At 34.8% G+C, this 57,671-nt stretch carries 58 protein-coding genes (2 of these 58 only partly in view); 21 read left to right on the top strand and 37 right to left on the bottom strand.

Translation table 11 applies throughout. The features are described 5' to 3' along the window. The 23 genes from ABEG63_RS06660 to tssO form a co-directional block, all read right to left on the bottom strand. On the bottom strand, positions 1-923 hold the 5' portion of the coding sequence (locus ABEG63_RS06660) for a PAAR domain-containing protein (protein WP_267405017.1). 151 nt of this gene lie to the left of the window's left edge; only the first 923 of its 1,074 coding nucleotides appear in the window; the start codon lies at positions 921-923; its stop codon lies off the left edge, out of view. Between the two features lie 2 nt (positions 924-925). After that, positions 926-3,145 (bottom strand): phage baseplate assembly protein V, encoded by a 2,220-nt coding sequence (locus ABEG63_RS06665; protein WP_346583875.1) that lies wholly within the window; start codon positions 3,143-3,145, stop codon positions 926-928. Positions 3,146-3,366: 221 nt separating this feature from the next. Next, the gene (tssD, locus tag ABEG63_RS06670; protein WP_267405015.1) at positions 3,367-3,771 is read right to left on the bottom strand and encodes a type VI secretion system tube protein TssD; all 405 of its coding nucleotides are present in this window, start codon (positions 3,769-3,771) and stop codon (positions 3,367-3,369) included. A 628-nt stretch (positions 3,772-4,399) separates the two neighbouring features. Beyond that, positions 4,400-4,972, bottom strand: a complete 573-nt coding sequence (locus ABEG63_RS06675; RefSeq protein ID WP_346583876.1) for a hypothetical protein — start codon at positions 4,970-4,972, stop codon at positions 4,400-4,402. Positions 4,973-5,006: 34 nt separating this feature from the next. After that, positions 5,007-5,354, bottom strand: a complete 348-nt coding sequence (locus ABEG63_RS06680) for a hypothetical protein (protein WP_346583877.1) — start codon at positions 5,352-5,354, stop codon at positions 5,007-5,009. Positions 5,355-5,357: 3 nt separating this feature from the next. Further along, positions 5,358-7,028: a hypothetical protein gene (locus tag ABEG63_RS06685; RefSeq protein ID WP_346583878.1), complete on the bottom strand. Its 1,671-nt coding sequence runs from the start codon at positions 7,026-7,028 to the stop codon at positions 5,358-5,360. Positions 7,029-7,034: 6 nt separating this feature from the next. Continuing rightward, the gene (locus ABEG63_RS06690; RefSeq protein ID WP_346583879.1) at positions 7,035-8,972 is read right to left on the bottom strand and encodes a phage baseplate assembly protein V; all 1,938 of its coding nucleotides are present in this window, start codon (positions 8,970-8,972) and stop codon (positions 7,035-7,037) included. A 47-nt stretch (positions 8,973-9,019) separates the two neighbouring features. Continuing rightward, positions 9,020-9,877 (bottom strand): lytic transglycosylase domain-containing protein, encoded by an 858-nt coding sequence (locus ABEG63_RS06695; protein ID WP_346583880.1) that lies wholly within the window; start codon positions 9,875-9,877, stop codon positions 9,020-9,022. A gap of 59 nt (positions 9,878-9,936) precedes the next feature. After that, entirely contained in the window at positions 9,937-12,432 is a 2,496-nt protein-coding gene (locus ABEG63_RS06700) for an ATP-dependent Clp protease ATP-binding subunit (protein WP_346583881.1), read from the bottom strand. Positions 12,433-12,506: 74 nt separating this feature from the next. Next, positions 12,507-13,514: a hypothetical protein gene (locus tag ABEG63_RS06705; protein WP_346583882.1), complete on the bottom strand. Its 1,008-nt coding sequence runs from the start codon at positions 13,512-13,514 to the stop codon at positions 12,507-12,509. Positions 13,515-13,725: 211 nt separating this feature from the next. Then, entirely contained in the window at positions 13,726-14,283 is a 558-nt protein-coding gene (locus ABEG63_RS06710; protein WP_346583883.1) for a hypothetical protein, read from the bottom strand. Positions 14,284-14,378: 95 nt separating this feature from the next. Next, entirely contained in the window at positions 14,379-15,746 is a 1,368-nt protein-coding gene (locus ABEG63_RS06715) for a hypothetical protein (RefSeq protein WP_267405006.1), read from the bottom strand. A gap of 10 nt (positions 15,747-15,756) precedes the next feature. Continuing rightward, complete coding sequence (locus tag ABEG63_RS06720) at positions 15,757-17,694, bottom strand: phage baseplate assembly protein V (protein ID WP_346583884.1); 1,938 nt, start codon at positions 17,692-17,694, stop codon at positions 15,757-15,759. 188 nt (positions 17,695-17,882) lie between these two features. Next, a complete protein-coding gene (gene tssD / locus ABEG63_RS06725; RefSeq protein ID WP_267405004.1) occupies positions 17,883-18,287 on the bottom strand; it encodes a type VI secretion system tube protein TssD in 405 nt (134 codons plus the stop codon). A 189-nt stretch (positions 18,288-18,476) separates the two neighbouring features. Then, on the bottom strand, positions 18,477-19,430 hold the full coding sequence (locus ABEG63_RS06730) for a hypothetical protein (protein ID WP_346583885.1): 954 nt from the start codon (positions 19,428-19,430) through the stop codon (positions 18,477-18,479). Between the two features lie 174 nt (positions 19,431-19,604). Beyond that, positions 19,605-20,036 (bottom strand): hypothetical protein, encoded by a 432-nt coding sequence (locus ABEG63_RS06735; RefSeq protein ID WP_346583886.1) that lies wholly within the window; start codon positions 20,034-20,036, stop codon positions 19,605-19,607. A gap of 236 nt (positions 20,037-20,272) precedes the next feature. Beyond that, complete coding sequence (locus ABEG63_RS06740; RefSeq protein ID WP_346583887.1) at positions 20,273-21,361, bottom strand: SH3 domain-containing protein; 1,089 nt, start codon at positions 21,359-21,361, stop codon at positions 20,273-20,275. Positions 21,362-21,368: 7 nt separating this feature from the next. Beyond that, a complete protein-coding gene (locus tag ABEG63_RS06745) occupies positions 21,369-23,759 on the bottom strand; it encodes a glucosaminidase domain-containing protein (protein ID WP_346583888.1) in 2,391 nt (796 codons plus the stop codon). 20 nt (positions 23,760-23,779) lie between these two features. Next, positions 23,780-24,283 carry a DUF4280 domain-containing protein gene (locus ABEG63_RS06750; protein ID WP_312389926.1) on the bottom strand — a complete coding sequence of 168 codons (504 nt, stop codon included), beginning with the start codon at positions 24,281-24,283 and terminating at the stop codon, positions 23,780-23,782. 96 nt (positions 24,284-24,379) lie between these two features. Then, a complete protein-coding gene (tssR, locus tag ABEG63_RS06755) occupies positions 24,380-26,779 on the bottom strand; it encodes a type VI secretion system protein TssR domain-containing protein (RefSeq protein ID WP_346583889.1) in 2,400 nt (799 codons plus the stop codon). A 50-nt stretch (positions 26,780-26,829) separates the two neighbouring features. Continuing rightward, complete coding sequence (locus ABEG63_RS06760) at positions 26,830-27,741, bottom strand: PKD domain-containing protein (protein ID WP_346583890.1); 912 nt, start codon at positions 27,739-27,741, stop codon at positions 26,830-26,832. A 49-nt stretch (positions 27,742-27,790) separates the two neighbouring features. Further along, on the bottom strand, positions 27,791-28,315 hold the full coding sequence (locus ABEG63_RS06765; protein WP_346583891.1) for a type VI secretion system transmembrane protein TssO: 525 nt from the start codon (positions 28,313-28,315) through the stop codon (positions 27,791-27,793). Between the two features lie 11 nt (positions 28,316-28,326). Next, a complete protein-coding gene (tssO, locus tag ABEG63_RS06770; RefSeq protein WP_267404995.1) occupies positions 28,327-28,863 on the bottom strand; it encodes a type VI secretion system TssO in 537 nt (178 codons plus the stop codon). A gap of 182 nt (positions 28,864-29,045) precedes the next feature. On the opposite strand from tssO, the gene ABEG63_RS06775 reads away from it, so the two are divergent. The 7 genes from ABEG63_RS06775 to ABEG63_RS06805 all read left to right on the top strand — a co-directional run bounded on the left by ABEG63_RS06775 (position 29,046) and on the right by ABEG63_RS06805 (position 34,453). Beyond that, positions 29,046-29,717: a response regulator transcription factor gene (locus ABEG63_RS06775; RefSeq protein WP_312389923.1), complete on the top strand. Its 672-nt coding sequence runs from the start codon at positions 29,046-29,048 to the stop codon at positions 29,715-29,717. 152 nt (positions 29,718-29,869) lie between these two features. Then, positions 29,870-30,160, top strand: coding sequence for an HU family DNA-binding protein (locus ABEG63_RS06780; protein ID WP_002984212.1), 291 nt, complete (start codon positions 29,870-29,872; stop codon positions 30,158-30,160). Positions 30,161-30,530: 370 nt separating this feature from the next. Beyond that, complete coding sequence (locus tag ABEG63_RS06785; protein ID WP_267404993.1) at positions 30,531-32,090, top strand: ribonuclease E/G; 1,560 nt, start codon at positions 30,531-30,533, stop codon at positions 32,088-32,090. A 98-nt stretch (positions 32,091-32,188) separates the two neighbouring features. Beyond that, on the top strand, positions 32,189-32,617 hold the full coding sequence (locus ABEG63_RS06790) for a hypothetical protein (RefSeq protein ID WP_346583892.1): 429 nt from the start codon (positions 32,189-32,191) through the stop codon (positions 32,615-32,617). Then, a complete protein-coding gene (locus ABEG63_RS06795; RefSeq protein ID WP_346583893.1) occupies positions 32,614-33,045 on the top strand; it encodes a hypothetical protein in 432 nt (143 codons plus the stop codon). Before ABEG63_RS06790 ends, ABEG63_RS06795 begins: the two co-directional genes overlap by 4 nt. Before the next feature lie 61 nt (positions 33,046-33,106). Continuing rightward, complete coding sequence (locus ABEG63_RS06800; protein ID WP_346583894.1) at positions 33,107-33,577, top strand: OsmC family protein; 471 nt, start codon at positions 33,107-33,109, stop codon at positions 33,575-33,577. 225 nt (positions 33,578-33,802) lie between these two features. After that, positions 33,803-34,453: a response regulator transcription factor gene (locus ABEG63_RS06805; RefSeq protein WP_346583895.1), complete on the top strand. Its 651-nt coding sequence runs from the start codon at positions 33,803-33,805 to the stop codon at positions 34,451-34,453. Between the two features lie 90 nt (positions 34,454-34,543). Here the strand turns inward: ABEG63_RS06805 and ABEG63_RS06810 are convergent, their stop codons facing one another. The 6 genes from ABEG63_RS06810 to ABEG63_RS06835 all read right to left on the bottom strand — a co-directional run bounded on the left by ABEG63_RS06810 (position 34,544) and on the right by ABEG63_RS06835 (position 40,274). Continuing rightward, positions 34,544-36,049 (bottom strand): carboxypeptidase-like regulatory domain-containing protein, encoded by a 1,506-nt coding sequence (locus tag ABEG63_RS06810; protein ID WP_346583896.1) that lies wholly within the window; start codon positions 36,047-36,049, stop codon positions 34,544-34,546. Positions 36,050-36,060: 11 nt separating this feature from the next. Further along, a complete protein-coding gene (locus ABEG63_RS06815; protein ID WP_346583897.1) occupies positions 36,061-37,425 on the bottom strand; it encodes a CsgG/HfaB family protein in 1,365 nt (454 codons plus the stop codon). A gap of 21 nt (positions 37,426-37,446) precedes the next feature. Further along, positions 37,447-37,860 carry a curli assembly protein CsgF gene (locus ABEG63_RS06820; protein ID WP_346583898.1) on the bottom strand — a complete coding sequence of 138 codons (414 nt, stop codon included), beginning with the start codon at positions 37,858-37,860 and terminating at the stop codon, positions 37,447-37,449. Positions 37,861-37,871: 11 nt separating this feature from the next. After that, a complete protein-coding gene (locus ABEG63_RS06825) occupies positions 37,872-38,603 on the bottom strand; it encodes a CsgE family curli-type amyloid fiber assembly protein (RefSeq protein ID WP_346583899.1) in 732 nt (243 codons plus the stop codon). A 12-nt stretch (positions 38,604-38,615) separates the two neighbouring features. Continuing rightward, entirely contained in the window at positions 38,616-39,014 is a 399-nt protein-coding gene (locus ABEG63_RS06830; RefSeq protein WP_346583900.1) for a hypothetical protein, read from the bottom strand. Positions 39,015-39,455: 441 nt separating this feature from the next. Next, positions 39,456-40,274: a hypothetical protein gene (locus ABEG63_RS06835; RefSeq protein ID WP_346583901.1), complete on the bottom strand. Its 819-nt coding sequence runs from the start codon at positions 40,272-40,274 to the stop codon at positions 39,456-39,458. A gap of 544 nt (positions 40,275-40,818) precedes the next feature. On the opposite strand from ABEG63_RS06835, the gene ABEG63_RS06840 reads away from it, so the two are divergent. Genes ABEG63_RS06840 through ABEG63_RS06855 form a run of 4 tightly spaced genes read left to right on the top strand, consistent with a single transcriptional unit; the run spans position 40,819 to position 44,078 of the window. Continuing rightward, positions 40,819-41,445 carry a CoA pyrophosphatase gene (locus ABEG63_RS06840; RefSeq protein WP_267404984.1) on the top strand — a complete coding sequence of 209 codons (627 nt, stop codon included), beginning with the start codon at positions 40,819-40,821 and terminating at the stop codon, positions 41,443-41,445. A gap of 27 nt (positions 41,446-41,472) precedes the next feature. Continuing rightward, positions 41,473-42,279, top strand: a complete 807-nt coding sequence (locus ABEG63_RS06845; RefSeq protein WP_267404983.1) for a lysophospholipid acyltransferase family protein — start codon at positions 41,473-41,475, stop codon at positions 42,277-42,279. A gap of 16 nt (positions 42,280-42,295) precedes the next feature. After that, the gene (locus ABEG63_RS06850) at positions 42,296-42,733 is read left to right on the top strand and encodes a hypothetical protein (protein ID WP_312389910.1); all 438 of its coding nucleotides are present in this window, start codon (positions 42,296-42,298) and stop codon (positions 42,731-42,733) included. 7 nt (positions 42,734-42,740) lie between these two features. Beyond that, on the top strand, positions 42,741-44,078 hold the full coding sequence (locus ABEG63_RS06855) for a Mur ligase family protein (RefSeq protein WP_346583902.1): 1,338 nt from the start codon (positions 42,741-42,743) through the stop codon (positions 44,076-44,078). A gap of 60 nt (positions 44,079-44,138) precedes the next feature. Here ABEG63_RS06855 and ABEG63_RS06860 read toward each other — a convergent pair whose 3' ends face one another. Further along, positions 44,139-44,324 (bottom strand): hypothetical protein, encoded by a 186-nt coding sequence (locus ABEG63_RS06860; protein ID WP_267404978.1) that lies wholly within the window; start codon positions 44,322-44,324, stop codon positions 44,139-44,141. Positions 44,325-44,504: 180 nt separating this feature from the next. Next, positions 44,505-45,380 carry an aldo/keto reductase gene (locus ABEG63_RS06865; RefSeq protein ID WP_346583903.1) on the bottom strand — a complete coding sequence of 292 codons (876 nt, stop codon included), beginning with the start codon at positions 45,378-45,380 and terminating at the stop codon, positions 44,505-44,507. A gap of 127 nt (positions 45,381-45,507) precedes the next feature. On the opposite strand from ABEG63_RS06865, the gene ABEG63_RS06870 reads away from it, so the two are divergent. Continuing rightward, positions 45,508-45,942 carry an acetyltransferase gene (locus ABEG63_RS06870; RefSeq protein ID WP_346583904.1) on the top strand — a complete coding sequence of 145 codons (435 nt, stop codon included), beginning with the start codon at positions 45,508-45,510 and terminating at the stop codon, positions 45,940-45,942. A gap of 108 nt (positions 45,943-46,050) precedes the next feature. On the opposite strand, the gene ABEG63_RS06875 is transcribed toward ABEG63_RS06870, so the two are convergent. Then, a complete protein-coding gene (locus ABEG63_RS06875; protein WP_346583905.1) occupies positions 46,051-46,968 on the bottom strand; it encodes a LysR family transcriptional regulator in 918 nt (305 codons plus the stop codon). Between the two features lie 129 nt (positions 46,969-47,097). Then, positions 47,098-47,841 carry a metallophosphoesterase gene (locus ABEG63_RS06880; protein WP_346583906.1) on the bottom strand — a complete coding sequence of 248 codons (744 nt, stop codon included), beginning with the start codon at positions 47,839-47,841 and terminating at the stop codon, positions 47,098-47,100. 344 nt (positions 47,842-48,185) lie between these two features. On the opposite strand from ABEG63_RS06880, the gene ABEG63_RS06885 reads away from it, so the two are divergent. The 4 genes from ABEG63_RS06885 to ABEG63_RS06900 all read left to right on the top strand — a co-directional run bounded on the left by ABEG63_RS06885 (position 48,186) and on the right by ABEG63_RS06900 (position 51,177). Next, positions 48,186-48,800, top strand: a complete 615-nt coding sequence (locus tag ABEG63_RS06885) for an NAD(P)H-dependent oxidoreductase (RefSeq protein WP_346583907.1) — start codon at positions 48,186-48,188, stop codon at positions 48,798-48,800. Continuing rightward, on the top strand, positions 48,800-49,087 hold the full coding sequence (locus ABEG63_RS06890; RefSeq protein ID WP_346583908.1) for a putative quinol monooxygenase: 288 nt from the start codon (positions 48,800-48,802) through the stop codon (positions 49,085-49,087). Before ABEG63_RS06885 ends, ABEG63_RS06890 begins: the two co-directional genes overlap by 1 nt. A gap of 151 nt (positions 49,088-49,238) precedes the next feature. Next, positions 49,239-49,991 (top strand): type 1 glutamine amidotransferase domain-containing protein, encoded by a 753-nt coding sequence (locus ABEG63_RS06895; RefSeq protein ID WP_346583909.1) that lies wholly within the window; start codon positions 49,239-49,241, stop codon positions 49,989-49,991. A gap of 202 nt (positions 49,992-50,193) precedes the next feature. Beyond that, entirely contained in the window at positions 50,194-51,177 is a 984-nt protein-coding gene (locus tag ABEG63_RS06900; protein ID WP_346583910.1) for an aldo/keto reductase, read from the top strand. A 100-nt stretch (positions 51,178-51,277) separates the two neighbouring features. Here the strand turns inward: ABEG63_RS06900 and ABEG63_RS06905 are convergent, their stop codons facing one another. From ABEG63_RS06905 to ABEG63_RS06915, 3 genes are all read right to left on the bottom strand, one after another. Next, positions 51,278-51,721 (bottom strand): carboxymuconolactone decarboxylase family protein, encoded by a 444-nt coding sequence (locus ABEG63_RS06905; RefSeq protein WP_346583911.1) that lies wholly within the window; start codon positions 51,719-51,721, stop codon positions 51,278-51,280. A gap of 48 nt (positions 51,722-51,769) precedes the next feature. Next, complete coding sequence (locus tag ABEG63_RS06910; protein WP_346583912.1) at positions 51,770-52,192, bottom strand: DoxX family protein; 423 nt, start codon at positions 52,190-52,192, stop codon at positions 51,770-51,772. Between the two features lie 63 nt (positions 52,193-52,255). After that, positions 52,256-52,828, bottom strand: coding sequence for a Crp/Fnr family transcriptional regulator (locus ABEG63_RS06915; protein WP_346583913.1), 573 nt, complete (start codon positions 52,826-52,828; stop codon positions 52,256-52,258). Between the two features lie 69 nt (positions 52,829-52,897). Between ABEG63_RS06915 and ABEG63_RS06920 the strand changes: the two genes are divergently transcribed. From ABEG63_RS06920 to ABEG63_RS06935, 4 genes are all read left to right on the top strand, one after another. Beyond that, entirely contained in the window at positions 52,898-53,263 is a 366-nt protein-coding gene (locus ABEG63_RS06920; RefSeq protein ID WP_346583914.1) for a DUF1304 domain-containing protein, read from the top strand. A gap of 793 nt (positions 53,264-54,056) precedes the next feature. Beyond that, complete coding sequence (locus tag ABEG63_RS06925; RefSeq protein ID WP_346583915.1) at positions 54,057-55,307, top strand: glycine betaine/L-proline ABC transporter ATP-binding protein; 1,251 nt, start codon at positions 54,057-54,059, stop codon at positions 55,305-55,307. A 1-nt stretch (position 55,308) separates the two neighbouring features. Next, positions 55,309-56,136 (top strand): proline/glycine betaine ABC transporter permease, encoded by an 828-nt coding sequence (locus tag ABEG63_RS06930; RefSeq protein ID WP_346583916.1) that lies wholly within the window; start codon positions 55,309-55,311, stop codon positions 56,134-56,136. 1 nt (position 56,137) lies between these two features. Beyond that, entirely contained in the window at positions 56,138-56,992 is an 855-nt protein-coding gene (locus ABEG63_RS06935; protein ID WP_346583917.1) for a glycine betaine ABC transporter substrate-binding protein, read from the top strand. 131 nt (positions 56,993-57,123) lie between these two features. Here the strand turns inward: ABEG63_RS06935 and ABEG63_RS06940 are convergent, their stop codons facing one another. Then, a complete protein-coding gene (locus ABEG63_RS06940; protein WP_346583918.1) occupies positions 57,124-57,504 on the bottom strand; it encodes a helix-turn-helix domain-containing protein in 381 nt (126 codons plus the stop codon). Between the two features lie 92 nt (positions 57,505-57,596). On the opposite strand from ABEG63_RS06940, the gene ABEG63_RS06945 reads away from it, so the two are divergent. Continuing rightward, positions 57,597-57,671, top strand: the beginning of a protein-coding gene (locus ABEG63_RS06945) for a cupin domain-containing protein (RefSeq protein ID WP_346583919.1). The gene runs 396 nt beyond the window's last position; only the first 75 of its 471 coding nucleotides appear in the window; its start codon is at positions 57,597-57,599; its stop codon lies beyond the right edge, outside the window.

Below are 57,671 nucleotides of genomic sequence, written 5' to 3' on the forward strand. Positions count from 1 at the left end.
ATTTTACCCCCAACATTGGCACTAATCTCATAATCATCGGTATCCAGATAAAAACCAGCTTTCCCACCAATCGCAGCCGAGCCACCAGATAAACCTACTTTTGCTTTTGTTTTTAAAATGCCTAAGAAATCTGACTGCCCTTCATAATCAGCCTTTGCAGCCCCCAAATCCCCTGAAAGCTCGCCCTGAAAGCCATATCTGTTATCTGAACCTCCGGTAAACACCTTGGCTTCTGCTTTGCCTTCAATATACGCAATATCTCCCTTTAATTCACTTTTATTATACCAGATTCCTTCTTTGCCTATATGTCCTTCCGCATTACCAGACATCATTGAAGCTTTCCCTTCACCTTCAAGGCCATACAATCCGTTGCTTCCATATAAACCACCTTTCAATTCTCCTTTATATTTTGAAAAACCTGCACTTCCGCCAACTCCTCCATTCCCTTTTCCTAAAGGCTCATAATCGCCTTTTACATTCATTTCAAAAACACTGAACCCTAATGTTCCATAATCATAGTTTCCATCCTTCGTTTTATCTTCCCGGTTGGCATACGCTTCAAAAACTTTTAAAGACAAATTATCTTCTAATTTATGATCTATAGTACCATCACTATTCAATTTATCATTAGGAATAATGCTCCAAAAATTATTATCTACAGGAGCACCGACAGGTCCCGCAGGAGCTGGCTGAGGAGGAGTTCCGCAACTTGTTTTATCTCCCATTCTTGCCGCAGCAATTCCGTTTATAAAAACAGACGAAGATCCTTCTACAATGCTTGCGACCCCGTGAGATGAACAAGTAACAGGATCTCCTTTTCGGGCTGCAGGTTTACCTCCGATAAGTACATTGAAACTTCCTGAAGTAATGGGTCCTGTATGAGCAGCCTGGTCTATAAGTGCTCTTGCCGCCAGTTTTCCCATGATTAACTATTTATTTTTGTTATCGCTGCTTTCAGTTCTGCCAGAAAACTTCCGAAAAGTTTCAAAGTCATTCCTGTAACTCTTGTAAGCATACCGCCTCCTATTTCCGTATTATTTGTTCCTTTAAAAGTAGAATCCATAGAAGTTATCTCAAAGGTATCTGTGCTTTCCATTTTTACATTTTTACCATTCAGGGTAATGGTACCATCGGCAAGCATTTTTACAATACTTTCACCAATCGTAATTGTGAAACTTGAAGTTCCATCTAACGTAATATTTCCAGCGCTATCCATTTCAAGAATACATTGTGGTGGTGTATCTTTTTTAGCTCCTACATTAATGCTATTTTTGCTCCCTGCATTTATAGTATGATTGCTATTGGCATTCGTTGTTGCATTTCCTGCTCCATCAAATTTCATATTCGCACCGCCCTGATCCGTTAAAAATACAGAACCTTCACCATCATTTAATTCTAATTTGTTTCCGCTTCGGCTGCTTAAACTTTTAATATTATTTCCAGATCCTCCTCCTGCTCCGATTGCTCCGTGGAACATTCCTCCCATTACAAAAGGTCTGTCGGGATGCTGATGAACGAAACTTACGATTACCTGATCTCCAATTTCCGGAACGGCCATAAATCCACGGTTTTTATTCACTTTATTACTGCTTCCGGCATCGGGAGTCATCACACGGATAAATTCTGTGGTATCCTGACCTTTCTGCCAATCAAACTGTACCTGAACTCTTCCTTGATTCATCGGATCTTTATTGGAGATCACTTTAGCAAACTGTGGTTCGGCTTTAGGCATTAAAAATTCCGGACGGGGAATGAATCCTGTATCTGAGGCGATCGCTTCAAAAGTGCCGTCGTAATAACCGCGGGCATCTACTTCATGAATGACTTCCGTAATCATCAATTTTGTAAAATAAGAAGTATCGTTGGTTTCCGTCTTACGCATTTCGATATCTGCAATACATCCCGGATATAAAAACGGAACAGTGGTGCTTCCGGAAGTCACAAAAACGCCAGCTGCTTTACTGCCTGCCGTTCCTTTTTGGGATGCATCAATATCCATAAATGAAGCCGCCTTTATCGGGGCAACTCTTAAAGAAGGAGTCTGAAATGTTTTTTCTGAAATTTCATAAGCTCTTTTGGCAATATCAGAAGTATGATTTATTTTTGAATTTCCGGTGGTTAGTTTTTCATTTTTACTGCTGTTGTATCCGTAAAAAGTAGGATTCACGTGTTGTGCTTTCATTTTAATTTTAACATCATTCACGCTGCTTCCATAGGTAAGGTTGACTGGTTTTTCCTGCGGAGGAAGTTTTCCGAAATGTAAAACTTCACCATCATAATAAAATTGCTCGCCATACGCTTCTGCTATTCTGGCCAAATAATTATAATGCGTTTCTTCGTATTGCGAACTGTAAGAAACGTTTCCGTGTTGGGAGTCTACTCTGTAATCAAATGTATTTTGTCCTAAACCTTCTTTAATGACTTCATTTGCAATGCTATTCAGGCTAATTTGCTGCTTTCCTCCAAAACTTTGAATATGCGGCGCGGCATCTAAAAGAATAGTTGGGCTAAAACCTGTAAGAACTATATTTCCTAAACTTCCTTTTTCCTGGCTGAAACCAACTTCGGTAATTACGCCTACAAAATTTCTTTCGGGGCCTTCTTCTACATCTTTGTATTTAAAAATGACTGTTATACGTTTTCCTAAAAAATTTTGAGCTTCCTGAAGATTATGATTTTCGGCATTTCCTAAGCTATCATAGGCCAGCATCAGACTGAATTCATGATGTTTTACTGCGCTTTGGGTAAGCTTAAAATGTTTAAAGTGGGTAATTGTTTTTCCTTCGATAACGATTTCCAGCTTCACGACACGATTGATGCCCATGATTTGGCTTTGCGGAATCGCCGCGGCATTGTGTATTTTAGAAGTCGGTTGCTTAGACCATACTTTTTCTTTCAAAATGGAAGAGTTATCGTTTCCGGAAATCTGATTCATGAACATATCAGACGTATTCTTTCCTTTTTCCAAATAATTCTGCTGAACTGTTGCAGCTGTTTGTTTTAGTTTTCCTACCTCTCCATTTACCTGCTGCAGCCTTTCCTCGGTTGCTTTCACAACTTTCTCTTGTGCCTCACTCTGTACATTCTTCAGAGAATCATTAATATGATTATTTTTTATAGGCGGTAATTTTTTATCCTGAAACATGGATCCTTGTGTTTGTGTTTATTTTTATTATCATTTTCCATTAATAATCCAACAACATATTCACAGCCAACATTTCATTTAATATAAAAATGAATTTACATTAGAAATTTATTCATCCTAAAAAGAACTAATTTCTTAAACAAAAAAAACAGAATAGTCAACTCTGAAAAGAGCAACTATTCTGCTTACCAATTTTATTTTTACTAAGATGATTGTAGGTTTTAGTTCCCCGGCCAGATACCTTCGTAAGCAGAATTACCATAATTGATTTTCTCTGCACTGATGATAAAGCTAATCAGCATACTGTTTTCATCTACCGCGTCGAAGTCTACTTCGTGCTGAATTACATATCCGTTTTCCCAGTTCAAAGTAATTAAAGTACCTTCTTCGTGAGATTTGTTGAATGTAATTTCACCTTGTGTAGGCTTGTATTTTCCGTTTAGTAAACTTTCAAGGATGTCTGATTTTTCAGTAGCTTCTACAGTAAGCTTGATGATTGCATTAGATGGATCTGATGCTACACGTCCTGAAACGTCTGTAGATCTTGATACACTGTAGTTTAGCTTCAATAATTTTTGACCTTCTCCGCCGTTGAATTTTAAGATTCCTCTTGAATTTGCTGCCATGTTTTGTAAATTTTAATCGTTAATATTTTGTGATTTGGTAATAATTTGTGATTTGATTGTGAAACAAAGATATGGTTGATAATTTTATCTGAAAAGCTTTTAAAAGTGAATTTTATTTTTTGTAGTAATTCTACGATTTGGTGTAGTAATTCTACGATATTAGATTTAATTAAAAATATTATTATCTGAAAATCAATATTTTATTATAATAAAATTCAATTTAAAAACAATTAATTTTAACACCATAATGAGAAATATTAAGATTAAATTAAGTTATTTTTAAACTTTCTTAACATATCTTAATTTAATTTTTTGAACATAAAAAAAATCTGAAAATTGATATTCTCAGATTTATATTTTTAAATTCTTTTTCTAATCTTGTTAGAACTTTTTTAAATATTACAAAATCTATATTTTTTTTGACGCAAAGATTTATTTAGATAGTTAATTATCTAAGTGAGCCAAGAAGAATCAACAAGTTGATTTTCCGAAGCTGTGTTTTCAAGCTTCGCGAAGCAAATTTGATTTTCCTTTGCATTCTCAAAACAATAGGTAAAGTTGAATTAAAACTTTGCGTTAAAAAATAGAATAATAAAAATTTCAAATATGCTTTTAAAGCTAAAAAAAATTACGATCCGCCATTCTTTTTATATAAAGCCAAACATTGCGCTTCATAATCAAAACACAACGCATCGCTGAAGTTTTCAAGATATGTTTTCGGAAAAACCATTTTTGCTTTAATAGTCGGAATTTTCTGCAGTTTCCCTCCCGAAGCTTTATAAAAATCGCCCAAATATTCGTTGGTTAAAAGATTGATGCTCGATTTTCCTTTGGCTTTTTCACCAAAATCTAAGCGTAAAATATCATCTACTCTTCGCATTTTCACCAGTTGCATTTTCTTTGCTTTCGGATCATATTCGAAAACGCATTGAAAGCCCGATCTGTCGAAATCATTCCAAAATTCAAAACCTTTTTTTGTAGAAACAAGCATGTTTCCGAAATTCAACCTTTGGATTTTTCCACTTTGGATTTTTTTAAATTTCTGCGTAGATAAAAAGCAAATTAATGTTTTTGAATCGCTGTCGATTCGAATGGTATCTTTTATTAAATCTCCGTCTAAATCTTTTACCAGCTTTTGAACCGATTGCCCAAAAACTACCACAGATAAAAAAGCGAAAACTAAAAAGGTTATTTTTTTCATTACAATCAATTTAATCATAAATATTTATCCCGAACTACAATTCCATGAAATATTTCACAAAAGAATTGGGATTATCAAGCTGATAAAACACCATATTTAAAGTCAATATACAAACAAAAGCAATGTAAAAAACCATTAAAACAACGATTAAAAAAGATCGGAAACCATTATCTTTTACTGTTCTTATGCAAAGCGTAATGAGCAAATAAATGACCGTTGTTACAATACCGCTGATTAATCCAACTTCTACAATAATCTTGTTAATATTTTTCAAACTAAATTCCTGAGAAAGATGCAGTGCAAAGTATCCACACACAGAAAAGATGACTGATACTATAAAAATGATGAGACTGGATATTATTAATCTAAATTTACTTTTCATATACTATTTTTTCATGTATCCCGGATTTTTCCCCGAGCTGAACGAATTTTTTAATCCAGATTCTACTTCCGGCCAAAACTGAGTGTGACTTAAACTATGAGAAGCCATGGCTAGATAAGGGATCGTTCCTGGGCGCGTCATCATATCTTTATTGGTATCTGCTTCATCTTCGGGAGTCACCAAATCGGCAAAATACTGTTGAACCAACACATGATATCTTTCGAAATTTCCTCTTAAAATTTTAAGCTGTGCATCCAAATTCCCTGTCAGAATATACTCTGCATTGTTAATATAATCAATATATTGTGCCAATTGATCGGGTTTGATGAACTGACTTAGCAACCTCATCAAAACCTCTTCCAGATTATTATTGTGAACCGCAGATGAGGCTCCGGAAATGAACTTTTTACAATTTGCTCTCTTATTTCTGCTGTGATAAGGATCTTTATCAAATATCGGAACATGAAGAATCGGTAAACCTTTGGTCTGCTTTTCAGGGCTCCATGAAGTGACTTCAATAGTATCTGTAATTCCTGCATTCGCCTTAAAAACTTTTGCTAACGAACTCAGAATGTAACTGTCTTTAACCCCGGATTTTATATCAAACAAAACATTTAAAACTCTCAATCCCTGTGTAAGATTCAGGTTTTTTGCCCATGTTAAACGGCTGTAGCTTCCGCCTTGGATATAATTTCGGTGAACCCCATCCGTCCATTGTAAAAAGCTGTTCAGCAAAGTGATAAATTCACTTTTTTCTTTTGCTAAATTAGAATTATCCAATTTTACAGAATTAAGATATTTGATGAATTCGGCGGTAATCATCTTAACGGCTAAAAACGCCTTCGCCATTTCTGCAAAAGCAGCTATTCCTTTCTGTTTTGAAGGTAAACCTTTCAGATATTTCATGATAACATCTCCTTTCACGCTTTTCAGAAGGTTAATTCCTCGTTCAAATTCATCCATTTTCAAAGCTTTTATCAGCCCTTCAAGATTCACCAAACTGAAATCGGCAATCAGCTGCTGCGTTAAATCATATTCATTATGAACATTAATGATTTGGCATTGCTTGTGTAATTTAGTATGATTCAGCTGATGTTTATGTTGAAAAAAAGGAGTCGATAAATACGTAATACTCTTTATTTTCCAAGCTTTTGGATATTTAGAGTCGGTAGCGATCAATTCTGTAAACTGATTGATAACATTTCCGCCATGTGAATGCCCGATCAGGTGAATATGAACCTCCTGATTTTGCCAGAATTTATACACTCTTAAAAATAAATCTAACAACCTTGTTGCGGCGAGGTTTCTTTCTTTGGTATCATTGTCTCCCGACCAGCTGAAAAAACTTCCTTCGATATGAAGATTCAGAAACTGAGGTTTTAATTCCTTTATTTTGTTCCAAAAATTATCTTTACTCGCCTGCCAGTAATCTGTGTTTGCCTGATGTTTTTCGCCCGTAGTATTAACGGGATCGGTGGTTCCCGCCACAAACATCACTACATCATAAATCTTGTTATTTTTGGGAGGACTACCCTGCATGCCGTACGTCACACCCGTTTCTTTACCTTTCTGAATGACCTGACTTCCGCTATTTTCAATAATATCTTTAGCGTAAGAAAGATTATTTCCTCCGGTAGTTTCTACAATATTTCCTCCTACGAATGTCTGTTTCATAGCCCATTAATAGTTTTTGGATTTCTCTCCGGAATTATTTTGTACTTCTTTATCAGAATGCTGTTCGTAGTTTCCCGTACTTTGGGTGGTAATTTTTCCGTTACTCGTGCTCACCCTGTCTTTATCGGTGTGAGATTCTTTATTTCCCTGAATATATTCTACCATTTCACCCGTAACATTCGTGATAAAATTGGTTCCGACATTTAAAGTGTTCAACATGCCGACACTGCCACTTCGGTTCATGCCTACAATTTCAGAAATATTCATTCCCACGTTGGTATTCATGTTTTCACCTACGTTGATGTTCATATTTTTACAATTTAAAGTCATCGTTTCGGGAGCTGTAATCGTTATGTTGCTTCCCGTGGTGTCTAAATGAATTTCATTGCCTGATTTATCTGTAATAATAATGCTTTCGTCTTCCGTGAAAACAACACGGTGACCACTTCGGGTCTGAATAGATTTAACGCGGTTATCCGTGCCGCCACCTAAACCAACGCCGCCATGAAACATTCCGCCCATGACGAAAGGTCTGTCGGGATGGCTGTGCACGAAATTCACCATCACCTGATCTCCAACTTCAGGAATGGCAACATAGCCTCTGTTTTGAGTAATCTGATCGGTTCCTCCCGCATCAGGACTCATCATTCTTATGAAATGGGTCGTATCATTGGTTTGCCAGTCGAATCTTACCTGAACTCTTCCCTGCCCTTCCGGGTCGGTATTTGAAATAACAGTTGCAATTTGAGGTTCGGCTTTTGGCGTTTTAAATTCAGGTTTTGGTAAAAATCCGGTGTCTGAGGCAATTCCTTCAAAACTTCCTGAGTAACGACCAATCGTATCAATTTCGTGAGAAACTTCCGTTACCATAATTTTGGTGAAATAAGAAGATTCATTACTGTCAACTTTCCTCATTTGCACATCTACCACGCAACCCGGATGTAAAAAAGGCACTGTAGTATTTCCCGAAATTGAAAAAACATTCACCGCTTCACTTCCTGATGCACTTTTTTGAGAATATTCAACATCGAGATGGGTGGCGGCTTTTATCGGAGCTACCTGAAGCGCCGGAGTTTTATAAATTTTATCGTTATGAGAATATGCTGTTTTAGCTAAATCTCCAACATGCTGAATCGGAGTTTCTCCCGACTGTAATTTTTCGTTTTTATTACTGTTGTAGCCGTAAAACTGAGGTTTGGTATGAACCGCTTTTAATTCTACTTTTACATCATTCACATTACTTCCGTAGATTAACTTAATTGGTTTATTCTGAGCCGGAAGTTTCCCAAAATGAAGCACTTCGCCATCATAATAAAACTGCTCGCCATAAGCTTCTGCCATTCTCGCCAGATAATTGTAATGCGTCTCATCATACTGGCTGCTGTAGATGATTTGAGAATAATCGTTGGTATCAATTCTTACATCAAATCTACCCTTATCGATTCCCTGTTTGATAACTTCTTCGGCGATAATTCCCATATTTACAGGCTGGCTTCCGCCAAAACTCTGAATATGCGGCGCACCATCAAGCAAAACTGTAGGACTATAACCTGAAAGGACAATATTTCCCAACGTCATTTGCTCCTGACTAAAACCAACGCCTGTAATCACTCCAACGAATGTTCTTTCCGGGCTGCTTTCAATATCTTTATAAGAAATAACGGCTGTTAAACGTTTTCCTAAAAATTTATTCGCCTCTTCCAAAGAATGGGTCTGGCGATCTCCCAAGGCATCGTGCGCCAGGGTGAGAGAAAACTCATGATGTCGTTTTGCGCTTTGTGTCAGCTTAAAATGCTTGTAATAGCTTATCACTTTTCCTTCGATCACCAAAGATAATTTCACCAAACGATTGATTCCTGTGTGATGACTTTGAGAAACTCCGTCGGCATTCTGTGACGGACGGAACGAAGGGCTTTTCAATATATTTTGTGATTCTGTATTCATATTACCTGTGATTTGGATAGGTTAAACATGAGTGCTTAGTGTTATAATTATTTTATTCCTTCCTTTACAGAGCGGGAAAGAATTTTATTTTTTCTTAATAAAAAGTCGGGCATCAGATCTGTCGGAAGATACAACGTGCTTTCGCCTTTGCTTTGAAGTTCTTCATTAATTCTGGGATTCCAAGACATTAATTTTTCTACTTCTACATCCAATTCATCGGCAATGATATTTAAATTAAATCCTGCATTGATTTCCGTTTCAGACAGATTAGAACCGTGTGTTTTTGCTCCCGAACCTGCCAGAAATACGGTATTCATTCTCGATGAATTATAGTTGCTTAAAACCGTTGGCAATTCTCCGGTTGCATAACAGGCATTCAGGTATTTTTTAACATGATTAATGGTTTCTAAAGGTAAAAATTTAGAAAAAACATGATATTGAGAAGATCCTGCCGCAGCCATTGCTTTGGCAATATTTCCTTCGCCACAGTTATAAGCCGCCACCACCGTTACCCAATTATTATATTTTTTATATAGATTGGTAAGGGAAACCACGGCCGTTTTGGTACTTTTATACAAATCATTTCTGTTTTGCTGTGAAAGCCCATATTGATTGGCATGAGAAGTCATAAACTGCCAAACGCCCACTGCACCGGCTCCTGAAGTGATATTTCTGTTGAAATGAGATTCTATTAATGCTAAATTTCTCAAATGTCGTGGCAAGCCTTTTTCGGCAAGAGAATATTCAATAAAATCTACAATTTCTTTATTAGCATTAATGATGCGCTGATACTTTTTCACACTGCTTTCCGAAGTATCGGAAGCATCGAGAAACTGTGCATTCATAAGGCATGAACACGATAGTAAAACCAGCGTTAGTACAATATTTCTGAAATTTGGTGTCATTGTTTTTATTTTTTAAGCGAATGAGCAAATCAAAATTCCACCATTCTCTTTCTTTGCATTTACTCTACTTTCCAGCTTAGTTTTTCCTCTGCAGAATTCCAGTCTACATGGATTGTCTGTCCGGATTTTACTTCTTCTCTTACAATCATTTTCGAAATCGGTCTTGCCAACTGAGATCTAATCACTCCGGAAATCTGTCTTGCTCCATATTTACTGCTGAATCCGCCTAATGCTAAGTTTTTCACTGCTTCATCAGAGATTTTTAGACTCATTCCTAATCTCGTTAAAGAATTATGAAGTGATTTTAACTGAATATTAAAAATTCTCTCCGCGATAGATTCTGTAATTGGTGCAAAAGGAATAATTTCCGTGATTCTTGCCAAAAATTCTGGTCTGAAACGTCCAGAATTCGACATGATTTGCATTAACGATTTCGATTCCGGAATTTTCCCTTCTTCAAACTGCTTTACAATTTCCTCACTTCCTATATTTGACGTAAACAAAATTAAGGCATTACTGAAATCTCCTTCTTTTCCAAGCTTATCATGAACTTTTCCTTCGTCCATGATCTGTAAAAAGACATCAAAAACCGAGTGATGTGCTTTTTCAATTTCATCAAACAAAACCACTGTGTAAGGCTGTTGACGGATTTTATTCACCAACATACCACCTTCTTCATACCCAACATATCCCGGAGGCGCTCCGTATAAAAGTGCCGCCGAATGTTCTTCTTTAAACTCTGACATATCAAAACGAACCATCGCCTTTTCATCGTTGAAAAGTAATTCTGCCATAGATTTTGCCAACTCTGTTTTCCCTGTTCCTGTCGGACCCAGAAGGAAGAATGAACCAATTGGCTGTCCCGGTTTATTCAATCCGCTTCGGTTTTCAACAATCGCGTCGGAAAGAATTTTCAAGGCATGATCCTGACCGACAACTCGGTTCATCAAAAGGCCTTCCATATTCAGCAATTTCTCTTTTTCCTGAGCCTGAATTTTCCCAATCGGAATGTTTGTTTTTGCCGCCATCACAGCAGCCAATTCCAAACGGTCTACCTTTTCTCTCTTTACGGCTGCGTGCTGTAAAAGCTCTGCGTAAGTATCTTCAATAATTTTCTGAATTGCATCAACAGGCATTGAATTGTCAATCTGCGGTTGCTCACTTAAAGAGCCCCACAAAATCGGACTGATTTTATCTCTCAATAAATTATAATTCCAGATCAGTTCGTCTGCTTTATCTTTTTCATCCAAATATTCTTCGGTCTGTAATGCTTCATAAGTTGTTTTCCAGCTTTCCAGTTCTTTTTCTGAAAGTTCGTCCAACATTTTGATGGCTGCCATTGTTCTGTCTAACAAATCGATAGCCGCATCTGGTAATTTTTTACCTTTCGCATATCTTTTAGCCAAACGAACACATTCAGGAAGTGCAGATTTTTCAACCTCAATTCCGTGGTGTTTTTTGTAGCCGTCTAATAAAACGTCGATCATCTTCACACACGTTTTTTCGTCCGGTTCGTTTACCGTTAATACTTCAAAACGACGGTTGAAAGCCTGTTCCGGCTCGATAATTTTTCTATATTCTTCCTGAGTTGTTGCTCCGATTACGGTGATTTCACCTCGTGCTAATTCAGGTTTAAGCAAATTTGCAACGTTTCCGATGCTTCCTTTTGGATCTAAAAGTGTATGAATTTCATCAATGAAAAGAATTGCTTTTTCAATCTTTTTACATTCATTGATTACTTTTTTAAGACGGTCTTCAATTTCGCCTTTATAAGAAGTTCCGGCTAATAAAGCTCCGGTGTCCAATTCCAACAACGTTCCGTTTTTCAACATTTCAGGAACATTTCCTTTGGTAATTTCGATGGCAAAACCTTCTACCAAAGCCGTTTTTCCGACTCCAGGTTCTCCGATAATGATTACATTGGGTTTACTTCTTCGGCAAAGAATTTCAACCAACATTCTCAGTTCTTTATCTCTTCCGATGATGTTTTCCAAATCACCTTTTCTTGCCTGAGCCGTTCGGTCTACACAATAATTTTTGATGGAAGGAAAAGAGTTATCTGAATACTCTGAACCGTTTGAAAAAATTGAATTAAATTCTCCGTTATCCGAAATTTCATACGGAGTATCTTTTCTGTATAAATTGAAAATCTCATGTTCTCTAAGAGGCAGAGATTTAAGCTGTTGTAAAGAAAAAACAACCTGAGGTTTTACAATCGCCGTTAAAACACAAATTGGAGTAATTTCGTCTAAACCTAATTTTAAACGAATATCATCCGCTTCTTCCATAAGAGTATCTACCACTTCATCTTCGACTACTTCATCCGGAAGATGCGTTGTTTTAGGATAATCTTCGATTCGCACATCTGCCCATTCATAGAAATATCCGGGATCTTTATCAATGCTTTTTAAAAACTCATTAAGACCAATATCTTTGTGCATTAAAGCCCTTAAAATGTGTGGCCCGCCATATGTTGCATTATAATTCTCCCTCGCAATAGACTGTGCGATGTGAAATAGTTGTTTTACAGTTTCGTTGGTTACCAGTACTCCCATTTATAATTTTCTTATATTAATAAATTGTGTTTGTGATTGTTCTATTTCTATAGCAAAAAACAGGCTAAATTTCTTTAATAAGAAAATTCCTGTGTTAATGCTTTTTTATTTTTATCTGTTATTTCTTTTTTAATCGGTCTTTGTGATGAATCCAAAGTGAATTTTATACTCTCAGTATCTAAAACTTCTTTATTTTGTTCAGTTTTACCATTCTTCACTCTGTTGGAAAAATTGTATTGAGTTTTTACAATCTCAATTTGTCCCGATTGATAATTATATTTGCTTTCAATAGCTGACAAAGGCAATTCTGATTGTTCATTAAGCTTTTTCCAGGCTAATTTTCTTTGTTCTTCTACACTGATAGGATTCCATTTTTTATCAACCAAAACAGAAGCATTTACGATATTATATTCATATTCTTTTTCTTCGGAAATATGATTATTGCTATAAGCATACGTTTTTTTAACAAAATGGTTAATCAGTTTTTTTGAATCTGACTGATCTATTTTCCCTGAATATTCAATGATTTCAATAAGATTTCCATTGCTATTATATTTAAATTCTTTACCCTTATTTTGATCTTCAGTATATTTTTTTTCAACTAAACCTGCAGCGTTATAAGCATAATTAAAGATATTTTTTTCTCCGCTTTTTTCCACTTCAGCTTTCACTATTTTCCCTGTAGAATCGTAAGTATATTTACTGTGCTTATCTGAAGTTTTACTTTCTATCAGATTTCCGTTTTCATCATATTTATTTTCCAAAACTGTTTTCCCATTATCCGTAATTTTCAGAAGCTGAGCAAATTTGTTGTACGTAAATTCTGTCGTATGTTTTTTAACCTCATCATTTTCAGGAAGTTCATATGAAATAGAAGTAATTAACCCTAAATCATTCGTTGTGAAGCTTTTATTAATATTCGTTTTTACCGTACTGCTCTTATTTTTAGAAAAAACATAATTTTCAATTGATTTTTTAGGCAAAAAATAGTTGAAATCATTCACTTTAACCAAATACTGAGCATAAACCTCATCGGGAAAAGCAAATTCGTATTCTGATGATTGCAGATCGATGGTTAACATTTTATTTCCGGATGGTTTATAAAAAATTACTTGATCGTTTATTTTTTCAAAAGCCGTTTTATTGTTGGGAAATTTATTTTTGGAACTAAAACTATTTATAGCAATATTCGTTTCATTGGTATACTTTTTTGATTGACATGAAATTACAATCAAACTTAATAGCAAAAAAAGTGAGATGATATTTTTACATTTAATTGTCATTAATTATTTATTATAGTTCTTTCACCTCTCCTGTTTCACCATTAATAATATAAGTAACCGGAACAAATGCCGGAGGTTCACCAATCCCAAATTCGGGATTTTTATTAGGTTTTCCTTCTTGTATTGTCACCATATACTCTTTCTTATTCTCATCAAATTTAACTGTAAAAGCTTCTGTACCATTTTCGCTAAACCTTCCTTCTCCAGTTGAAATATTAATTAATTTCTTTTTATCTAAAATTTTCAAAACATCGGAAGGCTTTATTTTTCCAAATTTTGCATCTTCATCTTTTGTTTTCAAATTTCCTTTTTCATCATAATATTCAGAAACACCGACATTTGTATACTGCCCAAATTGAATTTCTTTCTTTTTAATAAAACCATCTGCGTAAAACTCTTTATACACAGCAAAAAAAGAAGGTGCAGATTCTCTTTCATATTGTAGCCCTACCGAATTCCCTTTTGGATTTTCCATCATATAAATTTCATTTCCGTTTGGAAGCTTATATAAAAAATCTGAATCTTTTTCAAACTTTAAAGCTAGCTCTCTGTCTATTTTTTCTCTCATAACTCTTTTTTCCGGATCATTTTTTTTTCCATGACTTTGCCCGTCACAAGAAAGAAATATTGATAATAATACAATAACCAAATATCTCATAATGTTTAATTAATCTTATTATTTAAAATTTTCCAGTGCCAATAATAGGAACAAAATCGCTCAATACCTGCTAAATGGCTATAATCCATAATATTATTTGTTTTTTTTGCCTGATAAGTAAATTTTGCAGGCATCGTTCCTTGTGATATACTCGCAAAAGTATGTGGTAAATTCATTGCATGCATTGTTTCATGGGCTATAGTTGCTTTATTATGCGTTTTAAAATATACCCCAAATTTAGAATTTCCGTATGCAAAACCATTCCAATTACCACTTTCTCCAATAAAATAAAGTCTGTAATGATTGTCATATTTATTTCCAAACTGGCTTTTAACTTTATCTTCTAAATATTCTCGCAAGCCATTACTTTTAGTTACCGTAAAAACACCTCCAATATTTGTGCAAAAATTACTTTTAAATTTATTAAAGAAAAAATTCCCTGTACAATCTAAAATTTCTTCCGTCATAGAGACTGAAACCAAGGCTTGTGACATACATTGAGAAAAAAAGGTTTTGCCTCCCGCTGCAGGCTTTCCAATAACAGCAACATTATTAGCATCAGTTTTTACTTTAACAATAACTACATCTATTTTTTTTACAACACCAACATCATTAGGATGAATTCTCAGCGCACCACAAACCTCATCATCTGCTTTTACATAGAGAATTTGTTCTTTGGAAAAGGATTCTTTACATGTAATTTTCAAATAATTGTATTTATCATACTTCCCTTTTTTAACATCTCCTATTTCCTTTACATTTAAACTGAGATATTTTTCAGCATCTTTTTCTTTAAATTCAAACGTTAATTTCTTCGGTTTTTCCTGAATTTCAATTTTAAGTGTGAGTAATGCAGATTTTCCTTTAAACAAAGTTAAAGTCGGAATTGGATATAGATATGGTTTTTTATTAACTTTTTTCCAAACCACCGAAAAGCTTTTATAACTTTTTAGTTTTTTGTCATACATACTCAACTCTTTTTTGAAATAACCATCCGGATTATTTATGGTATCTCTTGACCAACCATTTGTATTCTGAAATGGTGTAACGAAAGTACTTTCTTCAAAATATCTTCCCATGATAGACCCAAACCATTCATCCCCTTTTTGACCAGAATCTCCTTGACGAAGCCAATCAAATCCAAAATCAGGAGTATTCATATATTTATCATGTGGTCTGAACTGCACCAAACATTTAGCCTTAATATCTCCCGCTGAAGGCTTCGAAGGAGTACCATAGCTAACCCCTTTCTGCGATCCTTTTTCTGAAACCACTTCTGCAGAACTATAAATAATATCACTTTCAGAATATATATTGTAATCTTGTTCTATGGTTTCAAAAATTTTACCTCTTACTATTCTTGTCCTGCTCATATATCAGCAATTAATAGTTTTTACTTCTTTGTCCACTGTTATTTTGTACTTCATTTTGTGCATGCTTCGTAATGGATGCATTTGAAGTAGTTTCTATTCCTTGATCAGAATTTACGACTGTTTTTCCCTTTTTCACTTCACTCTCAACGTCTCCTTCAATGATTTCTGTAAGTTTTCCAGTGATATAGGTACTCGCATTGCCTATAACAGAAGTTATTTTCATCGCTCCTACACTTTCTGTGTTATTCATACCAATTGTATTCGATTTGTTGACACCTACTGTAGTAGCCATATTTTCACTAACATCAATATTAAAATTTTTACATTTTATATTAATCGTTTCCGGCGCTGTAATGTTGATATTGCTTCCCGTCGTATCCAGATGAATTTCATTGCCTGATTTATCTGTAATGATGATACTTTCATCTTCCGTAAAAATAACACGGTGACCACTTCTTGTTTGAATAGACTTCACACGATTATCCACGCCTCCGCCTAAACCTACCCCTCCATGAAACATTCCGCCCATCACGAAAGGTCTGTCAGGATGACTGTGCACGAAATTCACCATCACCTGATCTCCAACTTCAGGAATCGCCACATAGCCTCTATTTTGAGTAATTTGATCGGTTCCTCCTGCATCTGGACTCATCATGCGGATAAAATGTGTCGTATCATTGGTTTGCCAGTCGAATCTTACCTGAACTCTTCCCTGACCCTCCGGATCGGTATTTGAAATGACTGTTGCGATTTGAGGTTCGGCTTTTGGTAAGTAAAATTCAGGTTTCGGTAAAAATCCGGTATCTGAAGCAATACCTTCAAAACTTCCTGAATAATGCCCGATTGTATCTATTTCATGAGTGGTTTCCGTAATCATGATCTTGGTAAAATAAGAAGACTCGTTGCTATCTAATTTTCTCATTTGAACATCTGCAACGCAACCCGGATGAAGAAACGGAACCGTTGTATTTCCCGAAATTGAAAAAACATTCACCGCTTCACTTCCGGATGCACTTTTTTGAGAATATTCAACATCCAAATGCGTAGAAGCCTTTATCGGAGCCACCTGAAGCGCCGGAGTTTTATAAATTTTATCATTAAGTGAATACGCCGTTTTAGCCAAATCTCCAACATGCTGAACGGGCGTTTCAGAAGAACTCAATCTTTCATTTTTACTGCTATTGTAGCCGTAAAATTGCGGTTTGGTATGAACTGCCTTTAATTCAACTTTAATATCATTCGCACTGCTTCCGTAAATTAATTTTATCGGTTTGTTCTGTGTAGGAAGCTTCCCGAAATGAAGTACTTCCCCATCATAATAAAACTGTTCGCCATAGGCTTCCGCCATTCTGGCTAAGTAGTTGTAATGTGTTTCGTTATATTGACTGCTATAAATAATTTGAGAATAATCATTCGTATCAATTCTTACATCAAATCGGCTTTTATCAAGACCTTGCTTAATGACATCATCTGCAATAATTCCCATATTTACGGGTTGTCCGCCGCCAAAACTTTGAATGTGAGGAGCCCCATCCAACAAAATAGTTGGGCTGTAACCTGACAAAACGATATTTCCAAGGCTCATTTTTTCCTGACTGAAACCCACTCCCGTGATTACCCCAACAAACGTTCTTTCGGGGCTGCTTTCAATATCTTTATAGGAAATAACGGCTGTTAATCTTTTCCCGAGAAATTTATTGGCTTCATCAAGCGTGTGACTCTGGCGATCGCCCAACGCATCATGCGCCAAGGTAAGGCTGAACTGATGATGGCGTGCTGCACTCTGTGTAAGTTTAAAATGCTTGTAATACCTGATGACCTGGCCTTCGATAACCAAAGATAACTTTACCAGACGATTGATCCCGGTGTGATGATTATCTGATACTCCGTCTGCATTTTGAGTGGGACGAAAATTCGTTCCGCGCATATTTTCAGGTGTCGTTGACATAATTGTGTGATTGTGGTAAGGTTAAAGGTAAAAAAAATTATCCAAACAATTGTTTTTAGTGAAAACATTACATATCGAAATAATATGCAATGAATACCTTATGCAAGATTATTAAACCAAAACTAGCTAGGCAAAAAAGACCGTCTTTTGGGGACAGTCTTTCTCTTATAAATGTTGATAAAGTAATCTTAAGATGACGGCCATAGACCTTCATAAGCAGAATTACCATAGTTAATTTTTTCTGCGCTGATAACGAAGCTGATCAACATACTGTTTTCGTCAACAGCGTCGAAGTCTACCTCATGCTGAATTACATATCCGTTTTCCCAGTTTAAAGTAATTAAAGTACCTTCTTCGTGAGACTTGTTGAATGTAATTTCACCTTGCGTAGGCTTGTATTTTCCATTTAGTAAACTTTCCAGGATGTCTGATTTTTCAGTAGCTTCCACTGTAAGTTTAATGATTGCATTAGATGGGTCTGATGCTACTCTACCAGATACGTCAGTAGATCTTGAAACACTGTAGTTCAGCTTTAATAATTTCTGACCCTCGCCCCCGTTGAATTTTAAAATTCCTCTAGAATTTGCTGCCATGATTTGTAAATTTTAATCGTTAATAATATTTTGTGATTCAGTGATTGTGATACAAATATAAAACGGTTAAAATTTTTCTGAAAACATTTTCAAACAATTTTTAAATTTTGTCGTAATTCTACGATTTGATGTCGTAATTCTACGACTTTGGATTTAAAAATTTAATATAAACTTAATCCTAACAGTATTTTAAGACAATTCATCAAAAGAAAAAAAAGTAGAATATTTTACCCCGTAAAGAGATATATCATAATATAAATCTGCTTTTTTTACAATTCCCGTTTTGGTGTAAAGTGTATATTTCCCGTTAAAATCTGCTTCTGAAATCGAAAAAACATTCTGCAAAAGGACAATTTCTGAAGTATAATTTACATCTTCTACTATTTGCTGAACCGTTATTACTTTATCTTCGATTTTTTGATCATAAAAAGACTTTCCATTGGTAAATGAACTTCTAACTGGCGCAAAATAATTCTTAATAAAAGGATCATCTTGCATTCTTTCATTAAATAATTCCTGATTTAAAACCGCAATTTCAAACTCTTTGATATACATTTCGGCATATTGATCCGGAAAAAGATCGAGCAAACGTTCTTTTATTTTATTAAAATTTTTAATCGTTTCCTCTTTTAAGCTTACATTCATTAACTTTCCTTTCAGGTCGGTTTTAATAATTAAAGGATTTAATGACCGAATGCTTTCAATAGCCAAATCTGCCATTTTACTGGATTGCCCATCGGTAAAATTATTTTTATAAAGATAAAATGTATGCTGATTGCCAATGGTTTCAACCCACTTTACAGAAGCCGTATACGTAAGTGTATTGTCTTTTGTTTCACCGTCTTTTTCCTTTTCTTCGGTAATTCTCACAAAATAAATTTTGCTGAAATTTTTAGGCTCAAAATTTAAAACAGGATTGAGTTCCGGACTTTTGAATGGCGCATCATTCAACAGATTAAAATTTCTGATTTCCTCTATATTGGGTACAAAAAGGCGCTTTCCGGGAATGAGATTTTCATGAATATAATCATGAGCAGAACATCTTTGATTGTGATATTCTTTAAGATGTTTCGGATTTTCGAGATGTATTTTTTCAGATATACTTTCCAACGTTTCGCCGGAAAGAATAAAATGAATAATCATAGTTTTGTTTTTTGGCGTAAACCAAATTAGTTTAAAAATTTTATTTATCAAAATCTATGATGTGCATAATATCTTACAGAATGACAAATCACAATGATGGTTCACATTTAAATTCATAAAAAAAGCATCCAAAAAATTTGAATGCTTTTAAAATTTTAAAACGATATCGTGTTGTTATTTGATGAAATTAAGGTATTTGTCGGCACACTGCCCAAAATGATCAAACTCGTTCATTGAATTTCCATAATTCTGAATAACCAATGTATCTCCCTTCAAAAGACCTCCCATTGCGCCAAGGGAAATATCAAATTCATTCTTGTTTGCAGATTTAGCAATATTTGCTCTTCCAGAGGCAATTACTTTTTTGCTGTCGTAGATTTTGTATCCTACTTTTTTCCCGTCTTTATTGGTTAATTCTATTGAAAATCTTCCGTTTTCACATGTTTTTGCATTGTATTTCCCTTCTAATGTCAGAATTTCTTTGGCATTAAGAGAATCAATTACAGCAGTTTTTACTTCTTTTATTGAGTCGGTTTTCAGAGGAACAACCTTTTTAGAAGAATTGGTTTTAGGAACATGATTTTCAGTATTAGTAGCTGCCGCCACAGTCTCCGTTTGTTTGCAGGAGTAAAGGCATAAAAAAGCTAAAACACTTAAGCTAATAAAGTTTTTTCGAATCATAAGATTTAACATTTGTTAACATCTCATTAGCAATTTTAATACCAAATCTTAAATTTTTCTAAACATTTGTAAACTTAAAAGAACTTAAAAATTCAGTTGAAATAAAAAAAGCCGCACAATCTCGTACAGCTTCTGATATTTTTGATTAAATTAATTTTACGTTAAATTGATTTTATTCTTGTTTTATGAACATATCCTTCTTTGCCAGTTTTCGTTTTAACCAAAAACCAATCTCCATAATTGTCTACAACATCAACATTTTGTCCGGAATTTATTTTATCTAAAATCTGCGAAGTTGTGGTTTTATCCTTCCTCAAATTGGTAAACCCATCCGGATCCTGAATGTGGTTTTTTGAATATGAAGTTGTAATAAATGCTAAAATCTGATCAATTTTCGAAAATGCAGGATCGTAATATTCTTCAGTATCAAGCTTGCCATGCAATCCATCTTTATACACTTTCTTTTCTTTAGCCTGTTCAATTTCTTTTTGAGAGAAAATATAATTTTTGCTTAAAATTTTAACAGCAGAAAGATCTTCCTGAGCGATGGCTAAATTCATCAATTTATCTGTAATAGGACGTTTGAAAGGATATTTATTCATGAAATACTCCAGCCACGAACTATTGACAAATCGCTCATTATTGCTGAACGTTTCGTTATTAATAAGCAATGACAAATCATCAAAATCAAAATCTGAAGGCTCCGGGTTTGAAGCTTCAAATGCAGACAACTTCGATTTGAAAGCATTGATTTCAGGAGTATTTTTAGAAAGGTCTGCGGGCGTAAAATCTATATTACTTCCTTCATCAAAAAGATCAGCAAAAGAAGCTGTTTTTGTATCTGTTGTATTATCGTTGGTCATTTTTGGCTTTTTTTTATTTAAATTTCTCCATTGCTCCAACGAAATAATATTTCCTGAAACAACATCATCTACTAAAACATCACTGCAATTGTTTTTATCTACATAAAAAATGGTGTAAGTTTCCCACCTCACCGGCCCGTCAAATCCTGTTTTCACTCTGTAAAACGGCTTATTTTTCACCGTTAAAGAATCTACCATGAAAGACAAATGTTGCTTACCTTTGGAAAGAGAATCTACATATTTACTTTGTTTTTTTACTTCCGGCAAGGCATTTACGGTATTCATGGCTTCATCACTATTGCAGTTTTTAGGCTTCGTTTTTTGTCCGTCGCAACTGTAAAATAGCAGGCATAGTAAAAAAAGAACTAATTTATTTTTAAAATACATATTAGATTTATTTAAGTTTATTCAAAAGCTCAATGTCTTTTTTAATTTTAGTTTTCTCGTCTTCTTTTTTCTCACGACACAATTTATATTCCAAAATTGCTTTATAATCTTTCACTACCCCATTAAAAATTCCTTTAATTAAAGTTTTGTAATTAGGATCTGTAGCATACGCGCCCAATCTTCCGTTATCCTGCATGCCATTCAGGAAGTCATCTACCGTTTTCGTATCATCTAAAATCGCATTATAGGCATCATTATAATTTTTATCCAATAACGAAAGATAGCCTTCAAACCCTTTTTCAACAGTAGAGAAATTGGCAAAACCGTCTGTTAAATTTACTTTTTTACCATTTTCGTACTCATGCGTTTTTAAAGGAGAAGATCCTAAATCTCCGCTCCCCTTAATATTCATCGGATTATTATTTGGTACAGCCAATTTGAAGCCATTTTCCTGTCTTCTTTGAGCCACCATATAAAGTCCTTTAAATTTATTAGATTTTCCTTTACTTTCAACCAAATCTATCGCTGCCGTTCCGAATTCTTTATAAAACTCTTCCCTTCCGTCTTTTTTAAGATTTAATTTACAAGCACTTAATTCCGGAAGCGGATCTACCAATACAAAAACTTTTATTTCTTCTTCATACGTTGAAGCCGCCACTGCTACCTTTCCATCACTGGAATAGCCTCTTCTTCCATACACTCCTTTTAGTTCCGGAACAATACCTTCAAGATAATTATTTAAAGCATGATAAATAAACTTGTAGTTGGCGGCATCCTGATTAGGATATTCTTTGGCGCAGCTAGAATGTGTTTCGCCATCAGAATTTCTGATACCTACACAGCCGATAAGCCCCGAAGACCTCCAAGGATCTATAGAAATTGAACTTCTACTTCCCAAAGTCATTGCACCGCTGGAAACTTCTTTTTTTACATCGGTTACAGGTTTCAGATTCGTTGTATTATCGGTAACGATTCTATATCTGAAACTTTCTTTTTTAGCATGATTCCAAGCTTGCATATATCGAATTCTATACAATGAATCAACCGTATTTGGTGGCAATGGCCCACTTTTCCCGTAATCTTTATTATTGGTTTGAGCATGTCTGGCCACTGTTAAAACTTCAGATTCAGCATTTTCATGAGTTTTAAACTCTAAATCCTGCTTTAATTTTTTTACAGCTTCTCCAATCGTACTTCCTCGATAAATATACATTTTATAAAGCGGAAAGGCACTTCTGGTGTTAGAAACTTTTTTGCTATACAATTTATTATTTTCTTTGTATTCTTCCATGCCGTTGTAACCTCCGTAGTCTGGATACGATTCCAGCTTACCTGCTTTATCCAGTTTAATTTCCGTAGCAATTTCGCTTGAAATATAAATAACAGCTTCTTTTCCTAAGCCCACCACTTTTTTAAAGGTTTCCTTTTTTACATTTCCAACCTGGCTAACGGTTTTACCTTCAGGTTTTTGCACAGTAGGCTTTTGTTGAGGCTTTACCACACCTGGAGATTCCCACCAGTCCCAAAGTTCGCCCAATTTATTTTTAACAGACTCCGTTGCTCTGTCTATGATGCCTTTTTCTTCTTTTTTAGATTCAGGCTTTTGGGCAGCCGGAGACCCCGCAGCTTTCGGAGTTTTAGCAGCTGGCGGCGGTGAAGCCGGAGCTTTGGATTTTGGAGGTGGAGCAGGTTTAGGTGTTACTACAGGTGGTTTGTAATCTGGATTTTTAACATCAACATTATTTGTTGCATGTTTTTTATTCTTGTAATATTCTACGGTAACATAAAACTCGAGTTCTTTTGCATCCACCTCACCTTTCGCAGCTTTTTGCATTAAAGCTTTCGTTAAAACAAATTCTGCGGTTGCCACGCCATTTCGCTCCACGGTAACTTGCTTGCTATCAACAAATAAATTATTAGAATTGTGCCCATCTCCTGCTGCATCATCTTCCCAAAGGGTAAACAACAATTTTTCGCCTGAAAGATTGACGCATTGTGCTTTGGCAACTAATTTTTCAGTATAGCTAAAAGTATTTCCTTTAGAATCATCAACATAATGCAAATCCACTTTATTGATCTTTGGAATCGCAGTCTGCTGAGGATTGATGTCAATGGTTGTTGGTCCACTTCCTTCAGGTTGATGAAGATAAGCTTCTAAGCGGTAGGTGTTTTTGTGCGCAACTTCACCAAAAGTAAAACTGCTGTCGCCTACTTTTTTAATATTGGTTGAGGTAAACTTACCGTCTGAACGTTTTTTGAACAATTCCCAGGTTACCCTTGCAGGATTTTTCTGATCCTCTGGCGTTGCAGGATACCAGGAATCTATTTTGTATACAATTTTCTCTCCTACTTTGGGAGAGGCATTTCCTGAAATTTTTGAAACTCCTTGTTTAGACATATCAGAAAGTGTTTTTAAGGTTAATAAGCATCTATTTCACTTTCTTCAACAGCTTCTTTGAAGTCATCCATTTTCACAAGCGGATTAATGTTCTGCACCGTTTTACTGTCTGCATTTTTCACATTCTTCTTGCTCATTTCTCCACGTTGCCCGTGGTCTTTTATCGTAATTTTTCCGCCGGTAGTACATTGCAGTTCAGAAGCTTCGGTAACTATTTTTTTGCCCATTACCTTTACATTCTCATACGTTTTCTGCCATTTCCCAGCAGGAGCATAGGCACAAGGCAAATAACCTCCCGGAGTAGGTTTAAGCAAACATTTTCCGAAACTCGGACCTTGAGGATTAAACTGTAAATCGTCTTCTGTAACGGCAAGGTAATCTGCGCTACCTCCAGAATCATTCCAGTAGTGATGCTCGTGAACAGTCACTTTATATTGAGGGAACTGATCACCCTTGTCGCATTGCGCCTTCCCTTTTTGAACGACAAAGTGTTTGCCTTCATGAGGTGATGATTGATCTGACATAATATTTATATGATTTGGGTAATGTAAAGATAAAAATTTTACATCAAAAAAGAAAAAAGCAGAAATAATTTTCTGCTTTTTAGTATTCTTAACATATTAATGCTTAGTATATTCTGGCTCTTCCACAGGCATCATGGTGGGCATAAAGTATTCATTCAGCCAATAAAATTCCTGTCCGTTCTGCTTGATTTTCACTGCTGGATCATTTCTGTGCATCAACATTCTTTCTGCCAGGTTTTTATAGCTTGCGAAATATGTTTTTACCGTTTCATTGGTAATGATGTCAGATTTTTTCCAGCCTTTTAAGTTGTATTTAGCCATTAATTCTTCTTCAGAATTATCAAAACCAGTACTTACTCCAACGGTATAAGCCATCGGCTGTTGGTATAATTCACCTTTATCCATAAATTTCAGGGTAGGATTATACTTTTTCAAAAGTTTAATATATTCTCTGATTGCTCTCGACTGGCTGAAATCTGTTCTTCCTGCGCCCGTATTTTCGTAAACTTCTGTATAGAAAGCTTTCAAATTATCGTATTCAGTTTCAGAAATCAAAATACCTTTTTCTAGACCCGGTTTGTAGTCTTTCAAATCTTTTGGAATATAACCTTTCACCAAAAACGGACTTCCGTAATTGATCAACTGAGCGGCAATCCCCGCCGGAACAGGATTCGTAAGCCCCGGATAAAGATATTTGTACTTGATATCAACATCCGTTTTCCCAGCCCCAACTGAAGAGTGGAAATAATCATTCAACGATTTATCAATGGTTGAATTGTCTAAAGTTACCTGAGCAATTAGGCTGTCCACAGATTTTTTCAGGAATCCCGGAGTACCAATATCTCCTTTTTTAGGAAAAATCACAAACCCCTGAGACATACTTTGTTTTGGATAATCTAATGAGAAGAAGCCGGTTTCACCTTCTTTTAAGCTAAAATTATTTTTAGTTAAAACATCATTTTGATTAATTATTTTCTGTTTTTTCAGTTCAGCAATATTTTTAGCGGTATTTGTTACAACATTTTCAGCCATCAACACATAATCATTGTAAGTATCTGATGATCTAGCACTTGTCTGAAACATAATTAATCTTGCCTGAGCCTGCGTCAAAGAATTAATAACTCCATACATATTTCCGCTTTGGTTAGCAGAAGTTCCTACTCCGATCACGATATTCGTTTCATCAGGAAAATTAGAAAGAAGATTTCCTGCCGCCATCAAGCCTTCGTTTACCGGTTGATAGCCGTTATTACTTGGGCAGTTCATTTCGTTTGTTTTCTGATCGATAAATGTTGTGATTTTGCTATAATCTGTGCTTAAAGGAGAAACAGCGACATTATCTCCACAAGAATTATTTTTATACAACACCACTCCATATTTTACCTGATTAAAGTAAGACGGTTTTTCAAATCTAAGCTGTAAATCCTGCAATAAAGACTTTACGATAGGCGCATACGGAGCATTTGGAGCACTGATATCCAATGCAAAAACAATATTTGCCCGTTTGTTTTTCTCTGTAATTTCGCGATAGCGATCAAAATAGATCGGCTCACCTAAAACATTGAAAACATAATTTTTACTATAATCTAAAATATTCGTAAAATATTTCGTTTTAGAATCTGGTGTTTCTTTTTCGTTTAAAGCTAAAGTAATTGGGAAAATATTATCCAAAGGCGTTCTTTTGTTAACATCGGTCAACAAAACGGCAGTTTTATTTTCGCTATCCGGCATTCCGGGAGCACCTTCGTGAATTCCCAATGAAGATTCTTTCACGCCCGTTGTATTTTTCATTTTTACCGCAGAACGCTCTCCCCAAGCGGAAATTACGTTGGAACTTACCCATCCGTATAAACTCGAATTAATACTATCTATATCAACACTCGGCTTTTTCCCAACTAAAAATCGTTTGTTGTTTTCTGCCTGTTTGTACACATAAACCATTTGTCCGTTCGGGATTTTCACATTCGCCTGCTCGATAAGACTTGGAGAATTGAAAACCATGATGGAATCGTTTTTATAATACCTTTCAGCGCTTCGAATTACATCACTATTACTCGGAACAACCGCGACTCTCACAGGAAAACCTGTCTTTTCGCTTTTCAAAGAATTGTTCCACAAAAGAAGATCAGATTCTGGAATCCATCCGTACGTTTTAATCTGTTTAGACGAAACCTTTTTCATTAAAGCATCCGGAATATATTCGGCTACTTTTACCATTCCGTCACGATGTTTTAAAACCATTAAAGGCTCTAAAAATTTCACTTCTTTATATGATTTTTCATCACTTTTATCTAAATAAGCCGTATTTCGTGATCGGTCTGAAATAGCAATCCACGGTGTAGCCTTTTTCGGATAACCGTTAATTACTGAAGAATTATCTATTTGACCATACTGCGAAGGCTCGGGAGTTCTTTTCGAAGGTAATTTTACCTGACAGCTCGTTAACAACACTGAAACTCCTATGTAATATGCTGCTAGAGGAAATTTATTTTTCATCCTAATTTTCTTTTATGATTGGCTTGCCCGAAAAAATCCGGGCATAGTTTTTATTTGCTTTGGTTGATGTCTACTTTGGTTACACAATTTTGCGCATCGTCGAAGTTTACCTTCACGGTTTGGATCACGTTGTTTTTATCAAACTGAAGTCCGGCGCAGTACATGTAGAAATTATTCTGCTTGCTGTCGTTTACTTTCACAACCGTATTTTCGTTGTTACACAGGTATTTTTGAAGCAAATAATTGTAATGGATGTTGAAGCTGTTGCCGTTGGCAATTTGCTGTAAATGATATTTAAAATCGTTATCAATTTTAGCATAAGAATCTTCCACCGTTACTTCTTCATCGTCTAAAGGATTGTAAGCCTGAAGAATTTTGATATGATGCAAAATAGGTTCAGCGTTTTCGTCTGTATACAAAGTCACGGTATAATCTCCCGGTTTTTTGTAAGAATAAATCGCCAGTTTTTCTTTAGAATCGATATTTCCTGTTTCCCCGAATTTCCATGTAAACTGTTTAGCATCAGAAATCGCACGGAATTGTACGTTTTCAAACTGCATCGCCTGAGTTTGCGCATCAATGCTTGTGGTAGATTTTATGCTGTCTTTAGGCTTAGGAATCCCTCTTGCGGATACCAAAACGGGAAAAGATTTAGAATATTTATTATCGATAATCAACGTTACCTGATAATATCCCGGTTTATTGTAAAAGTGAAACCCTTTGCTCTTATCGGAAGTCGCGCCATCTCCAAAATCCCATTTCTTGAATTTCGCAAATTTAGTCTTATCTTCAAAGGAAAGCGTATCTCCTACCGCCACTGAAGATGGGTACACAACGCCTACAATGTCATCCGCAGAATGGATAACCTTTTTCTGCAGCCACAAAGCCACCAATGCGGCTATAAGCAGGGTTGCGATAACACCAATGATAATGTTCTTTTTGTTCTTTTGAAAATAATTCATAGTTAATAATTGTGATGTATTGTGTGATGTTTCTAAGGTGTGTTGGTCTTTATTCGTTTCTTGATTTTAAAGCATTATCGCGCTGAAGAAGCTGATCTTTTTTCTCTTTAAAGCCAATAGAACAGTCCTGAAACTGCTTTTCGAATATTTTAATGTTTTCAGATTTCTTTGAGATTAGTTTTTTATCATCAAAGTACATTTTGTAAAACTGCGCAATCTGAGGATATCCCTCTTTACGAAGATCTGTAACGCCTGCATTTTCGAAAGAATTGGCAATATCATTAATTCCGTATCGAATATTGTTTTCTTCAAAAGGCTGCGGCGCCTCATCCGTCAGTTTACTGATTTGCGTAAAAGTACTGTCTAATAATGGCTGAACGATCTTCTGCTGCTGATCGAACTTCGATTTCTGATCCAACGTCTGGATAGAGATCATATCTGAAGATGAAAAAGGTGATTCAAAACCTTTCAGAAAAATAATTCCTAAAAATATCAACGCTGCCAAAAGCATCAGTACAAGATATAAAAACTGATAGTGTCTTTCTTTTTTTGATAGTGTAATTTGTCCTTGCATAGCTTGTGTTTTTATCTTCTTTTTCTACTTCCGGTAAACTTTCTGGTAGGGTCTACGCGCAGCTCGCTGTTTACACGCACCACTTTCCCCATACATTCATTAAGATCTCTCAGGGCAGTCTGCTCTTTATTCGAAATATTAATGATCTGTGTTTTTAAAGCCAACATAGGTTCAAGATGTTTCAGCAAAACAGAATAATGCTTAAAATTTTTCGCACTATCTGCTCCCATGATGTTTTTGGCATCACGTACGTTATCCATGATATAATTTCTCAGAAAGATATCATTCTCTACTTTATTGATGTCTAGCAGAGTCATTCTGTAGTGTATACTATCGATTTGAATTTTGAGGAGCTCGTTGCGGCTCAGTAGGTTTTTGTACTCGTCTACCTCCTTCTGAATACCTTTTCGTTGCAGATCATAGCTTTTAAAAAAGAAAAATACAGCCATGAAGGATACGGCCGACAATGCTATAAATGACAGAACGAATTTCCAAATGCCCGCTCTGACGTCTGACTTGTTTAATTTTTTCTCCCTGTTCGAAGACATAATAATTGTGATTTGTTTGGGATGGTGAATTTATAAAAAAAATAATTTATGCACAAAATTTATCTTTTTTAGTAAAATAATGAAGCTTTGTTAATTAATTTAAGATTAATTTTCACATTCATCAGATTTTCATAACTTAGACCACCAAAAATTTTATATATCTACACCAAATCGATATTAAAGTGAGCAAACTTTTAAGCAATACTGTACGGTTTTCAATAGCAGACAGCGATTTTTATTTCAAAAAAATAATGATCAAAACGCTGCAAGAAAATCCTTTCTATATGCTTCTGAATGACTGTAATAACGGCCACGAACTGGTAAACAGAATCTACAGAAGGCAGGAAGATGTGTTTATTGTGGAACTTTTCATGCCTGTTCTCAGTGGCATTGAAGCCATAAAATACATCCGAAAAAACAATAGCGAAACTCCAATTATTACTTATTCCGGAACATATCAGGAAGATATGGCGGAAATTCTTTCAAAAATCCCAAATATTTATTACTGTCAGAAAAAAAGTAATGTCATTAAAGATATTATTAAGGGTAAAATAGCTTCCGACACCTTCGATTTTGAAAAATATTCTAAAGAATGGGAGCAACAACCACTTGCTGTAACAGAGTATATGGAACGTCAGAAAAAAAGCCAGGAAGAGCTTTCTTCAACCGAGATTCAGCTAATGAAATTCTGCTATGAAGGCTTCAGTAATAAAGAGATCGGAGAAAAGCTAAACCTCAGTACAAGGACGATTGACACGTATATCAACAGACTTACAGAGAAGCTGGGGCTGAAGACAAAACTGCACCTCATCCGCTTCTGCGTAGAACATGGATATTACAATTCCAGCATGTAAATCGGATGCGTAAAGGTGAGTTAATATAATATTAATAGAAACTAAACATTCAAATCTCAACTTTTCAGGTAAAAATAATTTGTCACTAATTTGCTAGTATTCAATTTTTTTAACTAAATTTGCACACCTAAAATTTAAAATTAAAAAAGGAAATGACAAAGGCAGAATTGGTAAACACCATCTCAAATAAGTTGGGAACAGAAAAGAATGAAACACAGAAAGTTGTAGAAGCTTTTATGCAGGAGATCAGAACTTCTATGTATAATGGGGATAACGTTTATCTAAGAGGTTTCGGTTCTTTTATCATTAAAACGAGAGCTGCTAAAACAGGAAGAAATATTTCTAAAAACACTGCAATTGAGATTCCTGCTCATAACATTCCTGCTTTCAAACCTTCAAAATCTTTTGTAGAGAAAGTAAAAACAAAAGTTGCAGTAAAATAAGACATTAACTGAATATTAACTAGTTACTAAAAAATTAAAATTATGCCAAGCGGAAAGAAAAGAAAAAGACACAAGGTTGCAACTCACAAGAGAAAGAAAAGAGCAAGAGCAAACAGACATAAGAAGAAAAAATAATCTCTTTTTCTCGAGATTTACAATATAATAATATAGTTGGTGATTTTAATATTTTAAAACCTCACCGACTATATTTTGTTTTGCAACTATTAAGATTATAAAGAAAAAGCGGGATGATTTTTTATGCTTGTAATACTATTTTTACATCTGAGATTATTCTTATATTTAAAAACAGTTTATTATAACTAAAAAAGCTTATTTCCTATGATCTTACAAAATTATTTATCTTAACAAAATGAAGAAAGAACTAATAGTTTCGCATGAAGATGATCTTACAAAGATTGCATTGCTGGAAGACGGAAGACTATGTGAACTTCATGAGCAAGAGGACAAAAGTGATTTTATAGTTGGGGATTTATTTGTAGGAAAAGTAAAAAAACTGGCACCGAACCTGAATGCCGCCTTTGTAAACATCGGCTACGAAAAAGATGCTTTTTTGCATTATCAGGATCTTGGGCCACAATATCTTACCTATAGAAAGTTTTTGCGAGACACGATCTCTAAAAAACAAAGCACTTCAAGCTTAAAAAATTTCGAGATACAACCCGAAATTGACAAAAACGGAACTGTAGACAAAGTAATCGCGAAAGACGACGTTGTTTTGCTACAGATTACCAAAGAACCTATTTCCACAAAAGGACCAAGAATTTCTACGCAAATCTCTTTAACGGGGCGTTTCTTAGTTCTTATACCTTTCGACAACAAAGTTTCAATTTCCAAAAAAGTGAAAAGCTTTGAGGAAAAAGAAAGACTGAGAACCCTTATTGAAAGCATAAAACCAGAAGGTTTTGGTGTGATCATAAGAACAGTGGCGGAAGGAAAAAAAGTAGCAGACCTTCATAATGACATGAATCAACTGATTCAGAAATGGGAAAGCACTTTTAAAAACATTCAGAAAAACAAGGTTCCGTCAAGAGTTTTAAGCGAAGACGATAAAGCTTCAGCTATTTTAAGGGATAATTTCAACCAGGATTTCGTAAGCATTACTTGTGACGACGAACAAATGGTTGATGAAATGAAGAATTATCTGGAGGTAATTGCTCCGGAAAGAAAAAACATCGTTCATTTCTATAACTCCCACATTCCTCTTCTCGAATATTATAACGTAGAAAAACAGCTTAAACAAAGCTTTGGAAAACACGTAAATATTCCAAGTTCAAAAGGTGCTTATCTTGTGATAGAACACACAGAGGCACTACACGTAGTAGACGTGAACTCCGGGAACAATATTACTACCGGAACTGCTGTCAATAAAGAACACGCTTTGAAAGTGAACAAAATGGCAGCTACAGAAATTGCAAGACAACTTCGCCTCAGAGATATGGGCGGCATTATCGTAATCGATTTTATTGATATGCCAAATCCTGAGCACAGAAGAGATTTGTTCGAGCATCTAAAGGAAGAAATGAAGCGTGATAAAGCACGTCATAAGATTCTTCCGCCAAGTAAATTTGGTTTGATACAGATTACCAGACAGAGAAACCGTCCGGAGAAACAAATTGAAACCAAAGAAGAAAATCCTAATAAAGACGGAGAAATTGTAGCTCCGATCGTTATTGTTGAAAGAATGGGTGAAACCCTGAGAACCATTATGCAAAAAGAAAAAGGGAAATTGTACCTTCACGTACATCCTTTTGTGGAAGCTTACCTTACCAAAGGCATCAAAAGTATCCAGATGAAATGGTTTATCAAGTATAAAAAATGGGTAACCGTGATCCCAAGAGATTCTTTCAAGTATTTAGAATACAGAATTTACAATTCTAACAAAGAAGAATTGATTGGATATTCTAATTAAAAAAAATTTCAACCTCTGGACTTTGTCTGGAGGTTTTTTTGTTTAATAAAAGACTAATTTAATACATTTCCCGTTTCAATAAAAACTGATATTTTAGCATGAAAAATTTTCTCTGTTTTATTTTATTGATAATTTCTTGTCTTGGTTTTGCACAGAAAGAAAACATTAAAGAGGATTCAATTTTCTACGAAAGAATATACAAACTTAATCAAGAGCGCGATGAAGTATTATTTAGCAATTCTTTAAAGAAACATATACCAAATAAAAAGAAATATGCTTTTGAACTCAATAAAAATAATTTAGAAAATTATAATGAGTTTTTAAGAACATTCCCAAATTCTGAATATACTTTTTCCGCCTTAAATGGAAAAGCTTACACAGAACTTCAGCTTAAAAAATACAATGCAGCAAAAGAAACTTTTTTAACGACACTGAAATTTATTTCTGATAACAAAGGAAAGAACATAAGCAGCATGGAGTTTTTCTTGAACAACAAAGTGAAAGATTTTCAAAAGAAATCTATATGAAGCTAGCAAGTATTGAACTAAGGAATAAAAACTACGAACAAGCAGTAAATTACCTTGACGAAGCACAAAAATATTCTTACAGAGTAAATTGTGGAAATGCTTTTATCTCAGACTTATTTGATACTGTAAATATGTATTCAGAATGTTATATAAATCTTAAAAATGATGAAAAATTATATGATGTTTTAATACCTGTTTTAAATCTTCTAAGAGAAAATTCAGCGGGATTGTCGAGATTACATAAAACTCTTTTAAAAAAATATAAAAAAGTAGAATTAAAAAAACTTTTTGAAGAGTCATTTAAAGCTGTATACACAAAAGAAACAGTTATAAACAATACTAATATTACTGTAAATTATATTAAGTTTCTTAATAGAGATATTATTTATATGATTCTAATTTTAAAAAATTATCTGAAGCTGAGATAAAAAACAAGCTAAATGAAATCCTAAATAAATCTAAATTCTACACACTTTTATCTAAATAAAAATGAGCAAAGAACACCACTACAAAACCACGATTGAATGGACAGGCAACCAAGGAACCGGAACCGATAATTACAGAAACTACGAACGCACCCATACCATTTCGGTAGAAAATAAGCCGATAATTGAAGGTTCATCTGATCCCGCTTTTCGAGGTGATAAAAAAAAGCATAATCCTGAAGATATGCTGCTCTCTTCCCTATCCTCCTGCCACATGCTTTGGTATCTTCATTTTTGCTCTGTAGAAGGCGTTATCGTGACAGCATATACAGACAATGCAACCGGAATTATGGTTGAAGAAACCAACGGAAGTGGTCATTTTTCAGAAGTAACATTAAACCCAACGGTAACTGTTTCTGATGAAAGCATGATTGAAAAAGCAAAAGAGCTTCATCATAAAGCCAATGAATTTTGTTTCATCGCGAAGTCGGTAAATTTTCCGGTGAAACATATCCCAATTGTGTTAGTTAAATAAAAAATTAATTATTTTAAAATCTTTAAAACACCTATCAATATTATATTTTAACAATAATAACTCTAATTTTAACACTCAAAACTCCACCCAAAGGGATTTATTTAGTAAAAAACCAATTAAAACTTAAATTAATTATCAATAATTATTATATTAATTGAATATTTTTAAACATTTTTCATCAATTATAAAGTTTTTTTCCTATTTTTATATCAACTAAAACTATCCATGATGAAGCCAAGATTGACCATCTTTGATGAACCGATGTTATATACAGAAGGCTTATCAAAACTCCTTGCTCAGAGTAAAATTTTTAATTCAATTGATATCTGCAATTCTCAGGAAAAGCTTTCACAACAATTACAGGAAGAAGCTCCGGAATTCCTCATGATAAGCTCAAACATGCTGATGCTTACGGAACTTTGCAAATCTGTCGAGAGCATTACATCAAAGCATAAAAATATTAAAATCATCATTTTTGGGAACAGCTACGATGTGATAGACATTAGAAAATTATTCAACAAAGGCATTAAAAGTTATCTGGATAAAAGCAGTAATTATGATGAGTTTTTAAGGTCAATACAATGTCTGATGGCCGATGAGGTGTATATTTGTGATAATGCAAAGAATAAAATGATAAGCTTCATCAGTAGTGATCAGAGTCAACAAAAGCTTCATATTAAAGATCCATTAACCAAACGCGAAATGGAAATCCTAAAACTCATCTGCGACGGACTCAGCAGTAAAGATATCTGCGAAAAACTTTTCATCAGCATCAACACGGTGGAAACACATCGAAAAAGAATTCTTTTAAAATTAAACGTAAAAAATTCAGTTGGCGTAGTAAAATACGCGTTGGAAAACCATATTATAGACTAATATTAACTAAATAATTGACCCAAAAGAAATTCCAAACTTATGCGCAAGTTTGGAATTCTTTTTGAAAATGATTCTCAGGTTAATTTGATATTATTCGTAATCGGGCATTTCTGCATTGCCGAAAAGATTTGCCCGTGTAAGATCGGTTAAAGAGCTGCTCAGGTCGATTACCATCACATTTCTTTGAGAAATATTATCATTTGAAGTATTCATAAAAACAATCTGTGCATTGTTGGGTGAAAATCGCGGATCGAGATCATTTGTTCCCAATACTTTATCGCTTTCCACCGAAATATCGTGATTAACATTAGTCGTTAAATCATACATAAAAATATGCGAATCCAGTTGTCTGTAATTGGCATCTTCATGCCCCGAAACATCACGAGTGTACAAAAGATATTGTCCGTTGACGGAAAAATTCAGCCCGCCACTCGCACCCGGCATTCCGGAAAGAATGGATTTCACCATATTTCCCATCATATCAATAATATAAATTTTAGTATTATACCCATTGAAATTATTAGTTTTAATCGCAATCTGGCTGCTGTCGTAGCTCCAATCACATTCGGAGATCATGCTTCCATCGGGTGTTGTATAAACCAATGTGAGACCGCTTCCGTCTTTATTAATTCTATATAATTTATCAAAATTCGCATATAAAAGTTCTTTTCCGTTGGTGCTCCAGGCAAAATCCATTTCATAATTATTAAAACCTGCAACGGGAACGGTGGTTACTTTAAAAACATTAGAGCCATCATGATTTGCTGTGAATAAATGCGTATTTCCGCCTTCTGTACGTAGAAAAGCAATTAAACCTGCATTATTATTTTTTCGCGGACGCCAGCTGTTGTAAGACGAATTGGTAAACTGAAAATTATTTCCTGCTTCATCGCTTGAAATAATCACCATATTTCCGTTTTGTTTTTGGGCATAATGATAACGATTTGCAGGAACGGTATTTGTAGTAAACTTACTCGTAGCGCTTAAAACTGCAGGATGAATTCCGTCCGAAACAGAAACCTGCCAAAAATAACTTACCCCAAATTTCAAATTAGAAAGAGTGTAATGATTCGTCTGTAAATCATTCACCTGAATAACATCTGTGGTTAAATTATTTTTAACCGTTACAGTATATTTCAGAATATCATTCTTATCGGGATCTGTGGAGCTCCAGGTTAGTTCAACACTTAAAGGCTGATTGACAGAATTATCTGTCGGGCTCAATAATTGTGGTGTGGTAGGTGGCGAATTGAGGGAAGTATCATCATCCATTTCAAAAACTACCGTCACCAATTGATTTTGATTTTGAATATTGACCCCTTGAAAATTCGTCACATATCCCGACAATTCGGCTTTTACAGAATAATTTCCTATCGGCATATCTTTAATTTCAAAAGTTCCGTCTTCAGCGGTGAAAACAGTTTGAGTAGTTGGCGCTGTAAAAATTTTCACATTTGCAATCGCTGTATTTGTTCCTCTTTTTACCACTTTTCCTTTTATTGAGCCTGTTTGCGCCTGATCTACCAATTCTTCACTGCAGGAAAAAAAGAAGGCGAAAAGTAAAATAATGCTGAATATTTTAATTAAAGTTTTCATAGTTTACTTTTTTATTTGTTTCCGATGTAAAAATTGAGTCCCAACGAAAATCGTAATGCCTGATCTTTTCTTTTCCCATTAATCAAGCCTTCCCAATCATCTTTAAACCCAAGATCATATTGCGAAGAAGCTCGCACAGCAACATTTTTACTCACCAGATATTCTAATCCGCCACCAAACTGACCTTTGTATTGAGGTTTAAACTTAGAATACATCGCCCCAAAACCACCGTAGAGGTAAGGACTGAATTTATATTTCGGAAAAAGCAGATATTCAACATTCGCTTCTGGAATTAGATAACTGCGTTTCACAATATTTTCGTTTTCCAAAGTGAAATAACTTCCGCTGAATTCTATGTTGAAGTTTTCATTTAGGAAAAATTTCATTCCTAATTTTCCACCAATATTCATTTTAGGATTTACATAATCATCACGCACTTTTTGAGCTTCCACATTGGCAAAAAAAGAAAGTTGCTGTCTGTTGTTATGGGGAAATCGGTTTCCTATCACACGGTCTTTATTCTTTGTCTGTTCTCTTTCATATTCATCCAAAACTGCCTGATAATTATTCATCGCATCAACAGATTTTCCCCAGATCTTATCCCGAATTCCTTCAACGATTAAAGATTTTACCGCTTTTTCAATAGCTTCGGTTACTGCCAGTTGCACGGGCTCATTTTGGGTAAGCCCAACTTCGGCTTCCAACAATCTTTCGGTATCAATATATCTGAAAAAACTGCCGTTAACACTGGTTGAAAGAATGGTTTTAGAAGTATAAACGGTTTTTAAAATCTCACCATTTAACGTAGAAATCGCGCGAAGATAAACGGTAATTCTATCCTGTCTGTATTGCGTAGAAGCTCCGATTCCGAAATATCGCGCACCAAGACCGCCCGTCATAATATTGCTGTCGTAGGAAATAACGCCACCTTCCAATAAAATTCCGGCATATAAAAGTGGCGGCAACGTTTGAGAATTTTTATCCACGTCTTTTAAATATTCCTGTCTTGTAGAGCGGATAATTTGTCTTTCATTCAAAAGATTAGCGATATTTTCTCTTTCAATCGGGGTAAACCATCGGCTGTCTTCCAGCGCTTTGATAAGAATCGTTGTTGTACCTTGTGGAACAGCCGTGCTCCAGTTATTACCATTTTCTGAAGGTTTGTACTGCCCTGTTTGATCCCGGAATTTATACACACCAATGACGATTTTTTCTTTAGGCAAAGGCAAATTTTTCAAATCGGTGGTATAAGAAGTATACTCGCCCATCGTAGATTTTTCGGGTGAAGACGGCAATCCGAAAACGGAACCACAACCTTGTGCAAAGCAGATGAGCACAACACAGAACAATATTCTGGTGTAATGATATAGTTTCATGATTAGTTGAGTTTTTAATTTTTATTTCGGAATTACAATTTCGGACTGATCTCCTGTTCCGGTATCCAAAATATTGATCAGCAATCCCTGAGATGTGTTGGTAACCTGCAGATACAACGAACCAAAAAGATAATTTCCGGGTTGAATGCTTTCGCCATCACCAAACTGATCCTGAAACAATTTTCTTGATAATTCACTTAAAATCTGTCGGTTTAAACTTTGACTAAAACTGTCGATTGAATTTAAATTGCCAAGCAAATCGCTGTAACTATCTTTGCTGTCGAACTGGTTTTGCGCATTTGCCGAGCTCAGCAGCCACTGATAATTAAAAGTATCGCCTCCGAAAGCCGGATTTATCGGTTTATAGACAAGTTGTTGAGATTTACCCAAAAACATCCCTGTAATGAATAATAGTAACAAAGTAAATGTTTTCATGAGTGGTAGTTTTAATATATAAATTCATTTTTAATCAAATTTTTCTTGGCATTGAACTCTTTGATGTATTTAAAAGTATTTGTCACCTGATCTTTAAGATAATCTTCACTCGGATTGGTCATAAAACTGTAGACAATTTTATCATCCATTTGAATATTAATCTGTCCGTTTGTTCCACGTCCGGGAAGTTCTGAAACCGTGATCGCAGAATTACTTTTATCAGGTTGCTGACTGTATTGAATATAAAATAAGTCGTAAAAATCTTTTCCTACTTTGCTTTTGGTTTCATCAATCGTTAACCCTTTTAATTCAAAAACAACATCTTCTTCCACTTTACTCACTTTTCGCCTGAACAGATCATGATTGATTTCCAGACTGTCTTTCGTAATCAGTTTTTGTGTTTCTTCATCTTTTATATATAGAAAAGCTTTTAAGGCTGAATTTTTTTCATAATTGATATTAATCTCAGAAAGTGTTTTAACCTCATTCGGATTGATAGAAAATTTTCCACTTTGTTGATTGTTGGATAAATTACCGCTGCTTGTTTTTTTAATGGAAACTAAAAGATAATTCAGTTCTTTGTAAATGGGTGTGTTATTGGTGACAACGGCTTTTAGTTTAATTTGATTTTCAACAATTTCATTCTCTATCTTCGCAGTTACTTTTTTATCTTCCTGCCCGTAAAGAAAAACCGACAGGAAAATAAAAAGTAAGCACAATTTCAAGGAATATAGATTTTTCATTTCAATTCACGTTCAATAGTTTCGCATGAAGATCGTCATATTATCACCTTTTACATTCATTTTCATTCCGTCTGAAATACTGTTGCTTCCTGTAACATCTACGATATTATTATAGCCTTGTGTAGTGATAGAAGTTTTTACTTCAACATCAGAAAAAGAATTGATAAAATACAATGAATTATAATCGCCAAACTGTTTCACAGAAATATCTGTTTTGACATTTAATGATAATTCTGCTGTATTAAAATCACCCATTTGAAGGATATTGGAATAAGACATTCCCTGTCCGGAATTTTGATTGGAAATGACATTAAAAACAGTATTACTGTTGATGTTTTCCCAATCAATCTGCTGTGATTTCACAGAAACGAAAGCTAAAAGTGTAATGACACTCCACCCCAACTTATACATGGTTTCATTAATTTTAATTAAAGTTACATCATTGAAAAACAGGATAAAACACGAGCATTTGGTATAAAATTAAAATCACGGTTTTCGGGTATCTTTGTAGGTATTTATACTTAGTAAAGTCAAAATCATTTTTTAAACGCAAAGTTTTAATTCAAAAGCAAAGTATATTCTAGTGGGCAAAGAAGAATCAACAAGTTGATTTGATGAAGCTGTATTTTCAAGCTTCGCGAAGCAAATTCATTTGTCTTTGCCTTCTAAAAATAAGCAGAGAGCCATAAAATCTTTGCGTTAAAAAAAATCATGAATCAAAATTTTAAACGGACTCTAAGCATAAAAATGATATTAAAATACATTTACGTTTAAAGAATAAATTCAGAGTTTTAAGCCGAAAAAAGGAGAAGCAAGGCCTCTCCTTTTGTTCAGATTGCATTTATAATAGTCTTAATTAGATTGAGTAACCATCATAGAATTGTTATTTCCAACCTGTGCGCCCAAATGAATGTGCCCATCTCCGTATTGGCTGATGGCAGCTACGTTTCCGTTACCTAATTGGGCATCCAAAGCAGTGTTACCATTACCAAGCTGAAGCTGGATCAATAAGTTATCGGAACCCACCTGAGCGCCCATAGCCATATTGTCGTTTCCTACCTGAAGTGCCGCAGCAATGTTATCGTCCCCTATTTGATAGTTGGTTGCACTGTTGTCATTACCTTCCTGATATTGTACTAAAAGGTTTCCGCTTCCGAATTGAGTACCTTCCGCCGAGTTTCTTCTTCCAATCTGGAACTGAGCGGCAATATTATCATCACCCCATTGAAGAGAAGAGGCTTCGTTTCTTCTTCCATCCTGCATTTGAACGGCAGAGTTACCACTTCCCAGCTGAGTTGATGATACTTCATTTCTTCGGCCTACCTGCGTTTGCTCTGTAGAGTTGAAAAATCCTACCTGCCATGTGCTTGAAACATTTCGGTTTCCGGTTTGGCTGGTTTCGTTGGAGTTTCCAACACCTGTCTGGTCTACAGTGATTGAGTTTCTGTTTCCTATACTTTCTGCATCATTTGTATTAAAGGCACCCACCTGATCGATATTCGCCGTATTTCGGTTTCCATCCTGATTCAAGGTGTTCATGTTCAATAGACCTGTTTGATCTACAGTTGCTACGTTCCAGTTTCCTGTTTGAGTTGTTACGTCAATATTTGCTTGTGCAAATGTGAAACCCATGGCCATTAGTGTACATACACCGGTAAGAAAGTTTTTCATCTTAGTAAAAATTAATTGGTTAATTAGTGAGACAAAGATAGAAGTTGAAGAAAATGGAGAAAACACTATAAAAGTGTAAATGTTGAAAATCACGGTTTCCGGTATTATGGCTACCCATTTTTGGTTATATGTGGTAGTAGGTAGAAATACGGTGAGGCGGATGTGGGAGGATTTTGAGGGTGGGAGAGTTTGAGAGTTTTAGGGTTGATGGGTTTTTCAATTGTGTGGATTAGATTTCTCCTTCACCGAAATGACAGAAAAATCATTTCGTTTTAATTGATTCTTCTATTCTATTTGAATATGATTAAAAAGCGTTGCAAACTTTTATAAGTGAAACGGCTTTGTGAAACCAAAAAAGATTAGGAATTAAAAATCTTTGTGCACTTTGCGTTAAAATTAAATAATATAATTAATAATCTGTATTCAAATAGCTTATAACTTTTTAAACATACTTTACAATTTTTACTCTCTAGATTTCATCTTTTACCATTAATTAACATATTTCCCTCTTCTTTTCTTCAAGATATATTGCTAAATTTGAAGTATGAGTTTTGGAAAAGATTTATTAAGAAAAATAAAAACCGCAGAATTACCGGGAATAGGGGCACACGGCGTATTCTCACCACCTTATCGTCCTGTTTTTACGTATGACGAGATTTTAGAGAAAAATCCGAAATTTGCAGCTGTAAATATTGTGTTATATCTAAAGAATGACGAGTGGCACTTTCCGTTAATTCAGAGAACCATCAACGAACACGACAGACATAGCGGACAAATTTCTTTACCTGGTGGAAAACGTGAAGAAATGGATCAGGATTTTGCACAAACTGCCGTGCGCGAGACTTCTGAAGAAATTGGGATTGAAAAACATTATGTAAGAATTATCAGAGAAATGTCTCCGATCTATATCCCGCCAAGCAATTTTTATGTATATCCCTATATCTCGTACACGAAAAAAAATCCGGAATTTATTTTACAGCAAACCGAAGCAGTTGAAGTGATAGAATTTCCTATAACTTCGTTTTTAGAACTTCCCGATCAGCCGGAAATTATGGCATTACCAAGCGCCGGAGGTAAAGAGGTACCTGTGATAAATTTTAACGGATACATCATCTGGGGAGCTACAGCAATGATATTAAGTGAATTCAGCCAGTTGCTGAAAAAAATGTAACTTTGCACAACCGTGTTTAATTGAGAGATGGCGAAGAAAAATATTTTCACCGACGCGTTCGGAACTCCTTATTTTTTAAAAAGGTTTATCATTTTTATTTTAGGTATTGTTTCTTACAGAAGATTCAATGGTTTTAATAAATTGAAGATAACCGGTACAGAATATCTTGTGGATCTTCCGGATTCTAATGTGCTTTTTGTATCAAACCATCAAACTTATTTTGCAGATGTGGCCGCTATGTATCACGCTTTCTGCTCTGTAAACAACGGATATTTAAATACAATAAAAAACCCGATCTATCTATTAAACCCAAAGATTGATTTTTACTATGTGGCAGCCGAAGAGACCATGAATAAAGGTATTCTTCCTAAAATTTTTAAAATTGCAGGCGCTGTTACGGTAAAAAGAACATGGAGGGCTGAAGGCAAAAACGTCAACAGAATAGTAGATATGAGCGAGGTTGATAATATTATGAAAGCCTTAGACAACGGCTGGGTAGCTACTTTCCCTCAAGGTACTACTTCGGCTTTTGCGCAAGGAAGAAGAGGAACGGCAAAACTGGTAAAAAATCAACGTCCTATTGTGATTCCTATTAAAATTAATGGGTTTCGAAGAGCGTTTGATAAAAAAGGTCTCCGCGTGAAGGTTACAGGCGTAAAACCTACGATGGAGTTTAAAGCTCCTCTTGAAATTGATTATGATAAAGAGAATGCTCAGGAGATTTTGTATAAAATCATGACGGCTATTGAGCAGACTGAAGATTTCAACTTACTACACAATTATGATGAAGAACTTAAAGCTAAAAAATTAGAACAAAAGAACTCAGATAATTAAAGTTGATTAAAAAATTATGAAAAGAATAATAGGGATCTTATTCGCAATCATAGTATTAGTTTCATGTAACAGCCAAAAAGTTTATTCAGATTTTGATGTAAGCTATTCTAAAAGCGGAGGCTATGCTCCAATTTATGAGAATATGCTCATTAGAGAAAATAAGGCACACTACTCTTTTGAGGGGCAGGGAAAGAAATATAAGCAGGATTTTAAATTATCCAACGAAGATTTAAAAAAACTGGAAAATGTACTTTCTCAAAATAATTTTAGAAGAATACAGGAAGATCACAAAAAGATCTACGACAATGTAACGACTTCTATTAATGTAAAAAAAGGTCCGAACGAAGGCAGCAAAACAGATGCAAGTTCAATAATGCCAAATTATAAAACAAATTGGACGAACATCACCAATGCCTTTCAGGAGATCATTAATAATAACGTAAAAAAACAGTAAATACAAATTGAAAAACCACTTCATTGCTATCGGCGGGAGCGCCATGCATAATCTTGCTATTGCGTTAAAAGACAAAGGATATCAGGTTACAGGCTCAGATGATGCTATTTTTGAACCTTCAAAATCGAGGCTTGAAAAGAAAGGAATTTTACCCGAAGAATTGGGTTGGTTTCCTGAGAAAATTACGTCTGATATTGATGCTGTAATTCTTGGAATGCATGCTCATCAGGACAATCCTGAACTGGCAAGAGCAAAAGAACTGGGTTTAAAAATTTATTCTTATCCTGAATTTTTGTACGAACAGTCTAAAAATAAAACAAGAGTTGTAATTGCCGGATCTCATGGTAAAACCACCATTACTTCTATGATTCTTCATGTACTGAATTTCCATGAGAAAGATGTAGATTTCATGGTGGGCGCTCAGCTTGAAGGGTTCGACTGCATGGTTAAATTAACGCAAGATAACGATTTTATGGTGTTGGAAGGTGATGAATACCTTTCCTCTCCTATCGATCTTCGTTCAAAATTTTTACTGTATCAGCCAAATATTGCGTTACTAAGCGGAATTGCGTGGGACCACATCAACGTTTTTACAACTTTTGATGATTATATTGAGCAATTCAGAAAATTTGTAGCAAGCATTACTCCCGGTGGAATTTTAGTCTATAACGAAGAAGATGCTGAAGTCGTAAAAGTGGTGGAAGCAGCAGAAAATTATTTCAGAAAAATACCTTATAAAACTCCGGAATACAAAATCACCAACGGTAAAGTTCATTTAAAAACAGAAATGGGAGAAGTTCCGCTATCTGTTTTTGGGGCGCATAATTTACTGAATTTGGAAGGAGCAAGACATATTTGCCATACTTTAGGCATTATGGATGAAGATTTCTATGAAGCAATTATGAGCTTCAAAGGAGCTTCTAAACGTCTGGAAAAAGTAGAACGAAATGATAAAGGAACTCTCTACAAAGATTTTGCACACGCACCAAGCAAGGTAAAAGCGGCAGTAAAAGCTTTTAATGAGCAATTTAAAAATGATAAAAAATATGGTTTCCTTGAATTACATACCTATTCCAGCTTGAATCCCGTATTTTTAGAACAATACGATCATGCGATGGATGGTTTGGATGAAGCCATTGTTTTCTATTCTGAAGATGCTTTAAAAATCAAAAGAATGGAGCCTATTTCCCCTGAATTGATTAAGGAAAAATTTAAAAATGAAAATCTACAAGTCTTCACCAATGCTGAAGAACTTCACGCTTATTGGGATTTGTTGGATAAAACGCAAGGTGTTTTTCTGATGATGAGCTCCGGCAACTTTGGCGGATTAGATTTAACGAAATAAATCCTTTTTACATAACACAAAAACTCCTTTCAGATTGAAAGGAGTTTTGCTTTATATTCATTATTTCTCTTTTGATTTACCATCAGATTCTTTATCATCCGGATTATCTTCCGAATTTTCAGAACTTGTTGAGTTTTCCGCTTCTTCAGCGTGTGTGATGTGCTGGTAAATACTCTCCAATGTCTCCGCCGAGACTTCCTCTTTTACACTTTCGTCGATTAGGTTTTCATTTCTACTTGGATCCATAACTTTAATTTTTGAGATTCAGTTCTTTAAAGTTAAGATTTATTTTTTAAACGACTTTTAGGCAAAATTCATAAAAAAAAAGCAATAAATTATCACTCCTTTTGTATAAAATTATCTAGTAGATTAGGTTGATGATGCATAATCTGTATAATCTTTGAGGAATAAATATTTTAATTAAAATTAAATATCAGCCACAGAATTCAGCATTTTTTCTTCCCAAGAAGGATCTTTAGGATCGAAAAATAATCTTTTACCGGTGTCTAGCGAACGAACAATATTCATTTCATCTTCTGATAATTCAAAATCAAAAACATTGAAATTTTCTTCAATTCTGGAAGGCGTTACAGATTTCGGAATCACACAGAAACCTTCTTGCAAATGCCATCTTAAAATCACCTGAGCTACCGTTTTATTATATTTTGAAGCAATATTTTTCAATTCTGAATTATCTAGCAAACCTGCATTTCCGTTCCCAAGTGGGCTCCAAGGTTGTGTAACAATATTATTTTCTCTATCGTAAACCTGGAGCTCTTTTTGCTGGAAAATAGGATGCAATTCAATTTGATTAATCACAGGAACAACTGTTGAATTCTCCTTTAATTCCTCCATTTTCTCCACTGTAAAATTACAAACTCCGATCGCTTTTATTTTTCCTTCCTGATATAATTCTTCCATTGCCTTCCAAGCTCCGTTAAAATCTGAATACGGCCAATGAATAAGATACATATCTAAATAATCAAGCTGTAATCTGTCTAAAGTTCTTTGGAAAGCCGCTTTCGCCTTATCATACGTTGTATCCTGAACCCAAAGTTTTGAAGTCACAAACAAATCTTCTCTGTTTATTCCACTTTTTTTGATGGCATTTCCTACCGCCGTTTCGTTTTGATAAATAGAAGCTGTGTCGATCATTCTGTAACCCGTTTCAATTGCCTTGATAACAGCATTTTCACACTGCTGCAAATCTTCCATCTGCCAAACTCCGAAACCTAAAGCCGGAATATCAACTCCGTTATTTAATGTAATCACAGGTTGCCCCGGATATGTTTTTTGTTGCATAATATTTAGTTTAATTTTATTTGAATATAAACAAATTTGCGATAAAATTTTGAAATTTTCGGTTACCAATTTTACTTGAATTTTAATTTTTGCCTAAAAAAACTATTTTTGTAAAAATTTTAATCCAATGTCACATTCAATAAGGATTGCAACATCCGAAGACTATACAAGAATTATGGAAATCTGGGAATCTGCCGTGAAAGCAACTCACCATTTTCTTACCGAAGAAGATTTTAATTATTTTAAAGAAGCGATTCCAAGAGATTATTTGCCCAATCTTGAAGTCTATGTAATTATCGAAAATGAAAAACCGCAAGGTTTCGCATCTGTTTCTGAAGGAAATTTAGAAATGCTTTTTATTCATAATGATAAACGTGGAAATGGTTTAGGTAAAGCATTATATCAATTTATGAAAGAAAAAACCGGCTTAATAAAAGTTGATGTGAACGAACAAAACCTACAAGCCATAGGGTTTTATGAAAAACTAGGATTTAAGCAAATCGGAAGATCAGAGAAAGATGGTTCGGGTAAAGATTATCCGATTATTCACATGAGTTTGTAAATGAATTTTGCCATAATGTTTGCCATTCTGACGAAGGAAGAATCTCAACATAAATTAGAGATTCTTCAATCTGCTTTGCTTGTTTATAATAACAAATCCTACAAAATTTTAAATAATCAAGTTTTCCTCTTTACTCATCATTTTTCTGAACAAACCTTTAATATGATCGATTTCTTCTGCATAATTCGTTTTTTTTCTGCATCCAAAATATAATGTATTTTCAAGTTTCTTTTCACCTTCCCAAATCAGTTTGACTTCTCCGTTTTCAATCGCATCTTTGCATAAAAAATCAGGAACAACAGCCAATCCCGTTCCGCCTTTTAAACAACGAACAATTGAGTTTAAGTTGGGAACAATATAATTCGGTCGGAAATTCGGTTTATGCCCAAAATTCAGGATCCAAAACTGGAAAAGATGCTCCATATCTCCAGTCGTTCCGTACCATTTTTCCTGTTTCAGCCATTCTTCCACGTGTTCCAAACCTTTTGTAGCAACCACTTCATTAAAACTTTCTGTATCAACATTTTTTCCGCCTACCAAAACAATTTGTTCAGAAGAAAAAGCTTCATGTAAAATATTAGGCGAAGTTCCTTTTTTGGGTGTAATAATTAAATCTAAAATCCCTTTATCCAGTTGATCCAACATTTCAGGATATTCTCCGAAACTGATAATCAGATTAAAAGGCAAAGTTGAAACATACTGTTCTAAAGTCGTCTGAAAAGTCTCAAAACACATTCCCACACTTATCGTCGGTGTATGTTTTTCGGTAGATTTTTGAAAGTTTTTTTCAACATCTTCCAATTTCGTCAAAGGTTCAGAAATCGCGTTAAATAAAACTTTTCCTCTTTCCGTCGGAATCATTTTTCTTCCCGTTCTGTCGAATAATTTATACCCGACATACGCTTCCAAAGAGCTCAAATGTAAACTCACTCCCGGCTGCGAAATAAACAGAGAATCTGCCGCTCCCGTCAATGTTCCGGTTTTATAAATTGCTTTAAAGGTTCTATACCATTCTAGATTTACCATAATCTTATAAAGTTGTGAATTGTAAAATTGCTCCGCAGTGAATTGTGAAGTTTTAAATAAATTGTCAAACAAAGCGAATTGACTATTCACAATTCACTATCACTTTTCTGATACAAAATTACAAAATAATCAGATTACTGATAATTTTTCATTTCTCAAAAACGAAGCATAATAATTGGGAATCTCACTTTTCTCGATTTCAAGAGCAACTTCTTCAAGCGGATAATCTAACTGAATGATTTCGGGAGTAATTTTTTCTTCATCTAAAGTCAGGATTACATAAGAAGTCAATCGATTTTCTTCTCTCGAACGCCCGACAGAACCACAATTTATTGCCCATTTTCCATCAAAATATTTTTCAAAAGAGATATGAGTATGCCCCATTAAAATAACATCAGATTGAGACTCTTCCAGCATATTTTGAAAAATCTCATCGTGTTCATTTTCATACAAATACGTATCATTACTTTCCAGACTGGAATGTACCAACTGAATATTCCAATGTTTTTTACCTATCTTGTAATTTAATTTTAAATGAAAAGGCAATTCAGATAAATAGTTTTTATTCTCCTGAGTAATGTATTTTTTAGAATGGTCGATTGCTAAAAACCTTGCAGCCGTTTCCGCTTCAGAATGTTTCCTCAAAGGAATTACAGGAATGTCAAAAGCTATTCTCTCATCATGATTTCCCATAATACAAGGAATATTTTGGCTCCTTATTTTTTCAATCACTTCATTTCCCCAAGGTGCAAAATCCACAAGATCACCCAAACAGAACTTCTGCTGTATTCCTCTTTCTTCAATATCATTCAACACCACTTCCAATGCAGGAAGATTTCCGTGCACATCGCTAAAAACCGCAATCTGTATCATTTATTCTTCAATTTTAATAACAAATTTAGGTGACAGAAAATTATTCAGTTTAAAAGGAAGTATGATTTTTGAACATGAAACGGAGAATTAATATGGCTGGAAGACTGATGCTGGAAGTTGGAGGTTATGATAATTAAGTTTATAAGCAGGAATGGTAAAAACAAATTTTGTAACCTTAATTAAAATTGAAATTTCCCAATTCATCAAACTTCCATCTTCCAGCATCCCACCTCCAAACCAAACAACCTATTATTTTTATAATACCTAAGTATAATTCATATTATTTTTATTATACAATACACCAACCTAACTTTGCATCATAAAATTTAAACAATCATACAACAATGAAAAAAGTATTAATCATCAACGGTGGACAAAATTTCGGACATTCCGGAGGAAAATATAATCAGACAATTGCAGAAAATACATTAGAAGTTTTAAAAAGCTTTGGAAATGTAGAAGTTAAAATTACGAACGTAAGCGAAAACTATGACAAATATGAAGAAGTTCAAAAGTTTGTTTGGGCAGATTATATCATTTACCACACACCAATCTGGTGGTTTCAGTTACCGAATGGTTTGAAAAAATATATCGATGAAGTTTTCACAGCAGGTCATGCAAAAGGAATTTATATGAGTGACGGTAGAAAAGCAGATAATCCTACCATTAATTACGGAACCGGAGGAATGCTTGGTGGAAGAAAATATATGGTAACCACAAGCTGGAACGCTCCTGAAACTGCTTTCACGCTTCCCGGAGAATTTTTTAATGAAACAAGTGTAGATAACGGACCGTTATTTGGTTTCCACAGAATGAATGCCTTTGTTTCTTTAGAAAAAGTGGAAAGTTTTCACTTTCATGATGTAGAGAAAAATGCGAATATTGCACGTGATATGAAGCTTTACAGAGAACATCTTACTACCGTTTTTGAAAAAGAATTAAAACCACAATTAGCCTAATGAAAATTTATTTAACAGCTATAATTAAGGCAAAAGAAGAGCACAGAAACGAAGTTTTAGAGGTTCTTCAAAACATGGTAAAAGAAACCGTAAAAGAAGAAGCTAACGAATTGTACACGCTTCACCAAGGAATTGAAGACAAAAACCAATTTATTTTTTATGAAATCTGGAAAAATAAAGAAGGCTTGGAGCAACACAATCAACAACCTTATATCCAAGCTTTTGGAGCTTTGGTTGATGAAAAGGTACAGGAAAAACCTCAGATTTATTTAACAGAAATTATTTAATTTTTACCGCAAAAGGCATAAAAGAACTGATTGAAAACAAAATTGCAAAAGTTTGCAAAACTTAAGTTTCAAGCTTTATTTGCTTTTGAAATTCTTAAACCAAATTAAAATCTTTTGATTCTTTTGCGGTAAAATATAAACATTCAAAATCATGAAAAAATTAGCATTTCTATTATTAGCCATCTTCACCATTGGATTTGTTCATGCACAAACCAAAAAATCTAAAAATATTAAAAAGAAAATCTTATTCGTTGTGACAAGTCATGACAAGAAAGGTGATACAGACGAAGAAACAGGATATTATCTTGGCGAGGTTTCGCATCCTTGGGAAGTTCTTCACAAAGCAGGTTACGAAATCGATTTTGTAAGTCCGAAAGGAGGAACTCCTCCAGTTGACGGCTTTGATTTGAAAGATCCTGTCAATAAAGAATTCTGGGAAAATAAAGAATATAAAAACAAAATAGATCATTCTTTGAAACCATCAGAAGTTAATCCAAATAACTATTCTACCATATTTTATGCAGGAGGTCACGGTGCGATGTGGGATTTTGCAGACAACACAGAATTGTCGGCGATTGCTTCAAAAATTTACGAAAACGGAGGAATTGTAGCCGGAGTTTGTCACGGTCCCGCCGGTTTAGTGAATATCAAATTGAACAACGGTAAGTATCTCGTTGATGGTAAAAAAATCAACGCGTTTACCAATGAAGAAGAATCGGAAGTGAAACTAACGCACGTTGTCCCTTTCCTTTTGGAAGATAAATTGAAGGAAAGAGGAGCAAAATTTGAAAAATCAGGGCTTTGGCAGAATCATGTAGTGAGTGATCAAAGAGTGATTACGGGACAAAATCCTCAGTCTGCAAAAAGTGTTGGGGAAGCTATTTTAAAAGAATTAAATAAATAGAATCAAAATTTTTAACCGAATAAAATACAATGTCTTGTCTTTCTGAATGGAACAAAATGGAATGAAGAATCTTTAATAAAACAGCATAGATTCTTCCTTCGTCAGAATGACAAATACACTGCATATTACACAAATATTGAGAATATTTTTCAACAATTCTAAAATTAAAAATTTCAATTAAAAAAAATAAGACAAAAATAAAATGGAATATAGAAAATTAGGAAACACTGATCTTGAACTTTCAGTGATTACACACGGAGCGTTTGCCATCGGTGGAAATATGTGGGGCGGAAATGAAAAACAAGATTCCATCAACTCAATCCATGCTTCTTTGGATAATGGCGTAACTTCAATTGACACAGCACCTTTTTATGGTTTCGGATTAAGCGAAGAGATGATCGGTGAAGCCATTAAAGGAAAAGATCGTTCAAAAATACAGTTGCTTACTAAATTCGGGTTGGTTTGGGATGGAAGCAATAACGGAAAAGGTGAATTTTTCTTCGATGCAGAGGAAAATGGTAAAAAAATTCCGATTTATAAATTTGCTTCAAAAGAGAATATTATCAAGGAAGTTGAGGAAAGTTTAAAAAGATTGGGAACAGATTATATCGATCTTTTACAATTGCACTGGCCGGATGCAACAACTCCAATCAGTGAAACGATGGAAGCTTTGGAATTGCTGATTCAACAAGGAAAAATCAGAACCGTAGGTGTGAGCAATTATTCTGTTGAACAAATGGAAGAAGCGAATAAAACATTGAAATTGGCGAGTAATCAAGTTTCATACAGTATGCTGAACCGTTCAATTGAAAATGATTTGGTTCCTTATTCTTTAGAAAACAATTCCGGAATTATCGTGTACAGTTCGATGGAAAGAGGATTGTTGACAGGAAAATATTTTAAAGACAATAAACTAAAAGAAGACGATCACAGAAACGGATATTTTTCGCAGTTTGATTTGAATAAAGTAAAAAATTTCTTAGACAAAATAGAACCGATTGCTCAGGAAAAAGGAGCAACTCTGTCTCAGTTAGTTTTACGTTGGACAACTTTGCAATCAGCCATCACAGTGGTTTTAGCAGGTGCAAGAAATGCTCAGCAAGCGATTGAAAATGCCAAAGCAATGTCTTTCGACTTATCTCAGGAAGAGCTGAATTTTATTACGACAGAGTTAGCACAACTTTAATAAATTTAAAATTCGTCATCAAAATGACATCATAATAAGGTAAAACGCTTCTCAATGTTGAGAAGCGTTTTCGTTAATAACTTTAAAATAAATAGAAGGATTATTTTGCAATCGGCATATGAGTGCTTATTGCAATTCTGTTCCATGAATTAATCGTGATAATAGCCATGATGATTTGGGCGATTTGGCTTTCATCAAACAATTGTTTTGCTTTTTGAAAAGTTTCTTCTGTTAATCCTTTTTGGCTGATCAAAGTAATTTCTTCTGTCATCGCCAATAAAACCTGTTCTTCTTCAGTATACAGCTCCAAAGCCTCTCTCCACGCGTTCAAAAGGTAAATTCTCTGTGGCGTTTCACCATATTTTACCGCATCTTTCGTGTGCATATCCAGACAGAAAGCACATCCGTTGATTTGCGACGCTCTGATCTTAATTAATTCTTTCTGAGTATGGTTTAATGAAGTCGTCTGAAGGTAACCTTCCAATCCAAACATAGCTTTATATGCAGCTTTATCAATAGCCGCCATATCAAATCTTGCGCTCATAATATTTTATATTTTTAGTTAATTTGTTACGATCTATTATCTATCAGTCTATGATCTATCATCTAAAGAAAAAGAATATTTTTCCTGACTCGCCAATAAAAAGGCTCCCGCACTTCCTACCCAAACTGAATAATCTAAAGGCGCTTTCACTCCTAATGCTATTGTCATCGATAAAGCGAAAATGAGTAATAAAAATCCAGCTCCGTAGGCAGCAATTTTAGTTTTAAATCCTAAAATCAACATCAATGGGATAATAATTTCCAGGAAAGTGGCGACATAAGCTGAAACAGTTCCTAAACTTTCAGGAAGGAAAAAAGTTAATTGTTTTGTATATTTTTCAAAATTCTCCCAGTTTCCCCACGCAGAATTTTCACCCCAAAATCCGAACCGGTCAGCAACTGCGGAAAGCATCGTTACCGAAATGGCGAGTCTTAAAAATAACTGCGAAAATAGAACCTTTTTGTCTGTCATGATACTGGCTTTTAATTACATGACAAAGTTCTGAATTATAAATCGTAAAAATCTTAAACTGGTTTAAGAACGTAATTTCGCTCGGATTTCACTTAAATATTCCGGAGTAAATCCTAAAAAAGAAGCAATTAAATATTGAGGAATGCGTTGAATAAACCACGGATACAGTGTACTGAAATGTACGTACAACTCCTCTCTCGTCATTTCATACAAATAACGGATCCGTCTTTCTGAAGCCGCATAAGCCCTTTGATAAATCATTCTGAAATATCGTTCCATCACAGGATGCTTTCTCAACAATTCTTCCTGAGTTGACAAATCAATCTCCAAAACAATAGATTTTTCAACTGCCTGAATGCAAAAATCAGATTTAAATTGCCTTTCATAAGCAAAAGTATCGGTGATCCACCAATTTTCGATGGCAAATTCCGTAGTTTGCTCAGTTCCTTTTTCATTGACAAAAAACTTTCTCAGGCAACCTTTCACAACAAAATACATAGATTTACAAATTTCGCCATCTACCATAAAATTATGTTTCTTTTTAACTTCTACCACTCGAAAAAAAGTTAGAATTGAAGCAAACTCTTCGTCATTAATGCTAATAAACTTGTCCAGATGCGCTTTGAAAGATTCCATTATTTTTGAAAATTGTATAACCAAACTTAACTTTATTTTTTTAGTTTTACAATGACAAAACAGTACATCATGGAAATTGTAGCCAAAATTCTTATCGCCGTTGTAGCCATCGAACATCTTTATATTCTCTGGATGGAAATGTTTGCGTGGGAAACCAAAGGGAAAGAAGTTTTCAAAGCAGCTTTACCTGCGGAAATGTTCAAACCGACTAAAGGTTTGGCTGCTAATCAGGGGCTTTATAATGGCTTTTTGTCCGCCGGATTGATCTGGTCTTTCTTCATTGAAGATCCGAAATGGCAAACCAATATTGCCCTATTCTTCTTAGGTTGCGTTGCCGTTGCCGGAATTTATGGTGCTGTTTCTGCCACTAAAAAGATATTTTTTGTTCAGGCGCTTCCCGCTATTTTAGCAATTATTGCCGTTTTGCTGAAATAATTTAGATTTCATTTTACTCAATATAGTTTAATTAAAATCGAAGTTAGAAATGCTTATTATTCTCATTTCTAAAGAATAATATTTTTTATAGCAAAGATTATGTTTCATATCTCGTGTTATTTTAGAAGGCAAAGGCAAATAAAATTTGCTTCGCAAAGCGTAAAATAAAACTTCATCAAATCAACTTGTTGATTCTTCTTTGCTCACTCAGGTTATATATAATAAAAATTAAACTTTGTGTTAAAAATTGAGTAGTGATTTTCATAGCTTTCAAATCAAATTCAAACATAATCCATATTTTTTTTTACAAATTTTCTTGATTTTTGATTAAAATTAACATCAAAATCCTGTTTATCATTAACCACTGATATTCAGGAATTTATAGCCTTAAAAATTCATTTAATATTAAATTCGTAAATTTGCATCGCTAATAAAAAATGAGAGCATTGCTTTTTACTATTGGCCTGCATTTTGATAAAATGTAGAAATTCAAGTTGTTCAGTACAAATACCTGTTTAATTATCTTTATTGGTAATTTATTTTTGAAAATCTATTTAAAAGACTTTCTTTTTTCATGATACGCTCTTCTTCAAGAGTAAAATCTGTATGAAATATAAATGTCGCATCAGACTTCTGGTCTTTTGCCGATTTTTATTTTTCATATATGATTTTTAATTAAAACTCAATACAGGACGGTACTTTTCGACATTGTATAAGAATATAGATTATACGTTTAATCTGTATTTTAAATTATTTGTAAATTGAAGTCAATCACATGCAAAAAAACTCTGATATGGATAAAATTGAAAATAACAGAAAAGTAAAACTGAAAGTCGAAGATCTCACGATTATTTTCGGTAAACAAAAAGAGAAAGCAATGGAACTTCTCGATAAAGGCTTTTCTAAAAAAGAAATCCTTGAAAAAACAGGTTGTACCGTCGGAATCAACAAAGCCAATTTTGAAATCTATGAAGGCGAATTCTTCGTCATCATGGGACTTTCGGGAAGTGGAAAATCTACGTTATTACGTTGCCTAAACCGATTAAACGAACCTACTTCGGGAAAAGTTTATATTAACGACGATAATATCACCGATAAAAACAACAAAGACCTGCTGGAAGTAAGAAGAACAGAAATGAGTATGGTTTTCCAGAAATTCGGACTCCTTCCCCATCACACCGTTTTAAGCAATGCTGCTTTCGGACTGGAAATTCGTGGTGAAGATAAAGCTTCACGCGAAGAAAAAGCACAGAAGGCCTTGGATATTGTCGGACTCAATGGTTTTGAAAATCAGTACCCTTCTCAACTTTCTGGTGGAATGCAGCAAAGAGTAGGTTTGGCAAGAGCTTTGGCTAATGATCCTGAAGTTCTGTTGATGGACGAAGCCTTTTCAGCACTCGACCCATTGATAAAATCTGAAATGCAGGATCAGATGCTCGAACTGCAGGATACGCTGCAAAAAACTATTGTTTTTATCACCCATGATTTGGATGAAGCCATCAAAATCGGCGATCGAATCGTTATTATGAAAGATGGAGTCATTGAGCAAATTGGTACCGCGGAAGATATTTTAACCAATCCGGCAAGTGATTATGTGAAAGCTTTCGTGGAAAAAGTAGATCGTAAAACGATTATCACCGCCAAATCTTTAATGTTTGATAAACCAACGGTTGTACGTTTCAGAAAAGACGGTCCCGAAGGTGCTTTGAGAAAAATGAGAGCAACAGGTCTGGAAACTTTACCCGTTGTTAATTTTCAGAATAAATTTCTCGGCTTTGTAACCCTCGGCGATATTATGATGATTGCCCGAAGGAAAGAACCTACCGTAGAATCAGTGATTAACAGTAATGTTCCTTCTGTACTTAAAGATGCCACCGTTGAAGAAATGCTGCCATTGATTTCTGGAAGTAAATCTGCGATTGCCGTTGTAGACGAAAACAATAAATTCCTGGGCTTGGTAACGCAATTATCTTTGGTGATAGAAGCCACAAAGTTTAACGAAGAAGAAATTATTGAATTAAAAGAAATCGCAAACAACCAATAAGATGAATAAAATTATAGATATAGGCCAATATGTAGCAACCGCAATCAATTGGCTCACAGAACACGGAAAACCTGTATTTGATGTTATAAAAAACGTAGGAAACTCTTCTATTTTAGGAATAGAGTGGGTTTTGGTAAACACTCCTTTTTATGTTATAATTCTACTTTTTACCTTACTTGCCTTATGGAAAGCCGGAAAAGGAACCGCTATAATGACGGCCGCCGGACTTACTCTAATCTTTTTAATGGGATTTTGGAAAGAAACCATGGAAACCTTGGCGCTTATTTTTGTATCAACACTTACCGCACTGATATTGTCCGTTCCGTTGGGAATCTGGGCCGCAAAAAATAAATTTGCCGCGAAAATTATTCGTCCGATGCTTGATTTAATGCAAACCATGCCTGCATTCGTTTATCTGATTCCTGCCGTATTATTTTTCAGTATCGGTAAAGTTCCGGGAGCATTTGCCACAATTATTTTTGCAATGCCACCCGCCGTTCGTTTAACGACATTAGGAATTGATGCCGTTCCGAAAGATATTGTGGAAGCGGCAAGAGCATTTGGAGCTACCAACCGACAAATTTTATTTAAAGTAGAACTTCCTTTAGCCACAAAAACTATTTTGGCCGGAGTCAATCAAACCATATTATTATCATTATCTATGGTGGTAATCGCCGGAATGATCGCCGCAGGAGGGTTGGGTGAAAAAGTATTGGAAGGAATTAATAATCTGGATATCGGATTAGGGTTTGAAAGTGGTTTATCTGTCGTGATCCTAGCCATTATTCTCGATCGAATTACTCAAGGATTTGTAAAGAAAAAACAATAATATGAAGAAAATAAAATACCTGATATTGGCTTTATTGATCGCTGTTTTAGGATTATTTAATTCATGTGAAAAATTAAAAAATTCTAAATATATCACCATCGGAATGGTAGACGGCTGGGCAGAAGATGTAGCCATGACGCACGTTGCCAAAGCTATTTTGGATGAACAGGGTTATCATGTGATCATTCAGAAAGCATCAACAGATATGATCTTAGCTTCGATGAATAATGAAGATACCGATCTTTTTATGGGTGTGTGGCTCCCGTTTACGCATGCCGCAAAAGTGGCGAAGTTTCCTGAATTAAAACCTTTGGGAACCAATTATAATGGTGGAAAAATAGGTTTGGTGGTTCCTGATTATGTTCCGATACAGTCTATTGAAGAACTGAATGCATATAAAGATCAATTCAGACACCGAATTATAGGAATTGAAAAAGGAGCCGGAATGACATCCGCAACCGATAAAGTTATTATCGATTATAAACTGGATTATCAACAGATCAACTCTTCTACCATCGCAATGATCACCGAGCTTCAGAATGCCATTAAACGTAAAGAATGGATTGTAGTCGCCGGATGGCAGCCGCATTGGATGTTTGGAAAGATGAAACTTAAATTTCTGGAAGACCCGAAAAAAACATACGGTGAAGCTGAACAAATTAAAACCTACAGCCGAAAAAGTTTTGGTAAAGATCATCCTGAATTAGCAGCTTTCTTTTCTAAAGTGCATTTTGACGACGCTACGATGACCGATCTTTTAACCAAAATGGAGGACAGTAAAGATAAAGAAGCCACCGCTAAAAAATGGGTGGAAGATCATCCTCAACTTATAAAAGACTGGTTGAATAAAAAGTAATTTATCGAAGAAGATTATTTATAAAATTTCTCTCGCAGATTGGGCTGATAGCGCAGATGATTGCACCTAAAGGATCTGCGTGATCTGCAAAATCTGCGAGAGATTTTATTTTTAAATCAAAAAACTAATCATCAGGAACCCATCGAATCTTTAATTTTTTCTCTGTGAATCAAGCCCCAATTCACCAAAGTTTCGGTGACAGGAAAAACAGATTTTCCATATTCCGTCACGGCATACGTAACCGTAATTGGTTTTGTATCCTGAATCGTTCTTGTAATTAAAAGATTCATTTCTAATTCTTTCAGCTCTTTACTCAACATTTTTGCGGAAATCCCCTCAATGCCACGCTGCAATTTTTTAAAATGAATTTGCTGATCGGTTCTGTTGGTTAAATATCTTAAGATCATCAGTTTCCACTTTCCGCCTAAAACATCCAGACTGTCGCGCATCGCAAACAATTCTTCGGTACAGGTTGCCGATCTTTCCACGCCATTTTCAATAATATTTGCCATGATAGTTACTTTAAAGTTATTAGTTACCAATAGTTAACTAGTAGCAAATATAAACTATTCACGAATTATTTTTGTTTCCTAAATTTTAATACATGAATACAATCCCCAGAAGAATTATCACCGGAATAAAAGACGGAAAATCGGTTATCGTTGAAGATGAAATCGTA

It is taken from the genome of Chryseobacterium sp. C39-AII1 (assembly GCF_039672645.1).
Taxonomy (GTDB): domain Bacteria; phylum Bacteroidota; class Bacteroidia; order Flavobacteriales; family Weeksellaceae; genus Chryseobacterium.

Bases quoted from the DNA above. Each gene is read 5' to 3' on its own strand.
- ABEG63_RS06940 (WP_346583918.1), bottom strand. From the start codon at position 57,504: ATGGCAAATATTATTGAAAATGGCGTGGAAAGATCGGCAACCTGTACC.
- ABEG63_RS06795 (WP_346583893.1), top strand. From the start codon at position 32,614: ATGAAGCTAGCAAGTATTGAACTAAGGAATAAAAACTACGAACAAGCA.
- ABEG63_RS06930 (WP_346583916.1), top strand. From the start codon at position 55,309: ATGAATAAAATTATAGATATAGGCCAATATGTAGCAACCGCAATCAAT.
- ABEG63_RS06695 (WP_346583880.1), bottom strand. From the start codon at position 9,877: ATGACACCAAATTTCAGAAATATTGTACTAACGCTGGTTTTACTATCG.
- ABEG63_RS06875 (WP_346583905.1), bottom strand. From the start codon at position 46,968: ATGGTAAATCTAGAATGGTATAGAACCTTTAAAGCAATTTATAAAACC.
- tssR (WP_346583889.1), bottom strand. From the start codon at position 26,779: ATGAAAAATAAATTTCCTCTAGCAGCATATTACATAGGAGTTTCAGTG.
- ABEG63_RS06815 (WP_346583897.1), bottom strand. From the start codon at position 37,425: ATGAAACTATATCATTACACCAGAATATTGTTCTGTGTTGTGCTCATC.
- ABEG63_RS06680 (WP_346583877.1), bottom strand. From the start codon at position 5,354: ATGAAAAGTAAATTTAGATTAATAATATCCAGTCTCATCATTTTTATA.
- ABEG63_RS06765 (WP_346583891.1), bottom strand. From the start codon at position 28,315: ATGCAAGGACAAATTACACTATCAAAAAAAGAAAGACACTATCAGTTT.
- ABEG63_RS06730 (WP_346583885.1), bottom strand. From the start codon at position 19,430: ATGATTATTCATTTTATTCTTTCCGGCGAAACGTTGGAAAGTATATCT.
- ABEG63_RS06920 (WP_346583914.1), top strand. From the start codon at position 52,898: ATGGAAATTGTAGCCAAAATTCTTATCGCCGTTGTAGCCATCGAACAT.
- ABEG63_RS06935 (WP_346583917.1), top strand. From the start codon at position 56,138: ATGAAGAAAATAAAATACCTGATATTGGCTTTATTGATCGCTGTTTTA.
- ABEG63_RS06830 (WP_346583900.1), bottom strand. From the start codon at position 39,014: ATGTATAAGTTGGGGTGGAGTGTCATTACACTTTTAGCTTTCGTTTCT.
- ABEG63_RS06900 (WP_346583910.1), top strand. From the start codon at position 50,194: ATGGAATATAGAAAATTAGGAAACACTGATCTTGAACTTTCAGTGATT.
- ABEG63_RS06845 (WP_267404983.1), top strand. From the start codon at position 41,473: ATGGCGAAGAAAAATATTTTCACCGACGCGTTCGGAACTCCTTATTTT.
- ABEG63_RS06745 (WP_346583888.1), bottom strand. From the start codon at position 23,759: ATGTCTAAACAAGGAGTTTCAAAAATTTCAGGAAATGCCTCTCCCAAA.
- ABEG63_RS06885 (WP_346583907.1), top strand. From the start codon at position 48,186: ATGAAAAAAGTATTAATCATCAACGGTGGACAAAATTTCGGACATTCC.
- ABEG63_RS06915 (WP_346583913.1), bottom strand. From the start codon at position 52,828: ATGGAATCTTTCAAAGCGCATCTGGACAAGTTTATTAGCATTAATGAC.
- ABEG63_RS06790 (WP_346583892.1), top strand. From the start codon at position 32,189: ATGAAAAATTTTCTCTGTTTTATTTTATTGATAATTTCTTGTCTTGGT.
- ABEG63_RS06685 (WP_346583878.1), bottom strand. From the start codon at position 7,028: ATGAAACAGACATTCGTAGGAGGAAATATTGTAGAAACTACCGGAGGA.
- ABEG63_RS06760 (WP_346583890.1), bottom strand. From the start codon at position 27,741: ATGAATTATTTTCAAAAGAACAAAAAGAACATTATCATTGGTGTTATC.
- ABEG63_RS06705 (WP_346583882.1), bottom strand. From the start codon at position 13,514: ATGTTAACCATCGATCTGCAATCATCAGAATACGAATTTGCTTTTCCC.
- ABEG63_RS06740 (WP_346583887.1), bottom strand. From the start codon at position 21,361: ATGTATTTTAAAAATAAATTAGTTCTTTTTTTACTATGCCTGCTATTT.
- ABEG63_RS06785 (WP_267404993.1), top strand. From the start codon at position 30,531: ATGAAGAAAGAACTAATAGTTTCGCATGAAGATGATCTTACAAAGATT.
- ABEG63_RS06690 (WP_346583879.1), bottom strand. From the start codon at position 8,972: ATGAATACAGAATCACAAAATATATTGAAAAGCCCTTCGTTCCGTCCG.
- ABEG63_RS06675 (WP_346583876.1), bottom strand. From the start codon at position 4,972: ATGAAAAAAATAACCTTTTTAGTTTTCGCTTTTTTATCTGTGGTAGTT.
- tssD (WP_267405004.1), bottom strand. From the start codon at position 18,287: ATGGCAGCAAATTCTAGAGGAATTTTAAAATTCAACGGGGGCGAGGGT.
- ABEG63_RS06810 (WP_346583896.1), bottom strand. From the start codon at position 36,049: ATGAAAACTTTAATTAAAATATTCAGCATTATTTTACTTTTCGCCTTC.
- ABEG63_RS06820 (WP_346583898.1), bottom strand. From the start codon at position 37,860: ATGAAAACATTTACTTTGTTACTATTATTCATTACAGGGATGTTTTTG.
- ABEG63_RS06905 (WP_346583911.1), bottom strand. From the start codon at position 51,721: ATGAGCGCAAGATTTGATATGGCGGCTATTGATAAAGCTGCATATAAA.
- ABEG63_RS06870 (WP_346583904.1), top strand. From the start codon at position 45,508: ATGTCACATTCAATAAGGATTGCAACATCCGAAGACTATACAAGAATT.
- ABEG63_RS06780 (WP_002984212.1), top strand. From the start codon at position 29,870: ATGACAAAGGCAGAATTGGTAAACACCATCTCAAATAAGTTGGGAACA.
- ABEG63_RS06910 (WP_346583912.1), bottom strand. From the start codon at position 52,192: ATGACAGACAAAAAGGTTCTATTTTCGCAGTTATTTTTAAGACTCGCC.
- ABEG63_RS06925 (WP_346583915.1), top strand. From the start codon at position 54,057: ATGGATAAAATTGAAAATAACAGAAAAGTAAAACTGAAAGTCGAAGAT.
- ABEG63_RS06860 (WP_267404978.1), bottom strand. From the start codon at position 44,324: ATGGATCCAAGTAGAAATGAAAACCTAATCGACGAAAGTGTAAAAGAG.
- ABEG63_RS06825 (WP_346583899.1), bottom strand. From the start codon at position 38,603: ATGAAAAATCTATATTCCTTGAAATTGTGCTTACTTTTTATTTTCCTG.
- ABEG63_RS06890 (WP_346583908.1), top strand. From the start codon at position 48,800: ATGAAAATTTATTTAACAGCTATAATTAAGGCAAAAGAAGAGCACAGA.
- ABEG63_RS06720 (WP_346583884.1), bottom strand. From the start codon at position 17,694: ATGTCAACGACACCTGAAAATATGCGCGGAACGAATTTTCGTCCCACT.
- ABEG63_RS06800 (WP_346583894.1), top strand. From the start codon at position 33,107: ATGAGCAAAGAACACCACTACAAAACCACGATTGAATGGACAGGCAAC.
- ABEG63_RS06835 (WP_346583901.1), bottom strand. From the start codon at position 40,274: ATGAAAAACTTTCTTACCGGTGTATGTACACTAATGGCCATGGGTTTC.
- ABEG63_RS06710 (WP_346583883.1), bottom strand. From the start codon at position 14,283: ATGAGAGAAAAAATAGACAGAGAGCTAGCTTTAAAGTTTGAAAAAGAT.
- ABEG63_RS06665 (WP_346583875.1), bottom strand. From the start codon at position 3,145: ATGTTTCAGGATAAAAAATTACCGCCTATAAAAAATAATCATATTAAT.
- ABEG63_RS06865 (WP_346583903.1), bottom strand. From the start codon at position 45,380: ATGCAACAAAAAACATATCCGGGGCAACCTGTGATTACATTAAATAAC.
- ABEG63_RS06715 (WP_267405006.1), bottom strand. From the start codon at position 15,746: ATGAGCAGGACAAGAATAGTAAGAGGTAAAATTTTTGAAACCATAGAA.
- ABEG63_RS06880 (WP_346583906.1), bottom strand. From the start codon at position 47,841: ATGATACAGATTGCGGTTTTTAGCGATGTGCACGGAAATCTTCCTGCA.
- ABEG63_RS06850 (WP_312389910.1), top strand. From the start codon at position 42,296: ATGAAAAGAATAATAGGGATCTTATTCGCAATCATAGTATTAGTTTCA.
- tssO (WP_267404995.1), bottom strand. From the start codon at position 28,863: ATGTCTTCGAACAGGGAGAAAAAATTAAACAAGTCAGACGTCAGAGCG.
- ABEG63_RS06750 (WP_312389926.1), bottom strand. From the start codon at position 24,283: ATGTCAGATCAATCATCACCTCATGAAGGCAAACACTTTGTCGTTCAA.
- ABEG63_RS06840 (WP_267404984.1), top strand. From the start codon at position 40,819: ATGAGTTTTGGAAAAGATTTATTAAGAAAAATAAAAACCGCAGAATTA.
- ABEG63_RS06700 (WP_346583881.1), bottom strand. From the start codon at position 12,432: ATGGGAGTACTGGTAACCAACGAAACTGTAAAACAACTATTTCACATC.
- ABEG63_RS06895 (WP_346583909.1), top strand. From the start codon at position 49,239: ATGAAAAAATTAGCATTTCTATTATTAGCCATCTTCACCATTGGATTT.
- ABEG63_RS06805 (WP_346583895.1), top strand. From the start codon at position 33,803: ATGATGAAGCCAAGATTGACCATCTTTGATGAACCGATGTTATATACA.
- tssD (WP_267405015.1), bottom strand. From the start codon at position 3,771: ATGGCAGCAAATTCAAGAGGAATCTTAAAATTCAACGGCGGAGAAGGT.